We start from the raw sequence: 57,671 nt of genomic DNA, 5'->3' as shown, positions 1-57,671 counted from the left end.
TACTATTTGACCAATTTCTCCAGATTTATCCCCAAGGATATTTACAACATCGGCGGCTTCAGTGACTTTATCTCCGATTGATTGCATCTCATTGACCGCTTTTCTAACTACGCTATTACCTATAGCAGCCTTTTCTGATGTTTGCCGAGACCCTTCTGTAACCTTTTGGATATCCTGAGTTATCATTTGCATATGCACAGAAACTTGTTGAGCTGAATCTGCCGTAGCATCAACACCCGCCAGTTTTTGCTTTACCCCATCAGATACCTCCTGAATGGAGTATACTATTTGTTCAGTTGTTCTGCTGCCCTCATCCGCACTTGCTGTCAGCTCTTCCGCCGAGGCCGCTAATTGTTGAGAGCTATTAACAATTTCTTCAATGATTCCCTTGAAATTGCCCATCATTTTGTTGAGATTCTCGGTCATTTGTCCGAATTCATCATTCGAACGAACGACTATATTTTGGCTGAGATCCCCTTGAACAATAGCCGCTGCAAATTGATTAACCGTTTTTATATTTTTAACGATATATCGACTATATAAGAAAAGTACTGTGCCAGTTACGATAATTGCCAGCCCAATGAGAATCAACATCCGATTTAATAAAGCCTTTAGCGGAGCTAATAAGTCAGTCTCCGAAACATCAATTGCGAGAATCCAGCCAAACTCCGGAACTTCTTCATAATAAACCTGCCTAGCCCCGTTGTCATTGTATCCAAACGTCCCGGTTTTCTCAACCATCATGTTCTTGGCTGCTTCCTGCAAGCTAAGGTTCTCTTCTTCGGTAATTTTGACCTTCATGATCTTTTCTGGGTTGGGATTCGCCAGATACATTCCTTCTTTATTTAAAAGATAAATATCTGATTCGATATCTAAGTGAATATCCGTTATTAATTTTTGCAGAGTGATAAAATCGATCCCACCTGTAATAGTGCCCTTAAAGTTCCCATTATCATCATAAAATGGGACGTTATCAGTTAATATAGTAGCATTGGTACCCTCATCATAATATGGATCAGTCCAAATTGATTTTCCTGATATCCCTTTACTGATGGTATACCAAGGTTTAGTAGGAAAGTCATATTTAGGGTCAGCAAATTCATTCGTAAACACTACTTTACCATCTTTATCCTTATACACATAGGGACCAAAGTATTGAGTTTCCTTATTATAGGCATAAGGTTCATACCAAACACCCGCTCCAAACGTAACATTATTAGCTGTTATGATTTTCTTTAGTAAACTAGCGTACTCGTCAGCAGTTATTCCATTTCCAACGGATTCTACAGTGCGTGCTAAGCCTTGAAGCAACGTATCATGGGCTGTTAATTGTTTCTCAATATCATTGATCGTTCCATTTAACTGAGCAGTCATTTTATTTTGAATCTCATCTTTTAGCAGAGTCTCTGAATACTTGTAGCTAACCACGGACATGGCCACTAGAGTTAATAATACCAGGGGTAATATTGTCAGCATGGTCTTTCCACCAACAGTCGAACCATTAAATAATCTTTTAAACATATCCTTCATCTCCATTCATATGTATAATCAAATATTATGCTACACCGACCTACCGCATAAAGACAGACATTTATTTTTCAGATTTATCCCTCCAATCGCGCTAAGACAAAAATGCCTACCTGCCGAGCTTTCAGCAGATAGACATTTAGAAAGTATACTCTGCAACCTGGCTTATCGATTGTACAAAGAACTCCTCAGACCCGTTGCTTGCGTCCCTACCTTTCGATAGGTTTGAGAATTAAATTATGAATTTCCTGATTTTTTTAGTTCATTCGACAAAAAAGATTATTTTCCTTTTATTTCAGGTTAATCAATTCTTATACCCCCTATAACTAAATAAACTAACAAAAAAGGCAACATGACAAGTTGCCATATCGCCAAAAGAGATTCTTATTATTACTTGGTAAAACCAACCGTGGCAAGACTGAACCGGCCACACCAAGGTGTAATCCAAATCTGCCTAACCCTTTTCAACTGTTCTATTTCTAGCCCTTCTTTAAAAACTGCTGAATTCGCTGTACCGCTTCCTGCAGTACGCTTTCATCTTGAACCAAAGCTACCCTTACAAATCCTTCGCCATGTTCCCCAAAGGCCACCCCCGGGACGACAATCACCCCGGCTTCCCGAGCCAAATCCATGGCAAAGGATACTGAGTCTTGTTCTGTAGGAACAGGTGCCCAGACAAACATAGAACCTTGTGGCAACGGCATTTTCCACCCTGCTAAAGCACAACCTTCAATTAAAAGATCCCGTCGTCTCTGATATGCACTCTGATTCTCTTCAATCGATTCTTGTCCATTATTGAGCGCATAAGCGCCCGCAGTCAATACTGGAGCGAAGACACCATAATCAATATTTGACTTGAGTTGTGATAGGGTCCCGATGACATCCGCATTTCCCACGGCGAAACCCAACCTAGCTCCCGCAAGATTATATGTCTTTGAAACAGAATGGAACTCAATTCCGACCTCTTTTGCCCCTCGGGCTTGTAAAAAGCTTACAGGCTTAAAACCCTCAAACGCCAGTTCGGAATATGCTGCATCATGACAGATCAGCAGATCATACTCTTTTGCAAAATCTACAACCTTTTCAAAAAAGGATAGATTTGCCACAGCTGCCGTTGGGTTGTTGGGATAATTCAAAAACATAAGCTTCGCCTTGCGGGCCAGATCCGGATCAATCTGCTTTAAGTCAGGTAAGTATCCATTCTCCTCCAGAAGCGGGATAGCAACTTTCTTCCCTCCCGCCAACATTAAACCAGCCGTATAAATTGGATATCCCGGATCAGGAATAAAGGCTAGATCACCAGGATCGATATAAGCTAAAAAAATGTGAGCCAGACCATCCTGAGAACCCATTAGAGGCAAAACCTCCGTTTCGGGATTCAAAGTAACTCCAAACCGTTCTTGATACCACTCGGCACAGACCTTTCGAAATTCTTCTGTCCCGCGGGTTAAGGTATATCCATATTGGTTATCATCAAGAACTGCCTGACTCAAAACATTACGAATTTCCAGGGCCGGGGCACGGTCTGGACTTCCAATACTAAGATTAATCAGATTATTTCCCGCTTTTTCCAATTCTCTTTTCAAATTATCCATTTCTGTAAAGACAGAGGCGCCTAAACTTTCCAGACGTATTGATGGCATTTGCATTCTTACACTCCGTTCTGTATTCTTATCTTAATAACTATAGCTCTCAAATCACTTTCTTATAGCTAAACAGAAGCAAAAATAGTCTCTTACTAGTTTAGCATTAATTTAATCAATAAATGCCTACTTATTTTATCACGTTAACTGCACGCTCATAAAGCAAAATCAACAAATTTCCTTACGTCCTTTCACCGGAAGAACTGAATGACCCATAAAATTATGCTATAATATTAGAAATTATTTTATTTGAGAATACTTTGATTTAAAGCTATGTGTATTAAGAAGGGAGATCAAATCAAGTTATGGCACTAATGAATGAGAATTATCTAAGGTTGCCTGGAAGTTATTTGTTTTCAGAAATTGCTCGCAGGGTGACACAATTCAAAAACGAAAACCCGCATGCAGATATTATTAGATTAGGGATTGGGGATGTAACCCGTCCACTTCCTCCTGCAGTCATAGAGGCAATGAAAAAAGCTGTCGACGAAATGGGGAACGCTGAAACCTTCAGAGGGTACGGACCAGAGCAAGGGTATGACTTTTTGATCGAAAAAATCATAGAAAACGATTATAAAACCCGAGGAGTAGATTTCTCTCTTGATGAAGTCTATGTCAGCGATGGAGCAAAGAGTGATACCGCAAACTTTCAAGAGATTTTTGGTGTTGGCAATGTCATGGCGGTCACTGATCCGGTCTATCCTGTTTACGTTGACAGTAACGTGATGGCAGGACGTACAGGGAATTTCAATGCTGAGAAAGGACAGTATGAAAGTATTGTCTATCTGCCGTGTACCGAAGAAAATGGAATGAAACCCGCCTTTCCTACGACTCATGTAGATATGATTTACCTTTGCTTTCCAAACAATCCGACAGGGATGACCTTAAACAGAGCAGAGCTAAAACAATGGGTTGACTACGCACGAGAGAATAAATCGATAATTTTGTACGACTCTGCTTATGAAGCTTACATACGTGAAGAAGAAGTTCCACGCACCATCTATGAGATCGAGGGTGCTCGTGAAGTTGCAGTAGAGTTCCGAAGCTTCTCCAAGACAGCGGGCTTCACCGGAACACGTTGCGCATATACAGTTGTACCAAAGGAAGTTATGGTCTATGATTCCGAGGGTAACCAGCATAGCCTAAATAAGCTATGGCTAAGAAGGCAGACCACAAAGTTCAATGGAGTCTCTTATCCTGTGCAAGCCGCTGCAGCAGCGATTTACACTCCGGAAGGGAAAAAACAGGTCAAAGAAACTATTGACTACTATATGGAAAATGCTCGGATCATCCGAGAAGGTCTAACCAAGGCGGGCTATGAAGTATTTGGCGGGATTAATGCCCCCTACATCTGGATGAAAACCCCCAATAAAATGGGCTCCTGGGAGTTCTTCGACAAGCTCATGAAAGAAGCAAATGTAATTGGAACACCAGGAGCAGGCTTTGGCGCTAACGGCGAAGGATACTTTCGGCTAACGGCCTTTGGAACCCGAGAAAATACGGAAAAAGCTATCGAACGAATTAAGACGAAAATGAGTGGTTAATTAAAATACCCTGTCGCTGGGTCTATCCAAGCGACAGGGTATTTATTATCATGATTATTTTTTAATTACCTCAGGTTCTGCATATTCTACTCCTAAAGTGCTGGTGCTATTGTTTAGTTAACTTAGTTATAGGACTCTCTCACTGAAGCAAAGATGTATTCACCTACAATATAAATCTATTTCACAAGTATTTAGGGGACTTCCTCGATCTCCCTTCCCCTAATCTAAATTCTTCTTAAACTTCTTAGCTGCAATTCCCACCAAGATAATCGCAAACGCACATAAGATGAGTGTGTCCTGCCAAAGATACTCCATCCCTACCCCTTTTAGGAAGATTCCTCGCACGATTTCCAGAAAATAAGTTAACGGAAATAATCCACCCAAAATCTTTAAGAAAATCGGCATAGTTTCCCGTGGAAAGATGAAACCAGACAATAAAATAGAAGGCAAGATTAAGATGAACGTCATTTGCATCGCCTGAAGCTGAGTTCTGGCGATACTGGAAATCAATAGCCCAATGGCTAGAATGGTAAACAAAAAAATAGTGGATAAGAGTACTAAAAGTGGAATGCTTCCTGCTGGCATTACTCCGAACCAAAAAATTCCGGTAGCTAGGATTAAGGTTAGAGAGACAAACCCGATAAACACAAACGGAAGCAACTTGCCCAGCAGCAATTCAAGAGAACGAATAGGAGTCACCACCACTTGTTCCATGGTACCGCGTTCCTTTTCTCTCACAATCGAAAATGAGGTTAACATTGCAATTACATTTTGTAAGATCAAACCAATTAGGGCTGGAATGTTAAAGACCATTGATTTCATATCCGGATTATACCAGACTCTGGTCTCAATATTAAGCGGCATGTTCGTACCCGCAGTTGCACCCTTAGCGGCCAGACGTACTCCTTGAATCTCCAGAGATTTATTGAGACCAAGCATCTGAACCGCAGACATAGCAGCCCGAGCAATGGTAGGATCAGACCCGTCCACTAAAATCTGTACATCAGCCTGTCCGTTATCCTTTTGTAATTCTTTGCCAAAATCAGGCGGGATTATAACCGCCACTCGTGCCTTACCGCTATCCAGATAACCTTCGATCTGCTCATATCCTTGGACATAAGCATCAGGGTCTAAATATTGAGTGTTACGTATTGAGGTAATAAACTCTCTGCTGTCTGCAGTCTGAGATTGATCCCAAACCACGGTAGACAGATGGTCGACATCCGTATTGACGGCATAACCAAACAGGAGGAGCATTCCTATTGGCATGGCAATAGCCATTATTAAGCTGGCACGGTCTCGTCGAATATGAAGGAATTCCTTTCTTAGTACTGCTAAAAAACGCACCCAAGAAAATCTTCCCACTAGCCTCGCCCTCCTTTCTTAAGGGCGAGATTACGAGGATCATCAGAGGCCTCGTTTTCAACATAATAAATGAAGAGATCATCCAAATTATCTTTAGCCTCTTTCTCTTTCATTTCATCAGGGGAACCAAAGGCGATTAAGTGCCCATAAAAGACAAAACCCAAGTAATCACACGTTGCAGCTTCATCCATATAGTGAGTGCTGACTAGAATCGTCATTCCCTCTTTCGCTAACTGATGAATCAAATCCAAAAAAATTCGCCTTGAAACCGGATCTACCCCAGCCGTCGGTTCATCAAGAATGAGTAGTTGGGGACTATGCAATAAAGCACAAGCCAAGGCCACTCTTTGTTTCCAACCGCCCGAGAGAGAAGAGACTAATTGGCTGGTTCGCTCAACTAAACCAATCCGTTCAATGACCCGAGTTTTCTGTTCCTTAGCCATTTTTCCTTGCAAGCTGTAAACCCCTGCATAGAAATCAAGATTTTCTCTCACGGTCAGATCGTCGTAAAGACTAAACTTTTGGGACATATAGCCAATACGCTGTTTGATTTCCTCTGGTTGAGTCAAGACGTCATAGCCCAGCACCGTAGCTCGACCCTCTGTGGGCACTAAAACTCCGCATAGCATCCGAATAAGCGTTGTCTTTCCCGCGCCGTTGGGCCCGACGAAACCCATTATTGCTCCGGCAGGAAGTTGGAAGCTCACCCCTTGAACCGCTGTATACGTGCCAAACCGTTTGACTAAACCCTGGCAGTCAATTGCTAAATTCATTCTGTCTCACTCCTTTACTCCAGGGTTACATCTGCTGGCATGCCTGCTTTCAACTGTTCTTTACCTTCTGTAATGGTTATTTTGATAGCATAAACTGTCGTGGTCCGTTCTTCCTTTGTTTGCACATTTTTTGGAGTGAATTCTGCTTGATTACTGATATATTGGATTTGTCCTTTGAATGTCTTATCAGGGTAGGCATCCGCTAAAATAGAAACCGTCCCGCCCATTTGTATCTGACCGAGCTTGGCTCCCGGAATATATATTTTGATCCACAAATCATTGGGATCCAGAATCGTTACCAGAGTTGTGCCAGGATTGACTACTTGACCTATCTCAGCATTCTGATAGAGAACCTGACCACCGGCTAAACTCTTAATAGTAAGTTTGTTTAAACCCAATTCTGCCGTTTTAACTGACTGAGCCGCAATATCAACAGCCGCTCTCTGAGCCTGAATGGTCGGCTGTGTGTAACCAGCGAGAGCTTGATCGAGACTGGCCTGCGTGGCATCGACGCTTGCTTGGGCGCTCTGATACTGGGCCTTTAAAGTATCGAGTTTATTTTGCTGACCATCCACGACCTGTTTACTAATGGCGCCACTCTCATAGAGTTTTTGATTAGCCGCCAGATTATCTTCCTCAAATTTAAGACTTGGTTCCAAGGCAGCTAGATTAGCCTTCGCCTGGCTCACCAGGTGCTCGAGCCGACGGATTTCCTCCGCCCGCGCTCCTCCCAAGAGATCGTTGAGTTTGGCCTGCGCCTGAGCCTGTTGGCTCTTCGCGATTTCCAAGGAAATCTTAGCCTGACTGTCGTCAAGTTTAGCAATGATATCCCCCGAATTAATAATCTCGCCTTCACTCACTAATAACTCTGTTATCTTGCCACCCAGCTCTGGTTGCACCGGAAGTTCAGTTCCTTCAATCGTACCTGAATAAATGTTTGATTCTGTTGAGCGGTCTAAAAAGCGCTCTCCCAAGATCGACAGCGCAATAAGAACTAGAATAACGACTACGACAACCGCTTTTTTTCTCATATTTTCTCTCCTCCGCTCCTTGAACTTAAACCATTGGTGTTCCTCTTTCTTATCCTCAGTCCTTAAGTTTTAGCTTCCTTAACCATCAACCCATGTAAAAAAATCTCCAGCGTTTGATCTGTTGCCTCTTCTATTGTGTTTTCCGGGGATAAACCTGGAAAAACATGATTGAATACCCCGTAAAATAAAACCATTCCCATAAAAGTTCGCATCACAGAGGGAAATGGGACGGGTTTAAAAACCCCTTGTTTAACCCCTTTTTCAAACCATGGCTGAACAATATTTATACCCTGTCCTAGAATCCCATTTGAGAGGGCTTCTCTAACTTCGTCATGGTACTGTGCTTCAGCAAACATAAAGCGAACAAGACCGTCATTTTCTTTAATGAACTCCATGCGATTCTTCATGAAACACCGAAAAAATTCTACAGGATCTTTGTGTTTCTTATCTAGAGAGATAATCCCCTCAAGGATTTTCGGACTCAGAACAGCAATCAGCAATTCCTTCTTGGTGGCAAAATGACGAAAAATAGTTCCTTCAGCAACACCTGCTCCTCGGGCAATTTCCGCAGTTGTTGAGCCGTTATAGCCCTTTTCAGTGAAGATATTGAGAGCTGCTTCAAGGATATCTTGGCGCCGCTCTTCTGCCGTTTTCTTTCTGCGGATTTCCGGTTGTTTAGTTTCTTGCTTTGACTTCATAAGACCTCCGAAAATTAAGATTTGATTAAATATTAATGAGTGATTACTCACTTACATTTATTCTACCTATTTTTTAATTTTTGTCAATCATAATTATTTCCTTTGTTTAACTTACCCCATCACATCTTTTGTTATCTGGAAGTTATCAGCATAAATCTCCGCACACATAAAAAAACGCACATTAGATTAACGTGCGTCCAAAGAATCCTATAAGCTTATTTACAACATTTCAATTGATTTATCCACTTCAATTAATTCAATCTCAGACCTCTCAAACAACGTCCTCTTTACTAGACTCTAATTTACTCTTAATCCAACTCACAATCTCAGTCGAGGTTGCACCAGGTGTAAATAAGGCCTCAGCATGTCCCGCCTCTATCAGGGAAACAATGTCCTCCTCAGGAATCGTTCCTCCGCCCATTAGTAGAATGTCTTCAGCATTCTGCTCTTTCAGTAATTCCTTGATTCTTGGAAAGATCGTCATGTGTGCTCCGGATAAAACACTGACTCCAATTAAGTCGACATCTTCCTGAATCGCTGCTTCCACTATTTGTTCTGGGGTTTGATGCAATCCAGAGTAGATGACTTCCATTCCAGCATCACGCAACATGCGGGCGATAACTTTGGCACCCCGGTCATGGCCGTCCAATCCCGGCTTACCCACTAGGACACGTATTCGAGTCTTATTCATAACGTTCCCTCCCACACTGTACTAAAATACGGCTTGTTCCCGATACTCCCCAAAGATTTCCTTGAGGACTGCTATCATCTCTCCCTCAGTAGCATAGGCCCGAACTGCGTCCATAATCTTGGGAATCAGATTATCGCTTCCTTGAGCGGCAACCTTCAAATCGTCCAGTGTCGTCTGTACCCTGATGTTATCCCTGCTTTGTTTTAAAGCTTTAACCCTGTTTACTTGGGCTCGCTCGACTTCAGGGTCAATCTTTAACAAATCGATCTTATCCTTTTCCTCGTTGATAAAATCATTAATACCAACAATAATCCGGTCTTTGCTTTCAATCTCTTGTTGATAGCGGTAAGCTGCATCTGCAATTTCCTGCTGAAAGAAATTCTCTTGAATGGCGCCCAAAACCCCGCCTAGCTCATCGATTTTACGGAAATACTCTTCTGCGCCTTCTTCCATTTGATTGGTAAAGGTCTCCACGAAATAAGAACCTGCCAATGGATCAATAGTATTCACAACGCCTGTTTCATAGGCCAAAACCTGCTGAGTTCGAAGTGCTATCTGAACCGCCTTTTCCGAGGGCAATGCTAAGACTTCATCCATAGAATTAGTATGCAACGACTGAGTTCCTCCTAGGACGGCAGCCATTGCCTGATAGGCGGTTCGCACAATGTTGTTTTCTGGCTGTGGACCTGTCAGGGAACACCCGGCAGTTTGGGTATGGAACCGCATGAGCAGACTTTCTTCCTTTTTAGCCCCATATTTCTCTTTCATGTGGCGTGCCCAGATCCGACGCGCCGCTCGATATTTCGCAATCTCTTCGAAGAAATCCGTATGGGAATTAAAGAAGAAGGACAAACGCGGAGCAAAGTCATCCACATCCAAACCAGCTTTAATGCCTGCCTCAACATAAGCAAATCCATCCGCAAGGGTGAACGCCAGTTCTTGCAGTGCTGTTGCTCCGGCCTCCCGAATGTGATAGCCGCTGATACTAATGGTATTCCACTTTGGAACATTTTCCTTAGCAAACCCAAAAATATCAGTAATAAGACGCATAGAGGGATCTGGCGGGAAAATCCAAGACTTTTGGGCAATATATTCCTTTAAAATATCATTTTGAATTGTACCTGTTAACTTATGGGCGGGGATACCTTGTTTCTCCGCAGCCACAACATACATTGACCAAATGATGGAAGCCGGCGCATTGATAGTCATGGATGTACTTACTTTATCAAGTGAAATATCTTGAAACAGGATTTCCATATCCTGTAGGGAATCTATGGCAACTCCGACCCGACCGACCTCTCCGTAAGCACGTGGATGGTCCGAATCGTACCCCATGATCGTCGGCATATCAAAAGCTACACTTAAGCCAGTTTGCCCTTGGCTTAGCAGATACTTATATCGTTCATTCGATTCTACAGCTGTGGCAAATCCTGCAAACATTCGCATAGTCCACAGTCGCCCACGGTACATATTTGGCCGGACCCCGCGGGTATAAGGATACTCGCCCGGATTACCCAAGTCACGTTCGTAATCAATCTCCGCAGCATTTCCGGGTCCGTAAAGTGGATCAATTGGAACGCTAGAAACTGTAAAGAACGGACCCTTTCGCTCCCTCTGAGCGTCATATTTCGCTTTCCAACGCAAGAAGTTTTCACTCATCCCATTTATCCCCCTTTAAAACGCTCTTCCCATAACATCTGAGCTAATTGGTAAGGATCATCCTGATGCAATATTACCCTTTCTTCTCGGGCTTCTTCCCAAACTATTTCATACAATGCACGCATTTTGTCTTCCCAATGACGCCAAACTTCCTGACGCAGACGTTCCTTGCGTCGCTCATCTCTTTGCCCGGATTCCAGCATGTAACACTGATGTGCTTCAATCTTCTCGTACAAGCTCTCTACTCCAGTTTCTGTAATAACACTGGTGAGAACGACGGGTGGGCGCCAAGGCCTTGTATCTCCATTTAAGTTTAACATCATCTCTATGTCATTCTTCATTCGATCGGCCCCAGGTAAATCGGCTTTATTCACGACAAAGACATCCGCTACTTCCATAATTCCTGCTTTGATAGCCTGAATTCCATCCCCTGTTCCAGGATTAAGTACTACCACGACAGTATCTGCCATTTGCATAATTTCCAGTTCAGATTGACCGACACCAACTGTTTCTAAAAGAAGTCGCCCATACCCTCCACCTTCCAAAATACGTAATACATCGGAGGTTGAACGCGTAACCCCCCCTAAATGCCCCCGGGTCCCCATGCTGCGGATAAATACGTCACGATCGGTTCCATGTGCCTGCATTCGAATCCTGTCGCCCAAAATAGCCCCGCCAGTATAAGGGCTGCTAGGATCTACCGCTACGATCCCTACCCTTTCGTCCCTAGCGCGGTAAAGTTTTGTCAAAGCCTCAACCAACGAGCTTTTTCCTGCTCCTGGAGGACCGGTTATTCCTACTACCATTTTTTGTCCGGTTTTTTTTAATACAGAACGCATGATATGCGCTCGCTCTATGTCATCTTCGACCCAAGAAATGAGTTTAGCGGTTGCTCTTCTATCTTGTTCAAACGATCGTGCTATCCATTGATCCAGTACTTCTTTGCTCAAAATTCCATCCCTTCCTTTGCCTGGACCCCTCGTTGGTAAGCATGTCGAAGCTCAGTCATCTCAGTTACAGTGTCAGCAATTTCAATTATTTCTGGTGCTGCATAACGCCCAGTCATTACCAAATTAAGACGCGGCGGCTTTTGCTTGACTAAATCTATAACTTGAGCAACAGATACTAACTTAAAGGCAACAGCGACAAGTAGTTCGTCAAGAACAACAAGGTCAAATGTATCCTCTTCAAACCATTTACGTGCTAGCTCAAGACCCTCCTGCGCCATCTTAATATCAATTGGATCTGGAAACTCGTAGGAGACAAAGGATTCCTGTCCCGATTGAACCAATGTAAAATTACGTAACATAGTGGCAAACTTTACCTCACCGTAATCCTTACTTCCCTTCATAAATTGAAGAAAGCCCACGTTTTGGTTATGTCCAAGGGCTCTCATACTCAACCCTAAAGACGCGGTGGTCTTACCTTTGCCATTTCCGGTATAAACTAGTGTAAGTCCTGACATAACTGTTGTTAACCTCCTTTCCTTCCAATGGTTTTGCTTCCTCCTTCTTCTTCTGCCGCCCTAAACAAATTGTTTCCCACTCTATTCTGAATATATTGAATTATCATGCAATTAATGTGCCAGTAGACTCAATTAATAAAGCGAATGTTCTGTCTCTTTAACGCCAAGGGTTAAGGCCCTCTCGCCTAAAAGAATCCCAACGATACATATTTCATTAAATGTATACAATTATTTACATATACCACATAAGAACTCGTCGACTTGAGTAAGTATCCTTACTTTAGGAAATGTCAACCAATGAATACGTGTATTAATTGGTTGACATTATTGAGACTATCGGTTCCATCTCAATGGGAGTGGTTCACATGACATGGTTATGTTAAACTATTAATTAGCGAAAAAATATTTTAAGTTTCTGTTAAACTATAACAAAGGATTGTGATTTATTATGTTTCGGCCCAAGCTATTATTCGTTTTCTTGTTATGCACGCTTGTTCTAATTGGATGTGCACCTCAAAAAACAGCTAACCAAGCCTCACCTGAAAAACCCAAGACGATAAACGCGTCGTATGTCTCTCGACCTATTAACATCCCCTCAGTGGCAGCCCAGCAAAAAAAGATGTTTGAAGATGAATTTTCAAAAGATGGCATAGAATTCAAGTGGCATGATATATCAGTTCCAAGCAACCAACTTGAAGCCCTAGCCGGAAAATCCCTTGATTTTTCCAATAGTCTTAACTACGTTTCGGCTGTCTTAGCGAAAGCTAATGGAAATGATATTAAAATCATATCCTCCTATTCACGTTTTCCCAAAGGAATCAGTCTGGTTGTGAAACCTGACGGATCTATTAACACAGTTGCAGACCTCAAAGGAAAAAAAATCGCCTTGCAAAAAGGAACCATGTTGCATGAAATGTTAATCCGGGCCCTATCGGAAGTAAATCTGACGACTCAGGACCTGGAACTAGTAAATATGGATTCTACTGCTGCGTCCGCGGCTATTGCCGCAGGACATGTGGATGCTACGATACTCCCTGAACCTCTGCTTTCTAAAGCTGTTGCTACAGGCAAAGTTAAGAAATTACGTTCAGCAGAAGGTTTAATTTCTGGTTTAACCGTGATTGCCGTTCGCAGCGAATTTGCCCAGGCTCAGCCCGAATTAGTAAAACGCTACTTAAAAGTTCATAAGGCTTCAATCGACTGGAGTGAAGCAAACCACGAAGAAGCTTTATCAATGACTGCTAAGCAAAATCAAATGGATATAAAAGGAGTAAAGAGCCTTTACCCCGTATTCACCTTTGACATGAGCCTTGAAGAAGTTAAGGCAGACTTGCTAAAATCTGCCTCCTTTTTACAAGAAGAAGGTATGATCCGACCTGACGTTGACATTAATAAGCTCGTGGAAGATTTGGTGGATCCAAGTTACCTGCCCACAATGTAATTTATGGAGGATTATATGAAGGCTTCCGCAAATAATGAACAAGAAAAGCCAATAACTTTGACGGGAGCGTTTGATAAACCCACTTACAAACAGATTCTAACAAAACTGTTTCAGGGATTAGCTATTCCTTTATGCATCTTTGTTCTTTGGGAAATTCTCAGTAGCATGGGCTGGTTAAATCTCTATCTCGTTCCTCCGCCCTCGCAGATTTGGGATCGTCTTTTAACTGTGGCAGGTAATGGACTGCTGCTTAAGCATATAGGAGCCAGCCTGTACCGCGTTGTCTGCGGGTTCAGCCTTGCCCTTTGTCTGGCTCTTCCTTTAGGTTTCTTACTCGGCCTGTTGCCGGGCGTCCGTGGTTTTTTATCTCCCACCTTGAGTTTTTTTCAACAAATACCGGCTATTGCTTGGATTCCTATGTTCATCCTCTGGTTGGGTATTGACGAAGCATCTAAGATTGCTATCATTGTTTACTCTGCCTTCTTCCCCATATTTCTCAACACGTTACATGGCATCGCTAGTACGGATTCCAAGCTCAAAGAAGTGGCTTACACTTATGGTCTTTCTCGCTGGGGTCTGATGAGCCGAGTCTATTTTCCATCCGCTGCCCCCTCTGTCTTTATTGGTATGAGACTTGGTCTTAGCTATTGTTGGCGTTCCTTAGTAGCAGCAGAATTACTCGGAGCTTCGAAGGGTATTGGCTATCTGATTCAGGAGGGCCGTGAAATGGCTCAACCCGACTTAATGCTTGTCGGGGTGTTGGTTATCGGCCTTATCGGCCTTTCCTTAGATTTTGTTTTTCGCCGTTTAGAAAAAAAATTCTTACCTTGGCAAGCAAAGGTTGATACTAAAGAGGTACCGAAATGGCAAATTTCTTAGAAATTGAAACTATAACAAAATACTTCAACATAGCCAATGGACCAGTTAAAGCTCTTGAGAATATTAACTTTGAGGTTGCTTCAGGAGAGTTAATTTGCTTACTAGGCCCTAGCGAGTGCGGAAAGACAACCTTACTTAGAATTATTGCTGGTTTAGAAAAGCAAGAATCCGGCCAAATACTACTTAATGGGCAGGCAATAGATGCCTCTGGACCAGAAAGAGGGATGATTTTTCAAGAACCACGCCTTTTCCCATGGTTAACCGTTGAGGAGAATGTTGGGTTTGGAATTAAGGGACGGTATGGAAAAAAACTTCTCCAAACTATTGGCCAAGAATTACTGGAAATAGTCGGGTTATCTGAGTTCGCCAAAGCTTGGCCGAGCCAACTATCTGGCGGGATGGCTCAAAGAGCTGCTATTGCCCGCGCCTTAGCAGCCGACCCCTTGATTTTATTACTGGATGAACCTTTTGCTGCTCTTGACGCACAAACGCGAACTAAGCTACAGACTGATTTTCTAAGCTTATGGCAGTCTACGCATAAAACTTGTATCCATGTCACTCATGATATTGACGAGGCCTTAATCCTTGGTCAGAGAATTATTGTCATGCATCCCTCGCCAGGAAGAATTAAGAAAATCATCCCCAACCCTTTTCCTTATCCTCGTTGCCCGGACGACCCTGACTTTATTACTTTGAAGAAAGAACTACGAGATTCATTTTTACCTTAACAAGCAATCACGATCGGCCGCCACCAAGACGCTTTATCATTACAGGCTCTCCCCTTCAATAACGACTTAGTCCAAAGTGTTTCCCTGTTGTCCATTCAAACGATCCACTTCACAGGAATCAAAACCTTCACCTTACCATTTTCCGGTGAAATGGTAACTTTAGAGCCTTCTGATAACCTGATTACCTCTATGACTCTGGTCATCGGTAACGAAAAAACCGCCTTACTTTTTGAACAAAAAGCCCCTTCTCCCTGGCTATTGTTTTGTGAAAAAGCAACGGACTGGCTAGCGCGCCGACTTGGTCCTATCCTGATGATATAAATCAAAAAGATCGTTAGATTTGTAATAAATCACAAATCTAACGATCTTTTTTTGTTGATTTCTCCAAAACTAACTTTTGCAAGCTACAAACTGCTGACTATCCCCTCTACCCAAATCCACTTCGAAGCCCGCCGACTGAATTCTGCGCTCTATGCAATATCGGCAATCTTCCGGATGATCATCCCCACAAATCTTATTTTCGTAAAGAGCGTATTGTTTTCTAACTGAGGTTGGAGTAATAATCGGCATAACGACATTAGCGCCCGCTTTCAAGGCAAGCTCCCTGCCTTGTGGATCCAGAGTCCCAAGTGCCGTCGTGGCCGGAATAAGACTTTCCGGAACAAGTAGCCGCGCCAGGGCCACCATCACTAATGTATCTTGTAGTGTTCCGCCCTTCTCTTTAGCTAAAGGCGTCTCACTGTGAGGAATAAACGGTCCAATTCCGATCATATCTGGACGAAGTTCCATTAAATATCGCAAGTCCTCTGCCAAATCAGCAAACCTTTGTCCAGGAAGCCCCACCATAAACCCGGCTCCCACTTGGTAGCCAATCCCCTTCAATGCGTTCAAACAGGCCCGACGTTCCTCAAAGCGCATCGTCGGGTGTAATGTTTCATACAGTTCTTTCGAAGCAGTTTCATGGCGCATTAAAAAGCGATCGGCACCGCAGGTAAAGAGGTTTTGATAGGTTTCAACTCTTCGTTCACCGATCGATAACGTAATGGCTGCCTCTGGATAACGTTTTTTGATTTTCCGAATCAAATCAACGAGAATCTCATCCGTATACCAGAGGTCTTCACCACTTTGCAAGACAAATGTCTGATAGCCTAATTCATACGCTTGATCGCAGCAAGCTAGGATTTCTTCCGGGGTTAACCGATAGCGTTTCACCTTCACATTGGAAGCCCGAATTCCACAGTACAAGCAATCCTGCTTACAGATATTCGAAAACTCGATAAGTCCTCTTAAGTAAACTTTATTTCCATAATATTTCTGTTTCGTCTTATGGGCATAATTATAGAGGATCTCTCTATCCGCCTGAGTTAGATTTTCTAAGAGGTACGTGATTTCTTCTTTCGTGAGGTGGTTCGTTTGATAGACTTTCTCTAATAAATAATGCATATTACTCACAAAATCGCCCCTCACCCAGTTGATCATTGTTGTGTATCATAGTTCTCCTTCTAAGGTCATCTTTGCTAGTGGGAAAGGTTCAAGCGCTCTTGGAAGTAATCCCTGAACATAGGCGATGAGAATGCCGAAGTTCACTATGGGCACATTGAGACTTTTTGCCTGTTCAACTCTGCTGAGCATTCCAGTTCTATTCATCATACAAGCCCCGCAATGGACGATAAGGGCATATTTCTTGATATCTTCCGTAAATGTAGTTCCTGAAGAGTATTCAAACTCTATCTGCCTACCTGTTCTCTGACGTATCCATCGGGGTATCTTCACACTGCCGATATCGTCTGATTGCCTGTGATGTGTACACCCTTCTGCTATTAAAACCTTGTCTCCATCCTTAAGCGTTTCAATAGCCTTGGCACCTTTGATGAATTCTGTTAAATCTCCCTTTTGTCTGGCAAATAGGATTGAAAAGGATGTCATTAAAATATCCTTAGGGGTATCGGCAGCAACCTTTAAAAAAACTTGGGAATCAGTGATCACCAGCTTTGGTTTTTTTGCCAAATAATTCAAGGTTTCTCTTAATTCATATTCCTTAGTTACAATCGCCATAGCATCACTTTCCAGTATGTCTCTAATCGTCTGTTGTTGAGGAAGAATTAGCCTTCCTTTAGGAGCTGCTTTATCAATGGGAGTAACAAGCACCACAAAATCACCCGGGTTAATCAAATCCCCCACAATTTTAAACTTATCCTCATCCTCAGGAATAACTGAGATGATGGCATTTTTTAATTCTTTTATTCCAAGCTTCTTAAGAGCTGAGACGGCAACGACCGGAGTGCTTAGTTCATCTTGAAGAAGACTGGCGATTCTTTCTTGAGCTTCATTTTTATTTTCGTTTTCAATAGTATCCGATTTATTTAAAGCCACGATCAGCGGTTTCTTTTTTTTCTTAAAAGTATCTATAATAAACCGATCATTATCACTGATTCCCGCCTGGATATCTACAATAAGCAGTGCCACATCAGTAATATCGAGTACTTCTAGAGTCTTCTTTAGCCTGAGCTCTCCTAATTCTCCGACATCGTCTATTCCGGCTGTATCTATGATCACACACGGTCCTATGGGCAATATCTCCATCGTTTTAAACACTGGGTCAGTCGTTGTACCTTTTACATTCGATACGATGGCTGTTTCCTGCCCTGTAATGGCATTAATCACGCTGGATTTCCCTGCATTTCTCTTCCCAAATAACGCCAAATGTACTCTAATCCCTCTGGGCGTTTCATTTAAGCTCATGTAAAATCCCTCCACACCCTCACTTATCTGGCTGCTCTGGCGCCCTAGGAACCCTGAGTATTTCTGATACTTCGAGCATTCCAATGCTTCCTGGTATTCCTGGTTTGGTTACTTCAAACGGATTCAAGATCTCATTAATCCTACAATCCGAAAATACATCGTCTTCCTTCAAGACCTCTCTGATTGTCTTATCCTCACGTAGAGCTTTTCTGGCTATATGGGTGGCTTGATCATAGCCAATATGATGAACTAAAGCAGCAGCTAATACTGCCGACTTTTCAAGAGTTGCTTGACATTTATCTTTATTAGGGACAATTCCCTCAATACACTTTTCTCTAAAGATGATGATTCCATTATCTAGAAGCTCCAGTGATTCCAGCAAACTTTCCGCGATTAGGGGCATAAAGGCATTGAGTTCGAGCTGTCCTGACGAAGCAGCCATTGTAATAGCATAGTCATTGGCCATAACTCTCATAGCCAATTGGCCGATCATCTCAGGTATGACCGGATTGACCTTTCCTGGCATAAGAGTCGAACCAACCTGCATCTGCGGGAGTTCTATTTCACCGAACCCGCCCCTTGGGCCAGAAGATAATAATCTTAAATCGTTAGATATTTTCAAAAGGTTCGTGCTGCAAGCTTTTAAAAGCCCTGAAACTTCTACAAATACATCATTATTTTGAGTTATATCCATGGGATAGTCGGACCTGGCTAAACCTAATCCTGTTAACTCCTGAATGGTATCCGTAATCATAAAAATATACTTATTTGAGGCATTGACTCCCGTACCGATGGCAGTACCACCCAGATTAATCTGTCTCAATCGTTCTTCTACCTTGTAAACTCTCCAACGGTCTCTTTCTATTGCCTTAGCATATGCCCCAAATTCTTGGCCGAGCATCATGGGCAACGCATCCATTAGCTCTGTCCTGCCAAGTTTAATCACATCGCTAAACTCGTTTTCCTTCCCCTGCAGAGCTTCTTGAAGCTTCGCCAGGGAATTGCTTAGTTTTCTGAGCATGTGAATAGCTGTAATTCTCAGTGCTGTCGGATAAACATCATTGGTTGATTGTGACATGTTAACATCATTTATCGGATGTACAACATCGTAGTCGCCTTTTCTTCCTCCTAATATCTCAATTGCCCTGTTGGTAATAACCTCATTAAGATTCATATTTGTGGACGTCCCGGCTCCCCCTTGAAAAGCACTAACGATAAATTCCTGATCAAATCTCCCTTTAATAACTTCCTCACTTGCTTGAATTATTGCATTTGCTTTATCTTCAGACAATTGCTTCAACTCTTTATTGACCATGGCTGCCGCCTTTTTAATTAAGGCCATTTCATAAATAAGCTTAAGGTTGACGTTTTTCGACCCTAAAGCGAAGTTTTCTTGGGCTCTTTTTGTGTTAATTCCATAATAGTTATTTTTCGGGATCTCCCTTTCTCCCATATTGTCCTTTTCTATTCTACAGTCCACTTTATACCTCCAGAAATTTCCTCCACACATTTATTCTTATAATCTTTTCCAATGTAATATCTAATTGTTCCCTGCGATTGGATAATTACAAAGTAGGTTGCTAGAAACGGAAATCTCGCTTTCCTTCCTTAATTTCCTTCAAATGCTCTATGGCAATTGCCCGAACCTTTTCATTTGGTATGAAGGGAATCTCGTTTTTAATTACCACCTCACCCTTTTTCTTAGTATCCGGTGAAGCATAATCCTCTAGATATTCTTTAAGTGTCATCAAAGCATTCGGTTGACAGCAGTTTGCAATCTGCCCGGCCTTTACAAGTTTCATAAAACGATCACCTGTACGCCCCTCGCGATAACAGGCGGTGCAGAAGCTTGGAATAAAGCCGAGTCCCAAGAGCCAGTTTATAATCTCATCCAAGGTGCGGGTATCGTTTACTTCAAATTGAGCTGAGTTATCATCCTGTGCTTCCGGCTCAACATATCCGCCAACACTGGTGCTTGAGCCTCCGCTTATCTGAGATATGCCCAATTCCAGCACATGCTCGCGGGTTGTTTTCGATTCACGTGTGGAAATAATCATCCCCGTATAAGGGGCGGCAATACGAATAACAGCCACAATTTTTGCAAAAATATCATCCGAGATTGCATCCGAAAAACTATTGGGGTCAATATCATCGGCGGGTCGGATGCGTGGAACGCTGATGGTATGTGGCCCCACGCCCATTGCTCCCTCTAAATGCTCAGCATGCATGAGCAAACCGACGAAGTCATAACGGTACATATTTAAGCCGAACAAAACCCCGATTCCCACATCATCAATACCGCCCTCCATGGCACGATCCATCGCTTCAGTATGATAGGCGTAGTCGTGCTTTGGTCCTGTAGGATGGAGCTCCTCATAGCTTTTTTTGTGATAAGTTTCCTGGAAGAGTATGTAAGTTCCAATTTCCGCTTCCTTGAGCTTGCGATAATTTTCCACGGTTGTTGCAGCAATATTAACATTAACACGGCGGATAGCTCCGTTTATATGCTGGATGCTATAAATAGTCTTCATACTTTCCAGGACATATTCAATCGGATTGTTCACTGGGTCTTCTCCTGTTTCTAATGCCAAGCGCTTGTGTCCCATATCCTGTAAGGCGATAACCTCTCGCACAATATCCTCCTGGGAAAGCTTCTTACGAGATATGGTTTTATTTTTATAGTGATAGGGACAGTACACGCAGCCGTTTACGCAGTAGTTTGAAAGATACAGTGGCGCAAACATGACAATACGGTTGCCATAAAGCTTTTGCTTAATCTCCTTTGCCAGTTTGAACATTTTTTCATTTTCATCTTCCAGATCACATTCCAGCAGAACAGCAGCCTCTCGATGGGTTAAGCCCTTACAGTCTTTTGCACGTTCTATCAGGCTGTCTATCAGTTCACGATTTCTTTTGTTTTCTTGGGCATAGGCAAGAGTGGCCAGAATTTCACCATCATCAATAAACTCCGTTGCATTTTTCGACTTACAATTGTACATAGAATTTATGCCTCCAATTTCTTCGTTAAAGCAGATTTAACATTAACCCCTTGAATTTTTCCTAATTTCCCCGTCATTGCGCTAATTTCGTCCGAAGTTCCCTCTACGATCAAGGAGATAATAGATATGCCCTTTTCTGGTCGAGGGATTCCCATTCTTCCGATAATAATGCTCGCTAAATCGTGCAAAGTATCATTAACTTTATTGGCACTTTCAAATTCTTCAATAACTATGCCGATAACCCCTATTCTCTTATCCATCTTTCATTCCTCCAAATAAAAAAACTCAACTCGTTAAGCCGCTGGCGCGGCGACAGGCTTATTGCATTTATACGCTGGCAACGACTCGAACAAAGACCTTCGAGCTTAGTTTTACCTTCCGAATAGCATAAAAAAAAGCCTCCTACAAAAAAGTAAGAAGGCTAATTAGCGTTTTAACCCTTCTCCTTTTGCTCAGAATAGTCCTTGCAATCAGATAATAGTCCAATAGATCCACTCTGCCGGAAACCTCCAACACAACGGATAAGTCAATTCTATATTAAGTTATCACTGGCAGCAAGTATTATAACTCTGAATAGTTCACCTTAATACACTGGAATTTGATAGGTATCCATCTGGTCTCTAAATCTTCTTACGTGCCACATAGCTGGTATGCAGCAATTTATGTGCTCTTTCTCCATATGGTTCACCCAAATAATCCTTATACAGACCTATGATGGCCGGATTTTCGTGGGATTTGCGCAGGGGCTTAGCGCGGTCTTCACGGTATAAACCTTGAGCTCTTTCCGAAAGAATTTCTAGATTTCCATGATGATAAGGTTGTCCGCCTCCCCCGATACATCCTCCAGGGCAAGCCATGATTTCAATCACGTCATAATTGCTTTCCCCTGCACGTATTTTCTCGAGGACAGTACGAGCATTCCCTAAACCGTGAATAACCGCGGCTCGATAATCCCTTCCAGAGATGGGGATAACCGCTTCCTTAAGTCCTTCCATTCCTCGGAGAACCTCAAACTCGACTTTTTCCAGAGTTTCTCCAGTAAGTACCTCATAAGCTGTTCTCAAGGCAGCTTCAAGTACTCCGCCTGTTGCTCCGAAAATCACGGAAGCACCGGTTGATTCCCCTAAAGGATGATCAAACTCTTGCTCTTTAAGGTGATCAAAATGAATGCTGGCTTCCCGAATCATGCGTATAAGTTCACGTGTTGTGATGACGATGTCCACATCCGCAGTTTCTGCCCCCTGCGCGAGTTCGGGACGGGCCGCTTCGTATTTCTTAGCGACACAAGGCATGACGGATACAACGGTAATGGATTTAGGGTCAATCCCCAAGGTTCTGGCATAGTAGCTTTTAATCAAGACCCCTAACATTTCATGGGGAGATTTGCAAGTTGAAGGAATGTCCAAGAGATCTGGGAATTGATGTTCAAAGAATTTGACCCAGGCAGGACAACAACTTGTGAGCAGGGGCAGACGTCCACCATGTTGTATACGGTGAACAAGCTCTGTTGCCTCCTCCATAATCGTCAGGTCAGCAGCAAAATCCGTATCAAAGACGCGGTCAAAGCCAAGCCTGCGAAGAGCAGCAACCATTTTGCCTGTCACAATCGTCCCAGGTTCTAAACCGAATCCTTCTCCAAGTGCGACACGTACGGCGGGAGCTGTTTGTACTACAACAAATTGATCGGGATCGTTTAGCGCTTTCCATACTTTGTCGACCTGATCTAACTCTGTTAGTGCTCCAGTTGGACATACCGCGATACATTGTCCGCAGAACGTACAGGCGGTTTGGCTAAGAGGTAAATCAAAGGCTGTTTTAACAACCGTTTCAAAACCGCGTCCCACCGCAGAGTAAACGCCCACCGTCTGCACCTCGTTGCACATTGTTTCGCAACGGCGGCAACGAATACATTTGTTAGGATCTCGAACAATGGAAGAACTCGACTTATCAATTTCGAACTCAGATTCTTCCCCTTCATAGGAGATATGGCGTACTCCTAATTCCGAGGCTAAGGATTGGAGATCACAGTCTTGGTTCTTTGCACAGGTTAGGCATGATTTAGGGTGGTCAGAAAGGAGAAGTTCTACCATGGCACGTCTAGCCTGGATAGCACGCAGCGAATCAGTTCTAACAACCATGCCGCTTGATACTGGGGTTGAACAGGAGGAAGCCAAATTACGTCGACCTTCGATTTCAACCACACACACTCGACAGGAAGCAATATTGTTATTGTAATGCATTTCGTTTAGTTTCAAGTAACATAAGGTTGGAATATCTATGTTTATGGTTCGTGCAGCATCTAAGATAGACATTCCTTCCGGTACTTTTAGCGATATGTCGTTAATGGTTAGCTGTATATCCATATGGAGTCCTCCTTCAGGGATAACTTAATGGCGAATAATGGCGCCGACTACGCGGCATTGGTCCATGCATGCCCCACATTTTAGGCAACGTTCTTGGTCGATGACATGGCGCTTCTTGACTGTCCCAGTGATACAATGCATTGGACATTTTTTAACGCAAAGCGTACAACCCACGCATTTATCTGTAATCTCGTATTTTAGTAAGTGTGTACAAACGCCCGCTGGACAGGTTTTGTCGACAACATGAGCAATATATTCTTCACGGAAATACTTTAAGGTCGAAAGAATAGGATTAGGTGCACTTTGCCCTAATCCGCAAAGGGCAGTGTCCTTAATGATATGACACAGTTTCTCTAAATTATCTAAATCCTCTAACGTGGCTTTACCTTCCGTGATCTTGGTCAAGATTTCATAAAGACGTTTGGTCCCGACTCTGCAAGCCGTGCAACGGCCACAGGATTCATCCATCGTAAATTCCTGGAAGAACTTAGCGATATTGACCATGCAATCGTCTTCATCTAAGACGATGAGCCCTCCGGAGCCCATCATAGAGCCGATAGCGGTTAAAGATTCATAATCAATGGGCGAATCCAAATACTTGGTCGGAATACATCCGCCGGAAGGGCCTCCGGTTTGGGCAGCTTTAAACGTTTTACGTTGCTTAATCCCTCCGCCGATGTCAAAAATAATTTGACGGAGTGTAGTCCCCATGGGGACTTCCACAAGTCCTACATTATTCACTTTGCCCGCTAACGCAAATACTTTCGTCCCTTTGCTTTTTTCTGTGCCTATTGCTGAAAACCACTCGGCTCCCTTTAAAATAATTGGGGGAATATTGGCCAAGGTTTCCACATTGTTAACACAGGTTGGTTTACCCCACAAACCCTTCTGGGCCGGGAAGGGAGGTTTGACAGAAGGTTCCCCTCGGGCCCCTTCGATGGAATGGATCAATGCCGTTTCCTCACCACAAACAAAGGCTCCAGCTCCGAGTTTTAGTTCAATGTCAAAGCAAAAATCGCTGCCCAAAATTCCCTTCCCAAGTAAGCCGTATTCTCGCGCTTGGGCAATGGCAATTTTTAAACGATGAATCGCAGCAGGGTATTCTGCCCGAACATATATGAATCCTTCGGAAGCTCCAATTGCGGAGCCCGCGATAAGCATAGCCTCCAAAACGCTATGAGGATCCCCTTCCAAGACAGAGCGGTCCATAAAAGCACCCGGATCCCCTTCGTCGGCATTGCAAATGATATATCGTTGATCAGCTTCGCTCTTACGCGTGAATTCCCATTTAGTACCCGTTGGAAAACCTGCGCCGCCACGTCCCCGCAGTCCGCTTTGTTTAAGTACATCAATTACTTCAAAAGGCTTCATTGTGAAAAGAACTTTTGCTAAGGCTTGATAGCCGTCTGCGGCAATATACTCAAGAATGTTTTCTGGTGCGATATAACCGACATTACGCAGGGCAATGCGAAGTTGTCCATCGTAAAAAGGAATGTTCGTAGCAAAACGTTCTTTGGTATTCGGATCCATAAAAACAAGGTGTTCCACCAGATTACCTTGTACGAAGTGTTCTTCGACGATGGTTGTAACATCTTCTTCCGAAACTTCACAATAAGTTACGTTATCGGGGAAGATTTCAATCATGGGACCCTTTTCACAAAAACCAAAACAACCTGGTTGGAAGACTTTTATTTGTTCAGACAATCCCCGTTTGTTTAGTTCCTCTTCAAGACGTTCGGCGATTCGTGGACTGCCCGAGGAGTGACAACCAGGTCCTCCACAGACCATAACATGCCTTACTAATCCTTGGGTGTTATTAGTGCCGACAGAGTCGATAGCTCGCCGCGATTCAAGGAGTTTGAGACTTTGGGCTTGTAATTCATTCAAGGCATCGGTATTTTTGAGTTTCATATGGCATTTCCCTTCCTTCGGTGACGCTTCTTTGGTAGAGACTCCATGTCGTAATTCAAAATTCTGGATATTGTATACACTTGTGTGAGCAAAACGTTCCTTCTGACACATTTTCAAATACTTTGGTCTTCCCAACTATAATAAATCGAAGGTGCGCTTAACTCTCCGGGCGGTACTTTGCTAAAACCTCATTAATGTCTTGTGCTTCGTGCATGCGTCCATGCACTTCGCCATCGACAATCATGACGGGGGCGAGGCCGCAGGCTCCGACGCAACGCAGTGTTTCTAAGGTAAAGAGATTATCCGGAGTAGTTTCACCTGCTTTAATTTTGAGCTGATTTTCAAGTTCTTCTTTTAATTTTTCAGCCCCTCGCACGAAACAGGCGGTACCGGTACAAACATTAACAACGTGTTCTCCCCTGGGTATCATAGTGAAAAATGAGTAAAAGCTTACTACACCGTATACTGTTGCGGAAGGTATATCCAGTCTCTGAGCGATATGCCACTGTACATTATCGGGGAGATATCCATATATTTCTTGAGCATAATGCAAGACCCCAATTAGGTTTTCCTTCTTGTGGGTCAGACTGTCAATATAGCTATCAAGCTTTTGAGCAAACTGATTGGGCGAAGCAGAATCACACATGAAAATCCTCCTTTATTAAAACATTTGTTGCTTCCGTTTTTCACCTCTCTTTAATTCTTTATTCTGCATATTCAGCCAATGATTTGATGGTTGGCAATGGTTTATCCGATAGCTAACTGCCACTGATACCCCCGCTAGAATGAGCGGTGAAATAAATGGCACTAAGCTCCAGGATAACATTTCCCTCCCGCCATGGATGGTTCAGTCACCGCTTTAACACGGCTGGAAGGATCTGGTGTATTCCTGGTAAGGAAAACCCCATGCCTGATCAAGATTATGTTTATATGATTAGTTTAGCTATATTCTCTCTGTCTGTCGTGTTTATGGACATTAAATAAAGGTTTTGTCTATAAAGAAAATTTAGTTAATTAGGAAAACAGTGAAGGTTCTTCTAAATCTGAACACCGGGACTTCTCAGACTTAGGCCTTCCGGCCCTTAAGACTACTCTTCCGCCAAAGGGCTAATTTCGTCAAAAGCCATTTTATCCCGAAAGGAAACTTCGCTGCGAAGAAACCACACCAAAAGTATGTAACGTAAAGTTATACTTTCTGACTAGTACAAAAAAACTCTACCTTATAAAAAGTAGAGTTTTAGAAAAAAGCAAAAGAGTATTGCGATAAAAAACGGCCCCCATTAGGAGACGTTTATTTACAGCGGTATAAATAGCTTGACGGGACGACCAACTGTGCCATATTTCTGTTCAGATTTTAATGCACCGCTATGTTCTAAAAATTCAAGGTAGCGGCGTACAGTGACCCTAGTTAATTTGACCCCTTCTGCGACTTCTTCCGCAGAGAGAGGTCGGCGATTTACCTGCAAAAATTGAACTATTTGACCAAGAGTAGCTTGATGTAAACCCTTAGGCAACTCCGCTTCTCCAATATTTCCTACGAGATTTAAGCTTGGCATTGGCATATACCCAGGTGTAAACGTCTGTTTGACTTCAGTTCCATTCACTGGATTGTTGCTGGTCACTCGATTAATTTCCTCTGTAAGCGATTGGATCTGCTCTACCATTTGGTTAAAAGCATCCTCGAGCTCTCCGATTTCCTTTGCTCCAGAAATTTTTACCTTTTCAGTAAGGTGTCCGGTTGCTACGTCCCTTGTTCCTAACATGATATTGTGCAAAGGAGAAATGATAACTTTCTTAAGGAAAAACCATGTAAGAAGAACTATCAAGACCGTTAGGGCTAATCCCAGTTCGACCATTGTGATCAAAGACCGAGTAATTATTTCCTGTTCATAGGCATGGGAAATTCCGGCATAAAAAATCCCAATAATCTTACCGTTTTCAGCACGTAATGGAACATAACCCGTTTGATGCCACTGTCCAACTACATTGGCTTCTCCTACATAAGTCTGACCATCTTTCAGTACTGTCTGAATTACATTATTGGAAACCTTGGTACCGATTGCCCTTTCGCCATTGGAACCGCGTATCGTGGTAGCAACACGGGTATCTCCCAGAAATAGGGTTACAGTATCCCCCGTTAGACTGGACAAATGGTCAACTAAGTCATTATTAAGACTGATTTTAGCATTCCCCTTATATAGGTTTCCTTCTTGCTCTGACCACGCGCCAGGATATGTCTTATTAATAATTTCCTCACATGTTGCCAAATCTGCTTTAACTTTAATAATAGCTGCGGTTACGGCCCGATCTTTCATGTATAACCCAAGGACCACGAGGAAGCTAGTGGCCATTAAAACTAGCGAACCCAACAACAATATGAGAATTTGCTGTTTAAGCGAACGCATGCAAATTCACCTCTTTCGACTCCACCCTTGCATGGCAAGTTTTGATTATATTGAAAAGTAATTCGCGTCTAATTTCAAAAAACCTTTATTTTTAAGTACAATTAATTGAAAAAAACGAAAAGTTAGTATCTTAAGTGAAATGTAGTCTGTAAATTATTGAAGTCTTTTCTATTAAAAAATTTTTTAATAGAAAATTATAATCTTTGGTCAGAGTGTTGCAATCATATTATATTTTACGATTCAGAGTTTAACTTATATTCGGAACATAACCAATTTACATTCAAATATATTTGTTATACATGTTAATGAGCTTCCACAAATTTCCTATGTATTCTTTGAAAAACTTAGCATTTTCTGCTTAACTTTTAAGCAAACTAAGGTCATAATGTTTAAGCAAACTTTCTGTCATCCTGATCAATATGGTCAAAACAATAACATCAGTATTTGGATTTCAAGATTAAAGGAGGAACGACTCAATGAACTGGAAAAAACCTTTCATCGCCTCGATTATTTCCCTTACATTTATGACGGTACTGGCCATGGGATGCAACAAGGCAGATGAAACCCCTGCTCCTCAGACGACTGGCCCTCAGTTAACTGAAACACCGAAGGTATCTTATGTAGGAGATACTTCATGTAAAGCCTGCCACACTGAGACATATGATAGTACAATTCATACAAAACACTACGATGCCTTTAAACCTCTGGCTGATTTTCCTCTGGAAAAACCTCTAGGTGAAATTACAATTTTTGATACGGCTAATAAAGATACGCCAACATCGACTAAACTTGATTTATCGAAAGCAAAAATTTACGGGGTTATGATGAACGATTATATTATTGCTGAGATCCCCAAAGAAGCAGGATTTAAGAATACACTTTATCGTGTCGGAGCCCTTAAAAAAACAAATGACAAATGGACAGTTGAATCTCCAAAGCAAGCTGATATTGACAAAGATGGAAAGCCTGATTGGACAGCTGAAAGCTTTACCTGCGGAAAATGCCACGCTCCAGGTATCGAGACTGCATCTCCAAGTTATGGTGTATCCTGTGAATCTTGTCATGGACCTGGTGGAAATCATGTCAGCGCCACCGACAAAAAGGCAACTATGAGCCCTGAAACTGCTAAAACTTCATGCGCGAATTGCCATGAAAGTAATCCAGCTAAAGATGAACAAGGTAATTATACAACAAACAATCACTATGGTACACGTAATTACTTTGCCAGCAAACATGCTCAGAGCTCTCAATTAAATCAGTGTCTAACTTGCCATACCACCCATAAAGCCAATGCCAACGGCTCTCTCCTCCCGGCGGACAAGCCGACAGATGTCTGCGCCAAATGTCATGCTGGAACCAACTTTGACCTAGATAAACTAATGTGGAAGAACCCAACTGATCCTTACAATCATATTACAAGAGACCATAGTTTTGGTGCTATGAAATATGAAGATCTTCAAGACGACCCAGCAACTAAACCGATCGAAATAAAGAACCCTACATTTATCGAATTGATTAAGAAACAGTTACCTGAAGCAACAAAGTAACTATTGAAATTCAGTATATTAACCACACGTTACGTTTCTAAAGGGTAGGTAATCATAGAATCTATGCATTACCTACCCTCTTTAACATAACAAGCCTTTCCTGTCAATTCAAGAACCTCAATATTAAATTCCTTCTATAAATATAATCTATCATTTCTAAATAATATAAATAATTAGAATATTTACCCTCTGGGTATTGTGCTTTATTTTACATTATGAATATTTTTCTTCCTGCAGCAGGATTTTTAGACAAGGAAGAAGAACGATTATAATTATAGGAAGGTAATTAGGCTTCTGAGCAATTCTAATATCGAATCTTTTTGACAAACGGGTGTAATTGGGAGAATGTTTATCGATTTCTGGTAGAAATTACGGAGTGACGTGGTTATTACCTGACACTCGGTTCTAGTCGTACATATTTTTCGCCCGTTAGCAAACACTTTATTAACAGAGCGTTCTCAATTAGAAAACTAATCAAACTACATACAATCGTGAAACCACAGCACTTATATTATGTGACATTGATTTCTTTAAAGCGTATAATGATACTTACGGTCATTTACAAGGGGATGAATGCCTTAAGCCGCGGATACCACCCTCTATCAAGCATAACAGGATGGTCGTAACCGTATTAAATTAGCTAACATTTCAACTGATAGCACAAATGAAATTAAGGAGGTCGCAGTATGAGTTTTGAAGTTAATAAGAGTGTAAAATGGGTGGGTAAAATCGATTGGGAATTAAAAAAGTTTCACGGTGATGAACTCTCTACAAATCGTGGTTCCAGCTATAATTCTTACCTTATCCAGGACGAAAAAACAGCCTTGATTGATTGTATTTGGACACCCTTCGCCAAAGAATTTGTCACTAATCTAAAAAAAGAAATCGATTTAAATAAGATTGATTATATCATTGCTAATCATGGTGAACCTGATCACAGCGGGGCCTTGCCAGAATTAATGCGAGAAATCCCTAATACCCCCATTTATTGCACCGCTAATGCCATGAAATCCTTAAAAGGTCAGTACCATCAAGATTGGAATTTTGTACCCGTCAAAACAGGGGATAAACTCAGCCTTGGTTCAAAAGAGTTTATTTTCATTGAAGCAAGAATGCTCCATTGGCCTGATACTATGTTCACTTACTTAACAGGAGATAATATTCTTTTCAGTAATGACGGTTTTGGTCAGCATTTAGCGTCTGAACACATGTTTAACGACTTAGTCGATCAAGCAGAATTATATCATGAAGCCTTAAAATATTATGCCAACATTTTAACTCCCTTCAGTAAATTCGTTGAAAATAAAATTACAGAGATCTTAAGTTTTAACCTGCCTGTTGATATGATCTGCCCGAGCCATGGTCTCATTTGGCGTGATAATCCCTTGCAAATTGTCGATAAATATATGGCATGGGCTAAGGATTACCAAGAAAATCAAATATCAATCATCTACGATACTATGTGGAACAGTACCAGGAAGATGGCCGAACAAATAGCCGCTGGAATCAAACTCAGTGATAAAGATGTTACGGTTAAACTGTTTAATTGTAATTCCACTCATGCCGATAAAAATGATATTATTACAGAAGTCTTTAAATCCAAGGCGATCCTTGTCGGTTCACCTACCATTAACAAAGGCGTATCATTTGCCGTCGCTGGAATTCTTGAAATGATTAAAGGATTGGCGTTTAAAAACAAAAAAGGTGCTGCTTTTGGCAGTTATGGTTGGAGCGGGGAAAATACTAAGCTTATTTCAACAGAATTAGAACACGCCAAGTTTGAGTTGCTAAACGAAGGACTGAGAGTAACCTGGAGCCCAGATGATGAGGCTCTCATTAAGTGTCAGGAATTTGGTCAGACCATCGGGGAAGCACTCAAGTGAACTCCTTCTGCTAAAGCTGAACATCGAGATTTCGGTGACGTAAGTCTCAGACTTATGCCGAAGGGGCATATCCACATACGAATACATTCGCACCGTAGGATGGAGTCTACCTCCTTCGCGCCAAGTGTTCCTATTGGGAAAAGGCGCTCGGCGATACTCTATCCTACGCCGGTAGGCATTCCTATTGGGACCACGGTTTTGGCGATACTTTCCACCGGAGACTATCGTCACCGAAGCAGAATAAGGAACACCCACTTGAAGAAGTAGGTGTCTCGGAATTGATAAGCAAAGTTACGAAATTAATGAGGGAAGGGGACGTTAACGTCCCCTTCCCTCATTAATTTCGTTATAGTTCAAGTATAGCTAAAAATGTCTCTTCAAACTATATATACACAACTTAATTTTACAATTCTGTGCAACGCACATCCAATATTGCTCTCTGATTAAGATATCTCCCAGGCTTAAAACTAAACGACGTTAATCTTAACCTCTACATCATCCTTATGTAACTCTAGGCATCTGTCTCTCCATTTTTTCCACAGTCTTTCGGAAGCTTCGACCGCAACAGGATCGAATTGTATGCCTTTGTTTAAGCGCACCTCCTCCCAGCATTCTTCCCAAGACAAGGCCTTCCGATAAGGCCGTATCGAGGTGATGGCATCCATGGCATCTGCCACTCCTATTATTCTTGAGCCCAAAGGGATTCTGTTCTCACGTAAACCACCAGGATAGCCTTTCCCATCCCATCGTTCATGGTGGTGCAGAACAATTTCAGCAATTTGCTTAAGCCCTTTCGATTTGGCTAAAATTTTATAACCTATCTCTGGATGTGTTTGTATTTGAGCCCATTCATGAGGAAGAAGTCTGCCTCTTTTGTTTAAAATGTTCTCTGAAATACCCATCTTACCTATATCATGAAGGTGTGCAGCAATATGAATATTTTCTAATTCTGAGCCTTTCAGACCCATAGCTCGCCCCAAATCATAAGACATATCCCCTACCCTGGAAGAATGACCGCTAGTGTACAAATCTTTCGCCTCCAAGGCAGCTGCCAGACACTCAATAATATCGTGGAAGTGTTGAGGTCGTAAGAGTCTTTGAATGTATTGAAACATTGACGTTTCCTCCGCCTGAGATCGTCTATAGCAACTTATGCCCCCCTAGTTCTTAAACGATCTTTTCTTCAAGTTCATCCAACAGTCTGTCCAACGAAGCACCGCTACTACTATGACTTCTGAATACGGGGATTTTCTTTCTTTTCGCCTCTTTTACTGCAGTGTGAATCATTTTATGAGAGACTGTCGATGTGAATAAAACAATTCCATCAGGCGATCCGATCACCTTATCAAACTTTGTAGGCATCTGGGTATAGACTTTTACATCATGTCCACGCTTGGAGCATATGCCCATATATTCACTATGCATTCTGTCATGACCACCAACTAGCACAATACTCATTATCGTACCGCCTCCTACAAATTATATTTTGTCACTCTCGCCGGCATACAAATCCTCAATCCCCCCTACCGACATTGATAACCATTCTCAGCATATCTTCTAAAAAAACGCTCCTTTCACCTCGGAGCAACCTTCATTCTACAATAATGTTTTGCGCTTCAGCCTTCCTGGGCGTCAGACCTTCCAGAAACTTTTTCGTGATTTCTTTAGCTCTACATGCTTCAACTACAGCCTCTTTACCCGGTGATAGAATTGTTAAGGGCATTTTCTCACTCCTTACCGTAAATATCTGCAATTGATAATCAATATCAATAGCTTGTGTAATTTATATTATCATTAATCTCCCCTTCCGTCAACGCTAAATTCGAGTATTTAGTGAGCAGTTTTCATATATAAAAGCTCTCGAAGAATAATTTTTCTCCCAGAGCTTCCATTATCTCACTTGACTCACCAGCATTCTGTTGAGTATTTATATACATGTATTATTCCTTCGTAATTTTTTTTGTGTACTCGCTGATCATTCTACAGATGTTTATCATCAGCCTAATCTCATCAGAATCTTTATCCTTAGTTATGGATACTAGCTCATTTATTAAACTGTTGGGTTCAACGTTAACTTCTTCCTGAAGAAGGTAATCGACCGTGACTCCTAAAGACTTTGCTAAACTTACTACTGTCTCTAAGCTAGGGTTTTTCTCTCCCCGCTCTACTTGACCTATATATGACTCATTAACTTCCGCGATCTCTGCAAGTTGTTCCTGCGTAAGTCTATACTTCGTTCTCTCTTCTCTGATTCGATGACCCAAATATTTAAATGCCATTTTTCATAGCCCCTTTCGATTCCACTATAGGGTATATAGAACGGGGCTTGAAGCGCCTATCGGTATTATTAATATTGACCATTAGTACTGTGAAGTGTTAGAATTAATTCTACATTAAAGTACTGTATGTCATGTCAGCATCGTAAATAAGCATGTACAAACATAAATCGACTTTTGTAAGTTTTAATAACTAACGAATTGCACCACAATTGTATAGATTAACAAGTCTCGCAAATTGGTATCATATATTTCGGGGGGGTGAAACAGCATTTGAAAAAGGCACTAGTTGTTGAAGGCAATGAAGGAATCCGTCGTCTATTAATAGAGGTTCTAGCTGAAGAAGGATATTCAGTCGACGCAGTTACCAACGGTTTGGAAGCTCTTGAAAGAATCCAAAAATGTATACCATCAGTTGTTTTATTGGATTCAGAATTGCCTGATATGGGGGGAATAGAGGTTCTAACAAAAATTTCTAATTCATACCCGAACCTACCAGTTGTCTTGTTAGCATATATAGACGAAACAGACGTAAAAATATCACAAAAGAGCGGCTTAGTCAAGTATTGTATAATAAAACCTTTCTCCTTAACTGATCTCATAGAACTTCTCAACTCGTTTGACATTTAACGCTCTTATGCTTGATTTTCCTGATTTCATCTTTCGTTAATTAAAGATCTAAGTTGAAACATAACGCTACAACTCCAATATAGCAAGGAGAGAATATTAGTTCTGCCCTATTTATGGGTTAAATGTAATGGTAATATCGACAATCTCAGGATTATTACCTATTCGAATCGGCGGACCCCATGTTCCGTAACCTGATGATACAATGAGTTGAAAATCCCCTTTGCGCAGTAATCCCCAGTCCTGTTCAAAAATTCGCTGTGTAATAAACTGAATGGGAAACATTTGTCCATTGTGTGTATGCCCAGATACTTGTAGATCCACTCCTTGTTCAACGGGCTCCTCCAAATGTGATGGTTGGTGATCCATTAATAATATGGGAAACGAAGGGTTTACTCCTTGCATTATTGTTGCTAAGTCTTGCCTTTTAGTGCCATTAAACCGCGCCCCTGATAAATCATCTCGCCCAATAAGATAGAAACTTCCTGCGATCTCCTGGGAAGTATCCCGTAATACCTTAACCCCTGCTTCACCTAGATATTTGATAGCTTCGTCGGCATTTCCGCCAATATATTCATGGTTACCAAGCACCGCAAAAGCACCGTAGGATGCTCTTAGCATACGAAAGGTGTCTGATATTTGCTGTTTATTCTTTGATTCTATATCTTCATCAAACACATCCCCTGCAAACAGAATCAGGTCAGGTTTTAGCCCATTTACCTGATTGACTAGTTTTGTCAGCTGATCGTTATGGACAATCGTTCCCAGATGGATATCTGAAACCATGACAACGTGCAACTGTTCTAAGGACCCAGCCTGTTTAGCAATTGACAAATCATAATGATTGATCCTGGGATGGCTGGCATTCCAGACTCCGTAGCTTACAATACCAACGACTAATACAAAAACAGTCAATCCCAAAGCAGGGTTTGAGCTCTGTTTTATTTCCAGCGGTACTAGATGCAGCCAACGGTCAAACAATCTCAAAAGGTCAATTAATGTGATAATTAATAAAAAATAGAACATAAAAGCTATCCAATAAGCTCCTACAATGGTCATTCCTTCATACAGCATTGTCGGAAGGAATTTCTCGCTAAACCGACTGAGCAAGTAGGAGAAGGCTAGAAGTAAAAAGACAGGCCAATATACTTTAGAACTTAAGAATGGCACATAACTAAACAAGGCCTGCCATCCTCGCAGGCCGATATAGAAATTAAGTCCACCGTAAACTAAAAAAATAACTATACCCACCAGAATGAATAAAGGATTTGTCATATATAGTACTACCTCCAAATATCAACATCTAAGCAAAGAATAATTTTACATTATCTACAGTGGGTATTATACAACTATTTCCTGCCTGCGTCACATATATAACAATAACTCTTTATCAGCGTAATCGCTTTACCTTAATTGAAAAACTTATTTCTACCTCTAGACATTTCATGTATGGAAATTAATCTTACAAATTACGTGTAATTTTTAAACCAAAGCGTTTATTTTTTCCTAAACTTTTCTATTAGTGATCAAGCTAAAAGTCTAGGAGTTTTTTTATCTCCTAGACTTTTAGCTTACAACTTTCATTTATATAGTTTTTACCCTGTATAAATCATTTCTTCGTCCTTTACCACGATTTTTTCCTGAAGGTGATGAGCAAAACCGATCGACAAATTCTTGGGGCAGTTTCTTGATCAGCAACACTGGTATATCGGATTTGTTTAACACACTATGCGCCAAACTGCCATATACTAAACCTTTCAAACTACTTGGCCCTCGCGTACCCATAATGATTAATTCAAATTCCTTTTTAGTCGCAAAATTGATAATCGCTTCTACAGTATCGGGAATATTTGAATTAGAAAAAATAACCTGTTGATTGACGTTTTGTCCTGCCTCAAAAAATATCTCGTGAGTTTTGGCGATTATTTTAGAATACTGACTTCTGTGCTTAAATTCTACTTTGTCCAATAATCTTTTTTCCCATTCTAAGATAAGATCAGTCGACCAAATTTCCCTCAGATTGGAGTTCTCTAGTTTAGAGCCTTGGATATTCTCCTGAGCATGTACGATGGTTAAATGCATGTTAGGTATTCTATTAAATAGGTTGGCAGTATAAACAGCTGCAGATAAAGAATGCTCAGAACCATCAAAATAAAGAAGCACCTTTAATGGATTACCATTCATACTATAATTATCACCTCACCATAGTTTATGGGTAATCATATCCTCAGGCAGAATCACGTTTCGGATGTACCATCGGCTGAGCATATTGTGAATCGCCCTTTTGGACCTGTTTGAAACGAATGATATAACGAATGATCATTAATACTCCAGCTATTGCACCACCGAACAATGTAACTGAAGCTAACAAATCAAGAATGCTGGCAACTCCTTGAGAAAGGTTAGCCATTTGAAGGTCCACTAAATATTTTGGAATGGCAAAGGCTCTACTTAATGCTGACATACCAATAACAACGGCCATTACTAGTTTAATTTGCATTTCAGAAACCATCTTGGTTGCGTTAGCCCCAATATGGAGACCCAACAGTGAACCAATGTATAGCAGCAAAACCAAACGAATATCCACAAAACCATTCATGGCATACTGAAAGGAACCAGAGGCACCGGAGAAAATTGCTAAGAATAATTCTGTACCGGCAGCTACCATCGTAGGTATACCCAGGATATATATCATGGCGGGAACTCCAATGAATCCTCCCACGCCAACAGTTCCTGCCAGCCACCCAGTTGCCACGCCGATAAGAGCAACAAACCACAAGGATACACGAACATTTGCAACTTTAAAATAAATCATGGGTGGGAGGTTAATTTTCGAAAGTTTAGCAGCAAAACCCGAAGGTTCACCCAATCCACTCTTAGCACCCGGTTTAGAAATATCCTTTAAAATAAAGATCGAAAGTCCGGATAAAAGCACCACAAATACCACACTAATATACAGGTTTGAACCTTCCTTACCCATACTGGCAAATATTAACTCATTCAAAATTACTGCTAACCGAACACCCAGTAAAAGGAAGGCTACCATAAAGATCCCTAACTTAACATCTACATTTCCCATCTTAGAGTGCTTCCTTGCTCCAACCATTGCCTTACCGAATTTGTGAGCAAGGTTTGAGCTCACTGCTGCGATGCCAGGAACTCCGAGGGCCATCATGCCCGGAGTCATAACAAAAGCCCCCCCGCTACCCAGAAAGCCACTTAATGCACCCCCTAAAAATCCAAGTCCTACCATAGACAAACCCACTTTTGGGGTGATATCTATAAATCTCATAACTTCTCCAACTAAACTTACTGCTTCGCCTGCCATCGATAAAAGCCCCCTTTCTAATGATTGCTATCTAAGCCGAGGATACTTAAGACATGAGATACCGCTGTCCCATACAAAAAAGCGATACAAATTACTGTGCCTAAAAGACTAAGAGCAGGAATAATTCCTTTACTCAGGTAAAATTGGTTTAGTTGATCGATATTAAAGAAAATTACAAAATAAGCGCAAAAGGATAAACCCAAGAAAATAATAGTTTCTAAAAAGCTCGATTTGGATGCTTTACTCATATCCAATCTCTCCTTTAATTTGTTAGCTGAAATAGGTATTTAAAAGATATCTCCCCTCCTTAATTTGTGATATAATTCTCTATATAGCAAATACTGTGCCAATACGAATAAGCCGTTATTTCAAGCATTTATAATGACCATTAAAAAAAGTAGTGTAGCAAATGCTGTAATTTACTGTTTTAAAACCAATCAAGATATCTCTATTCAGTTAATTTATTATCTTATTTCTTAGGTTCTTAGCTATTTTCTCAGGAATACTGTGGCATGTATCTTTTGCTACAGACATATGTATTATATAATTCAATTCTTAGATCCCCCTGATAGTTGGAGGTAGAGTGAATTTGAGGATCCATAAAAATTTACTATCGTCTTCCAAAGGAAAAAGTCTAAAGAATCAATTAGTTATTATTTTCGCAGTTATTATGCTTGTACCATTATTAGCGTTAATATACGATATTTTTTTCGCTTCACAGACGGATCAAGTTATCTTTTTCGATAAAGAACAAAGACTGGCTGCCCTTGTTAAGAGTACCAATCAAGAACTCTCTAAGAATCTAGAATTTTTGGAGATTGAACCAGATATCTCATCACTCCTTCTGCACAGCGAATTTACCCGCGTTGTCGAGCCTTATATACCATCAAATTCGGGGATTCGTTTCGGTTTATATGTTCCCCAAACAGAGAAAATTACTGTATTAGGGTTTCTGCATAACTATCGTAATCTCTCGCAGGAAGAAGAAACCCAGCGGGAGAGAGAGATATTCGATAATACTAAGTCCGGTCTGGTAGCTGCCGAAATGGCTAATGAACCCCTCTTTCGAATATCTGGTTCTTTCGATGACCAAGTAGTTGAGTACATTGCACCAGTTGTACTAAAAGGGAAAGTAGTTGCCGTAATGTGGGCCGGAGAACGACTTAACCCGTTCTTTTATCAAAGCAGTTTCTATCGAAAATTGCTTCGTTATTTCACCCTGGGCGTACTCGCATTGGTTATGTTTGCCACTCTTAGGACAATTCGAAATATCACCACCGACGTGGACCGCTTGAAGCAAGGCTTACATCGTATGGAATATGATATTCACCACCTATTGCCAGAAATGACGGGTGAACTGGGCCAAGTGGCCCAAGCAGTTAACCGGATGGCCAAAAGTCTAACTGAAAAGGAACGCTTAGAAGATCAACTGAGGCAATCTGAACATCTTATTGCACTAGGTCGTTTGGCTACAGGGGTAGCACACGAACTGCGTAACCCAATTGGGATTATTAAAACCTTAGTCGAACTTATGAAGCAGGAATACTCTCAAATGAGTGGTATCGAGGAATATACGCGGGCCATAGATGAGCAGGTGGACAGACAAGATATGGTGATTCAAGAACTGCTTGACTTTGGCCGTCCTACCAAAGTGTCCATTAAAGAGTGTTCAATCAATGATCTAATTACGGGAGTCCTATCATTTTCAGCTGCGATGTTGCGAAAACAAAAGGTAAAAGTTCAACTGCACCTAGATAGTTCACTTCCTAGGATTCTAGCCGATACTGAAAAACTTAAGCAGGTATTTGTAAATATTATTGTAAACGCCGCTGAAGCGATGCCAGCCGGCGGTAATTTAAATATCGTCACAAAGCAAAGTGATGAAATGGCTATCATCACTTTATCTGATACCGGAGAAGGTATCTCTGAAGATGAAATGATAAGAATATTTGACCCCTTCTACACAACCAAAGAAGCTGGTACCGGTCTTGGACTATCAATTTCTTATCAAAGTATTAAATTACATGGTGGAATAATCGAAGTGAACAGTGTCCCTAATAAAGGAACTACCTTTATAATTGAACTTCCTGTAGCACCACAATCTTCTTAGGAGATGATACTCTTGATACCACGAATACTGGTAATTGACGATGAAGAGAGAATGTGTTGGGCCTTAGAAAGGGCTTTAAGTCACGAAGGATATCAAGTAGCCACTGCAACGAGAGGTCTGCAAGGTATTGAAATGGCTCTCGAAACTGAACCCTCGACGGTGATATTAGATTTAAAGATGCCTGATATCGATGGCATTGAAGTGTTGAAAAAGCTAAAAAGTATCAACCCCAAGATTCCTGTCATTATGATCACCGCTCACGGCACTATTGAAACTGCGATCGAAGCCATGAAAATTGGAGCAACCGATTATATTACTAAGCCCTTTAAACTTGATGAATTAAAAGTTCAAGTGAAACAAGCTCTTCATTTATCCAATTTAGAAAATGAAGTAAATTTTTTGCGTCAGGAGTTAGGCAAGAAATACGGGAAAATGATTGGTCAAAGCGATGCCATTAAAGAGGTTATCCTTCTAATTCAGCAGGTTGCCAAAACAAATGCGACAGTTTTAATAACAGGGGAAAGTGGAACAGGTAAAGAAGTCGCCGCTGTTGAAATACATAAGGCCAGTAACCGTGCTAATATGCCCTTTGTAGCTGTGAACTGTGCTGCTCTACCCGAACAACTGTTGGAAAGCGAACTATTTGGTCACGAAAAGGGGGCCTTTACTGGTGCAACCAATCGAAAAAAGGGTCGCTTCGAAATGGCTGATAAAGGCACTATTTTATTAGATGAAATCGGTGATATGCCAATAAGTATGCAGGTAAAGCTACTGCGTGTTTTACAGGAAAGATGTTTTGAAAGAGTCGGGGGAACTGAAACCATCCAGATTGACGTACGGGTCATTGCCACCACTAATTCTGAACTTTCCGCATCTATTTCTAAGGGAACCTTTAGAGAAGATCTATATTATCGCTTAAATGTTATGCAAATCAAAATGCCTCCCCTTAGATTACGGAAAGAAGATATTCCTCTGCTGGTTAACCATTTCCTTGGGAAATTTGATCCTTCCCATACTAAAAAAATCTCCTCCGACGCTATGAAGATTTTGACCCGTTACGACTGGCCAGGCAACATAAGAGAGTTGCAAAACGCCATTGAAAGACCGCTGATTGTTTGCCAAAACAATGAAATTCTACCCGTTCACCTGCCCAGCGAATTATTAGATAACCTAAAAGAAACTTCTGAGCCGATTATAAATCTTCCTGAGGCTGGTTTCTCTTTAGAAGAGTTAGAGAAACGTCTTTTCATTAAAGCATTAGAAAAGAATCATTATAACCAGACAAAGACTGCTAAATATCTAGGTATTTCTCGTCCAACACTTCTCTATCGTATGAATAAACATGGCCTAAAATTTTAGTATGAAAACAGAGGAACAGGCAGGTTGTTTCAAAACAACTTGCCTGTTCCTCTGTTCATAACCATTCGACGCCATCCATACACCAACACATGATAGGCTCGATTTAGTTCTTCGAATGGATCCATATGCATTATGTTTTCAACAATCCGGATGAAATCTTATCCTATACCCTCACACAATCTGAGAGTCAAGACAACATTTCCATTTTGAAAGCGTGTAATCATACTGGTATGTGAACTACACACCACCTAAGAGGTGGGTGCTTCCTGCTCAACCTAGCTAATGCTAGGAGTATCAACAGGCTAACCCCGTAATCCCTACGGTTCTTCGAGTGCTAACTTATGCTATCAATGCAAGTAGTCTCAACCCTTCGTCTCTGATATTTTTAGAAGCATTATAGTCTCGATCAATGGTGCATCCACAGGCGGAACATGTCCACTCTTTATCTGATAGTTCCAACTCCTTATTTATCTCACCACAGTAATGACAAGTTTTGGAGGAAGGAAACCATTTATCAACTTTGACTAACAATTTCCCTTCATTTTCTAGCTTGTATTTTAGGAATGTCGTGAACATTCCCCACGCATTGTCACTGACTGATTTTCCCAAATTCAGACATTGGCTCATGGTTTTCATATTCAAGTCTTCGATCACTATTGCATCATAGCTATCCACTAATTCTCTTGACCTCTTATGGAGGAAATCTCTTCTGCAATTAGCAACCTTCTCGTGCACCTTGGCAACCTTGATTCTTTGCTTACCTCTATTGTTGCTTCCCTTGGGTACACTTGGCTAACTTACGTTGCTCTCTTGCAAGTTTCTCTAATGCTTTACGGTAGAATCTTGGATACTCTGCCCTCTCACATTGGCTATCTGTATAGAGGGTTTTCATCTCAAAGTCTAACCCTAAAACATTTTCCCTTGCTGGAGAGATTGGTGGTACATCTTGAAAGAATTCAACCAAGATGCTCACATAATAGTTGCCAGAGGATGATTTAGATATGGTACAAGACTTGATAATTTGATTGCCAGGTAAATACCTGTGTTGTTTCAACTTAACAAACCCTAACTTTGGGAGTTTGATTTTCGTTTCTTCAAGCCTAATATTGTTATTGACGTTATTAGTTGTGTAAGAATTCTTATCTCTATGTTTAGCTTTGAACTTTGGAAATCCAATACGTTTATCTCTAAAGAAGTTGTTGTAGGCAGTTTGCAAATTCATCTGAGCATTTGCCAATGCCAGGGAATCCACTTCTTTTAGCCAGGCAAATTCCGCCTTATATTTAGCCGGAGTCGGTGACTTATACTTCTTCAGCTTAGCCTCATCGTCTTTGAATCGCTCGTATAACTCAATTCGTTCCCCTAACATTTTGTTATAAACGAACCTTACACAACCAAATGTTTTGGCAAATAATCGTTCCTGTTCCTTAGTTGGATATAACCTAAAATTATAAGCCTTGTTCACACTTTTCCCCCCCCATTTCTTTCCCATTCTGCTTTCCCCTTATTCCCCCAAGAACAGAGCGATGCAATCATCCAATATTCTCCATCCTGTTAATCTGATCTTGAATTGCTTTGCGCAGTTTTAACATCTTACTTTTATAAAGATGCCTCAATACAGTATAATAAAGGTAATCTGTTTTGAGGGAGGACGCACATGACAAGGGAGAAAAGAAGTCTGGCTGAAAATGTTGCCGACAATATCCTTGCAATGATTACCATAGATAAAAAGTACGCCCTGGGAGATAAGCTCCCTAACGAAAACGAACTTTCTGAGGAATTACAAGTCAGCCGTACTACATTACGCGAAGCAATTCGTATTTTAGTCGCTTATAATGTTTTAGAAATTCAACGTGGAAAAGGAACTTATATCAAGAATAACTGTGAGTTAAACGAAGTGCTTGGCTTGAAAGAGCTTTCAACCTTTCAACTTAATATGAAGGATTTATATGAAATGCGTTTAATCTTTGAGCCTCAATCAGCCTATTATGCTGCAAAACGGGCAACGGATAGGGAGCTAGAGCGTATTCTGTACTATGGTAAACTTGAGGAAGAACTAATACTAAAAAAAGAAGATAGAACTGAGGTTGAACAAGCTTTTCACAAATCTATCGCCAAGGCTACACATAATGAATTTATGAATCGCTTGATGCCCATATTGTATCAAGCCATTGACAAGGGAGTCCTTTTATCTGACACAAATGAAGAAATGGTCCAGAATACTTTGAATGATCATCAAATGATTATGGAGTTTCTATCAAAACGAGATGCTGAAGGGGCCAAAACTGCTATGAAGCTGCATATCATTCACGCCATGAGAGGCTTTGGAATTATGAATGAATAATTAAACCTCACCTTTGCTCTGCAAAAGTTGAGGCATTCAATAAAAGGAACATACCCACGGCCTCTAGTAATCATCTCCTGCTTATTAGAAGAACGATTGTATGCGGTTATAATGGTAGGGGAATGAGTGAACTATATGTATTATCAAGGGCCAAAAAAATGAAGCGAGTGAGCTAAAGTCACTTGCTTCATTTTTCTTAACGCAAAGACATGCAATACGCCTGTCAATCGAAGGGAAAGCATAGTCCGTTGATTTCATTCTCGGTAATAAAAAACCTGGTCACCGCAGGCTTCGGCAAACTCAGCTGCTCCACCGGAATTGTCAGATCAGAAAGGCCCTAAACATAGAGTATTCACTTTGAATAGCGGTGAGGGGTTGTATTGTATGAGCTCGGCGAAACTTGTCGTTTCGCGAAGGGTCATGGAACCTACGCGGAACGACAATAAATGCCGGCTCAAAATACGTTCCGACGTTTTCAATCTTTCCGGAATGGAACGCAAACAGGATACGGAAGCTGTCAAGGTATTTGTCCAGCTCGACGGCAGACAATATTTTGTATGACTTCCACAGTTGGACGGTCCGGCTGTATTGCTCTATGTGCGTTCCCCCCTTTTCACCATTACTTTCCTATTTTACTTACCATACCCCTCGAGATTTTAAGCAAACCTGGAGATTCCTTTCTGCTAGGAAGAATCCTCATTGGCTTAAGAAATTTTGACTTTTTTCTCAATTGCATAGCTCATCTCAACCTTCCTCCCATGAATCCTATGTATTTTATTTCTGTTTGTGGGTCATTAAAGGTGGTTGAATTAGGGAAATGAACTTTAAAAGCGCTGCCTTCTCCAAGTTTGCTGAATACTTGAATTTGTCCCCTATGTTCACTAGCAATCCAGGCAGCAATCGCTAAACCTAGACCTGTTCCACCTTGTTTTCGCGAACGGGCTTTATCAATCCTGTAAAATCTCCTAAAAATCTTTTCTTTCTCAGAATTATCAATCCCTATTCCGCTATCTGTCACTGAAATTTCAATTACATTTTGTATGCAGCCCATTTTCAAGCTAACGGTTCCGCCTGCCAGTGTATATTTAGATGCATTATCAAGGAAGATGCTGACCATCTGTCTTATCAAGACTTCATCGCTATGCATTAACACCTCAGGCGCTATAGCCGCTGTGAATATTAGGTTCTTACTCCGAAACAGAGGCTCAAAACGAGAGACAAGTTGAGTCAAAAGATCCGACAAATTAAATTCGCTATGTTTAAACTTAATTTCGCGCGCATCAATTCGGGCGATAAACAACAAGTTATTGATCAGCTTACCCATATTCTCGGTTTCACTGTAAGCATTTTGCAGCCAATCTATATTATCTTTAATACTGCTGTCCTGGTCTGCTAACGCGACATCTAGGTTACTTTGTACCACTGTAAGCGGGGTTCTCAGTTCATGTGAAACATCGGCAATAAATTCTCTCTGCCGCTGCCAGGCATGCCTGACCGGCATCATAGCCCGACCGGCCAGCCACCAGCCAAGTAAAGCCGCTACCACAATAGATGCCACACCGGTTGCTATCAAAAGGTTAGTGAACTTGCTGATAAACTTATTGATCATTGTGAGATTACAATAAGTCTGTACAACTCCATTTTCCTCGTTGTCATGAAAAGGCGTCGAAAAGATTCGATAATCAGTTCCTTGCAAACTGATGATATCCCAGCGCTCTTCTTGGTCCAGCCAGCTCTGTCGTGCAAATTCCTGACTTTCCTGAAAAAGAGCCTGATTTTGGATAGTAGATTGAGTTATATCCATAGTTTCATTCCGCAAGATATATTTAAACAAGGGGTCAATATATTCTTCATCCAGTGGAATATTGCCATTGTTCGGCGGTTTGTCATCAAATTCCGGTAAAATGTTAAGATCTCTTACCAAGGCTGCCTTTACTTTCAAATCCCGATCAGTCGTCATCTTGTTGGTATAATGCACATTAAAATAAGCAATGCCCACGAACAAAGAAATAAACAACACTAACATCAAGGTATAATAAATATTTAATCTCATTCGCATTTTGCGCAGTTCTCTAATCATAATTACCTCGCTTCCAGGGTGTAGCCAATTCCCCTCACCGTGGCAATAACATGACTGGCATTACCTATTTTTTTCCTAAGATAATGAACATATATTTCTATGTTATTGTCGTTTACCGTATTATCGTAGCCCCATATTTTATCGATTATTTGTTCACGGGTGAAGACCATGCCTGGCCTTCGCATGAGCATCTCCATAAACTGGACCTCTCTATAGGTGAGCTTAATTTCCTCCTTATCAAGGTTAAGTGTAAGGCTGTCTGCATCCAGGCTCATATTACCCAGGCATAACACTTTACTGATATAGACAGACTGGATTCTGCGTGATAAGGCCCTTATTCTGGCCATAAGCTCTGCCATCGAAAAGGGTTTTCCGAGATAATCGTCAGCACCCAGATCCAGACCGGAAACGCGGTCGGTAATCGAATCCAGAGCAGTTAAAAGCAATACCGGAGTTGTTATTCCGCGGTTGCGCAATTCTTTCAATAGTTCCAAACCACTTTTGCCCGGAATCATAATATCTAATATGATAATATCGTAGATTCCTTTTTCCGCCAGCATTAAACCATCGTTTCCGTCTTCGACACAATCCACTTCATAATTCTTCTGCTTAAGAGTATGAGCTATTGCCGCGCTTATCCGCTCTTCATCTTCGATTATCAATACTCGCATGACCGCCACCTCAATTATTGATAGAACTTTCGCCTTGACACAATGCGCTTTTTCTGTCAAAGGTGAAAGCTCCCTATCAAATTCCTGCTGTATCCTCTTTAGCTGTTTATCGAATTATTGCCCAGAACAAGCTCATCCTTATTTCCGGAGAACTTGCACATTACTTTAGTTCTCCAATCATCAAAAATACTATATACGACCGGCACCAAGACTAGTGTCAGGACAGTAGACACCAAAAGACCTCCGACAACAACTGTTGCCATAGGTGCCATAGTTGAGGCCTCCTCCCCTAATCCAGCTGCCAAGGGAAGCATAGCCAATACAGTGCTTAGTGAAGTCATCAATATAGGCCTTAGTCTTACCCGGCCCGCTTCGATAATCGCTTCGTTCTTCCCCATCCCTCTGTCACGAAGCTGTTTCAGGTAATCAATTAACACGATGGCATTAGCAACTACAATCCCCATCAGCATAATAATCCCCAGGAATGAGCTTACACTCAAAGATTTGCCTGTTATCGCCAGCGATAAAATGGCTCCGATGATAGCTGTAGGCATGGTAAACATGATTATAAAGGGATCAAAGAAAGATTCATACTGTACAACCATGACCACATACACCATAATAATCGCTAACACCAGGGCCATAAGCAGGCCCGAAAAGCTTTCCTGCATTTGCCGATTAGCACCACCGAAGCTAATGCTATACCCTTCAGGCAGGTCTATCTCGGCTGTCCGGGTTCTAATTTCCTGGTTAACGCTATTATTATCCCGTCCATAGATATCCCCAGTGACCGTGGCCTGGCGAACCTGATCAACACGATTGATCTCGGCCGGTGCCCGACCCAGCTCAAAAGAGGCCAGATCGGACAACTTAATATTATCACCTTTTGCATTAGTTAAGGTCAATTTCTTTAGATCTTCCAGATCCTCAACAGCCTCTTTATACCCAAGTGCAACCGTAATATCCTCACCATTATCACTATAGGTGAAGGCCTCTAGGCCATTCATCACATTTTCTACTTCCGAGGCAATAGCAACCGGCGTCAGACCGTACATAGAAGCTTTGTCCTCGTCAATGAATACCTTCACTTCCGGTTCTCCATCTGTCAATGAATTGCTTACATTGCGGGCTCCGGAAACCCCTCTTACTATATCGGCCACCTTAATTGAAATCTCTTTCAGAGTATCCAGATCATCTCCTTCGATCTCGACGCTGATGTCGTCGCCAGCCATACCGCCCATGGTCGTATTTTTAGTTATTTCGATTTTGGCTCCTGGGACTGAGGCTACTGATTTTCTTAATTCCTCCATGATTTGGTCAGTGCTTCTGCCCTTTTCTGTTTCGTCTGCAAGGGTGGCAGTGATACTGGCCTTATTATTGCTGCTGCTCCTAGACATCCTCGACCCACTGCTGCCTACCGTTGTGTAGACATCCTTCATTTCCGGAACTTGAAATAAAATATCTTCAATCTGACCTATGATGGCATCAGTATCATCGAGGGAAGACCCTCTATCAGTTTCAATACTGATCGATATTTCATTAGATTCCGAGGAAGGGAAAAACTCCATCCCGATAGAGGTTACCGTCAGCAGTGAGGCTGCCATAAGTACTCCTACGGTAATAAGCACTCTGCGGCGGTGCTCTAACGACCAAGCTAGAACAACTTTGTATTTTTCACCTAAATTATCTATCGCATCGCCAAAAACATTGACCATTCGGGCAAATATATTTTTGCGCTTAGTCGGATCAACTGCCTTGATGACCTTATTGCTCAGAAAGCGTGATGAAAGCATAGGGACTACAGCTATCGCTACAACAAAGGAACAAGCGATGGCTATACATATAGTCGCTGCCAAGGGTTTAAACATCATTCCGGCCATTCCTTCGACTGTCATCATCGGGATAAAAACTGCAAACAGCGTAAGGGTAGATGCCAGAACCGCTCCACCGACTTCCTTCGCTCCCAAAATAGCTGCTTCCTTCATGGAAAGACCCAAGGCTCGATGGCGGTGAATATTTTCATAAACCACAATTGAATCATCGATGATTCTACCAATCCCCATAGCTAAACCGCCTAGGGTTATGGTATTGACCGTATAACCGAGAAAATACATTCCGGTAAAGGTTGCAATTAGAGACAAGGGGATGGATATAAAGACAATCATGGTACTGCGCCACCTGCGCAGGAACATCACCAATACTACTGCTGCCAGTACAGCTCCTTCGTACAACATGCGTTTAGTGGAATCAATAGACTCCTGAATACTTTCAGATTGATCTGAAATTATCTCGTAATGCAGCTCGCCACCCAATTCTTGGCTAATTTCCTCAATTTCATTCTTAATAGCTGTACAGGCATCAACCGTATTAGAGCCCGATTCCTTTTGACAGGATATCCCTACTGAGGTTTCGCCATTTAACCTCGTATACATAGTCCTATCCGCCGTAGTATCTTCAATAGTGGCAATATCTCTCAGATAAATGGTGCTCTCTCCTACAGTTATGGGAATATTGCCCATATCGGCAACCCGATTATACTCCTGTATAGTACGAACATAATACTTGCGGTTCCCATATCTAAGAGATCCCGTTGACATATCGAAGTTTCCTGCTTGCATGAACCCGTTAATGTCCTCTAATGTTAATCCGTAGCTTTCCATTTTATTAGCATCTAACTCTACTTGGATTTCCCGTTCCTGCCCACCTGTTATGGAAACTGAAGAGACTTGAGATATACGTGATAAACGAGGTTCAATTGTATCTTCTGCCAAGCCTTGTAACTTTGCCAGCGACATGTTTTCACCGGATAAGCTGATCTGAATAATTGGCATCGAGGAAGAATCAAATTTCATGATAGTTGGGGAAGCTGCTCCGTCAGGAAGCTTGCTTTCAATCGTCCCCACTTTATCCCGGATATCGAGAGCGGCTTGATCCATATCTATACCATAATTAAAGGTTATCATAATCGTAGATGAACCAGAACTGGATGTGGACTCGATGTCCTCAACGTCGCTCAAGCTAACTAGGGCAGACTCTAAAGGTTTAGTTACTTCTTCCTCAACAGATTCTGGACTGGCACCTGTATATGTAGTCATAACAGTTATCATAGGCATTTCCATCTCCGGCATCTCATCAATGGAGAGCTTAGATAGATTAATAAAGCCCAGCAAAACTATGGCGAGTGCTAAAATCGTAATACTTGCTGGTCTGTTTACCGCAAATTTAGCGATTTTGTCCATCATGACTGCTCACCCTCTTTACTCTGAATGGTCAGTAATGATCCGTCGCTAATCAGTGTATTGCCCAGAGTGACAACTTTATCACCTGCTTTTAATCCAGATAATATTTGCACATAATCCCCATCATTTATGCCTGTTTTAACTTCCACGCGAGCGGCACGCATTTCCCCATTCATTTCAGTTACACTGTATACTACATTAACCCCATTATCTGGTATTATGGATGACAGTGGAATACAAAGAGCACTTTGGACACCGCTGGCAGCGATTGAAACTTCAGCATACATACCTGATTTGGCTTCCCCATCTACATTATCTAGGGTAATAGTAACCGGATACATGCTTGAGTTAGCGGCAAGCACTGAGGCAATACTGCTGATTGTACCGCTTAATGAATCTGGATTTACAGACTTCACATACACGTCTACTTTGGCATTTAGCTTCATTATCGAAATATCTGACTCCCCAACCATAATCTCGATCTTCAATTCTTGGGGGTCACTGATGACAGCAACCGTATTAGACGTATTAACATAATCCCCAACGGAAGCATCAATTCTGCCGATAGATCCGCTCACCGGTGCAGTAACCGAGGTATAACCTATCTGCTCTTGAACCGCTAGCAATGCAGCCTCGGCCTCGGCCACGGCTGCTTCTACAGACCCTGAGTTTAATAAATCATAGGCATCCTTAGCATTTTCCAACTCCACCTGGGTTGTTGCTTCTGCGTCATACAATGATTTAGTGCGTTCATAGCTCTTGCCTGCAGCTTCCAGTTTGATCTGATTGTTGACCTGATTTGCCTTTGCAGAAGCTACCTGAGCTTCCGCCCTTTTTAAAGAAGCTTGCAGGCTGCTGCTATCTAAAGTCATCAACGTCTGTCCAGTTCCGACTTCCTGACCTTCACTTACATTTATCGAAATTATCCGCGCACTAGTCTGGGGAAGTACCTGAACTTCTCTGCTTGCCTTCAAACGACCGTTATAACTGATACTGCCATAAATATCTCTTGACTCTGCAGTCTCAACATTTACTGTTATCGCTGATTCTGCTACCGAAGTAGGCATTTGAGGGCTGCATCCTGATATCAACAATAATGAGCCCACCAATATTACTGTTACCCACTGAAGAATATTGACTCTTTTTTTATTAGTCACCCGATGATTCCTCCCCTTTGTTTATCAATCATGAAAATTATAATTTACAAACCTTTATATTTTCTTAAATAGAAAACCTTATCTCAAGATTCATGCATTTCAATCCACCCTTACCCTACTCATTTTTCTATGTGTTGATTGATTCAACTGGATCAGCTTTTTGTTTCTTTACTGTACAAACAAAGAAATCCCTTCGTTAGAAGGGGAGTGAAGGAGGTGAATATGAAAAGAAGGTACTGTATATTAACCCGAATTAACGGTTAACTTTCTGTGTCCAAATCGGCAGATAGCAACATTCTTAATAATGAAGGAATCATACCCACTAATAATAGAGTGATAATTAAATTCATTCTAAATTCAACTCGTTCTTAATTTATTTTCAACACCAATTTCTGAAGACATTGTTATTATCCAATATTAGGCTGAAATAGGCCTGAAGATTAACTGAAAGTTTACTGAAAAAATTACCAGAAGTCTGCATTTGCTAAAGAAGCCTTGAGGCGTACAAAATTGAAGTGCCTCAAGACTTTCGTTATGTATCTCCACCTAATTCGAGGATTTGATTGGTGGAGACGACCTTACACTATATAAAACCCTGCATTATAAAACTGAATTCAATTATAAATTATGCCTGTAAAATAAAAAAGGTCAAAAGGTCTATAGTCTACACTTACTGTCAATAAGTCAATTGCAAGGCGAACAAATTTTTTATAGTTTAAAACCCTTTTTTCAAACTCTTTAGCGAAGATTGTTTATACACTAAGAATTAGCTAGGTTATTTTAAGTTTACATGAGGGCTCGATTTACAAACGACTACAAACGCACTATACTTAATGCTAACCCCCTACCCGCGGGGGTATCTGAGTTAAACAATAAAAAGAGGAGAATTTTTATGAAACAGATTTGGATGAAATATTCGTACTTATTTACTATCTCATTTTTTATCCTAGGCATTTTTAATATTATTTTCGCTTGGATCGGTTTTCTCTGTCTTATTATGCCATTTGTTTTTGTAATAAAAGATAATAGAAGAACATGGTGCCAAAGCTTCTGTCCCCGGTCGAATTTATTGACAAGACTCTCTGCAAGAATTGGGGCGCACCGTAAAGCTCCAAAATGGTTGATAAACGGCACAGGAAAACGAGTAATGCTAATTTACTTTTCGATCAATATGTTGATGATATGTTTTTCAACTTTAATGGTATATCTCGATAATAGAGATCCTTTAGAGAAAATAATTTTTAATGGCTTTCCAACTTCCTTGGAATATGCCTAACCTTCTAAATATTGGTTTCATGCCGGATTGGGCAGTACATTTAGGATTTAGAGTTTATTCAATGATGTTTACTACAACAATTATTGGGCTCATTATTAGTAATATATTTAAATCTAAAACCTGGTGTGCGATATGTCCCATGGGTACTTTATCCAGCATGGCTTTGAGAAAGAAGAAGGATCCAATACAGTTGGTTCGCTAAACTCCTAGCAAACGAAGCTTGGGGTACCGAAACTTCTACCGCTCATTTCAGGTATGCTTAATTAAATGCATGATCCCTTATGTAAAACTTTATGTTCTTCGCCAAACTTTCGCTACGATTCTCCTGAAAGAAGGCGAGGATTAAGAGTCATTCAAGAGCTAATCGGTCACACTGACATACGAACAATTAGAATCTATACTCGGGTTCGAAGAAAACTAAAAAAAGCGGCCTCGAAAATAGATAACCACTTGAGGCCAAAGAAAAAGAAAAACTGATTTTACGTTTTTCAAAGTGGATTTTCTCAAAAAACCTCTCTTTTCTCTGAATTTTAACAGAAAGAGAAGTCTGAAAAAGCTTAAAAACCTCCGAATTTGATACATTTTTATAATCAGTACAAATACCAGTGAAATCAATGGTCTGACTGTGGTAGAGGCTAAAGTGCTGATTACCAGCATCATAACGATCGGCTAACTCATCCGTTCCTTCGCTCTGCGATAATTGCGTTATTCTATAAACGGACATACTCACAGCCTCCAGTTTGAAAATTCGCCGGTTTTGAGATAGACTAATCTAGATTAGCCAGACCTCAAAACCGGCAATTTTTAATCATCTCCTCAGACAACAGCTTCCACACCATCCTTCCAGGGCCGAACCCCTTCCGCTACCTGTGCTACTAATTAAATCTGGACGTATTCATCAATTACAATATTTCGACATACCCTTCTGTTCCATGCACGCGAATTCGTTGCCCATCTTTTATCAGTTTAGTAGCATTTTCCACTCCGATAACTGCTGGTAAGCCATATTCACGGGCAATAACTGCTCCATGGGTCATCAATCCACCCACTTCTGTGACTAGGCCTTTTATGGATACAAACAATGTTGTCCAGCTAGGGTCAGTAAATAAGGTGACTAATATATCTCCATCTTCTAGGTCAGCATCTTCCATGGTTAAGATGACACGTGCTCGTCCCTCTATAACTCCGGAAGAAACAGGCAGACCTACAATAGCTTCGGCTGGTAGATTTTCTCGTTTGTACTTACCGGAGAGTGTTTCACCATCAGACGTGATAACACGTGGGGGAGTTAGTTTTTCATATAATTTGTACTCGACTTTTCGAAGGCAAATGATCTCGTAATCCAGTTTATTTGTGCGTACAGCTTCGCGAAGTTCTTCAAGAGTGAGGTAGTAAATATCTTCTTTTTCATGAATAACGCCCTCTTGTACAAGTTGTTCGGCTTCTTTCAGTAAAGCCTGTTTATAAACGAAGTATCGATTAACCATGCCGTATTTAGGATATTCACGATACCCGATGAAATTCCGGACCAGGTCAATCATTCGTTTTGTCTCTTTGGCTTTTTGTTCACCATCCGGTAATTGCTTCAGTCGCTCTAATAACTCTTGTTCTTTTTTCAAAGCTTCCAGTCGCCCTTGCTCAAATTTCCGATTGCTAGCATTAGGCTCATGGTTTTTGATGTTACTGAGAATCATGGGGACAAGTGTAATTGGTTTTTCGCTCCAACGAGTTTTAGTAATATCGATTTCTCCGGCACAGCGCATTCCGTATATGTTGAGATAGGCATGGATAGCGTCTCGGGTAACACGCCCACCATCAAACTTAACTATTTTCTCCAAAAAGTTATCATCTTTTACATGCTGTAAATAATCAATTACTTCTGGATAAGGACGAATCACATCTGCGACATCCAATAAGTCCAGACCCATTTCCGAAGTAATATTGTTTGGTACAGATTGAGAAAGCGTGTCTGCTACGTTTTTTTCACCTAACCACTTGTTCATGTTTTCATTGATCCAGACGCTAGCATCTATAGCAGCCATAAACACACTAAAACTTTGTCGGTCAAATAAAATCTTCTTTAATATCTGGATATCTTCCAGAATAAAATCAGATAAATCCGATCCTGATGACCTTTGGATGTTATGTTTTAACTCTTCTATCGAAGTTTGACTACTCTTAATCAAATCAGAAACGATTGTCGGGTCGTTTTCGATTTGTGTTTGAGAATCCGCAGACGACACACTTTTATTGCTTTTACCGGAACTCTGTTCTTGCTTATCATTTGGTAAAGATTTTATGAAATCTCCTCGCTCTATTATGGTCATGAGTGCGTCTTTCATGAGCGGATCGTGTTCTCCCATGGTATTTAATAACGTTTTTCTGCTGTCAGGGGAAGCCAGCGTATGTGTAACATCAACAAAGATGCAAACCTTAAAGACGCTAACCTGATGCCAAAGCACATCCTTTTATAAGCAAATGAAAACAGTTATTTAGCGACCTGAAATAGTTCGAACAATGTAAGGGAGGGTAGGAAACCCTTCCTTTTGTTATATCATTGTCTTTCCCATAAATCGTCGCCCTGTATTTTTCTTTCATCTCCGGATCCGTTCTGTTTAATACGGTTATGATTGTGACAAACCTAGTTTTAACGACCTTGTTTTAGGTATTGATAGCTCGTAGGCGCGGGTAGTAAGAACCCCTACGCTAGGAATTTTAAGACATACTGAGCTAGTCTCCCCAAATTCCAGCCCTTGCCCCTAGCTACTTGTACTCCGGATTGAACAGCTTCATCCCAGGTTAAAAGTACTTTGCTGTAGACTGAACCGCCGCATCTGACACTTGTATATAAAGCGATAAGCACGTTGAACTGGCTATCAACGTGCTTATCGCTTTATATAATTATGTAAACTATGTAATAGGCACAATGAGTGAGCTTGATTTGAAATCGTTACTTTAGGGAAGTAGACTATTTTCATGTAGTCGATATACATAATCCGGTACTTCCACCAGGTCTGAGGTAACATAGGTAAATTGTCGTTTACTTTGTGAACTTGATCGAAACTTCAACGATTTCGGGGCTTGTTCCAATTCTTAACGGTGGCCCCCAAGTCCCATAACCGGAGGAGACAATTAAATGATAGCTGCCTTTGGTAAGCAAACCCCAGTCTATAGCATAGAGATGGCTGGTTATTAAATGACTGGGGAATATTTGCCCCTTGTGGGTGTGCCCAGATAGCTGAAGATCGACTCGGTTTTCTTCAGCTGCTTCTATGTCAATGGGCTGATGATCTAACAAAATCACTGGCAGTTCAGCGTCTATCCCCTGCATTAATTCCTCTAAATCTTTACGCCCTTGGTCACGACGATACCCTGGATCATCCCTGCCAATGATATAAAAACTATCTCCTACTTTTAATTGCCTATCTCTTAGAACCTCTACCCCCGCTTCCTGAAATTCATGCACTAAATCAGCATCACTACGTATCCAACGGTCATGATTACCTGGAACGACGAATATCCCGTACTTAGCGTGCATTTGTTTTAAGACCCCAACTAGCTTTTGAGCATCTTCATGATCAACTGTTCCATCAACAATATCCCCCGACATTACAATCACATCCGGCTGAAGTTTATTAATTGCTTCAAGCATTCTAGTCAAACGAGGTGCATCGATGATTGCACCGTAGTGAATATCTGAGACCATCGCAATCCGGAGTTGATCCAGCGAACCTGCCTCTTTATCTACCACCAGCTCGTAGCGGGTTATAACAGGGTGGCGTGCATTCCAAGAACCATAGATAAGGATTATTGTAACCAGCATCAGGATTAAGGAAGCAACAACTTTCGGAGTCTGATCGTGATCCCTGATGACCTTTGGGACGATCCGAATGCGGCTATCAAGCAATCTAAGAGAATCAATGATAATCAGCAAAAGGCATAAGTATACCACAGCTATCATCGTGTACCAGCCAGCTATGGTTAACCACAGTTCTGGTGTTTGCGACAGCCAATCCTGGGCCATTTCTGCTATAGGAAACGTAAGGATAAGCAACCCTAGAAATATCCAATAAATTATTTGGCTAATTTTCATGGACTTACCAACGATCTTCCAGCCTCTACGTCCTAGGTAGAAGCTCATGAGACAATAGACTCCTAAAAAAGCGGTTGATATGAACCCCCACATACGTCCTCCATTTATTTGTTAACTTTCTGCTAAAGACCTTATTCTACGTTTTTCTACTAAACCCTGCCACTAACCGTTTCAATGTTCATAGTTGAGATAGGTCTTTTTTCTCTACACTTAGAATTCCCTCTCGGTATCTTGCTCGCAGGTTTTCAGAATTTCCTCTATCAAGGGCACTTGTTGGAAGAAGCAACACTGTTCAGGTGCTTTAAACCCTCTGCACTTAGCTAGTGTGTTAACTGAATTAATACATAGGCACAAAAATGTGCGTACTTGTTTATTTCCTCCTGGACATTATAATGAAAATGTCATGGAACAAATCAAAACTAAGTAACTTATAGGAGACGATAAGCTAATGGTAAAAGTACTTTCTGTTAATGGCAGTCCGCGAAAGAATTGGAATACTGATACATTATTGCAAAAGGCCCTTGAAGGAGCTAACTCTGTAGGAGCGCAAACGGAAGCTATTGATTTATATGACTTGAATTTTAAAGGTTGTACCAGTTGTTTTGCTTGTAAAAGAAAGAATTCGAAGTTCGTCGGACACTGTGCTATGAAAGATGACCTGTCTGCAGTGCTTGAACAAGTTCAGCAATCTGATGTTCTCTTGTTGGGGTCACCTATCTATTTTGGCAATGTTACCAGTTTAATGCGTTCTTTTTTAGAACGTTTGTTATTCTCCAACCTTTCCTATAATGAAGGTCATCGCTCTGTTTTCTCAGGGAAATTATCCTCTGGTTTCATTTATACCATGAATGTTCCCAAGGAGTTTATTCAACAAGTCAACTATGAAGCTTTATTTCAACAGACCAAAACTATGCTGCAATTACTTAATGGAGCCTCTGAATTTATGATTTCCGCTGATACCTATCAGTTTGAAGATTACTCTAAGTATGAAGCATCCATGTTCGACGTAAAACACAAATCCCAGGTGAAAGCTGAGCAGTTCCCAATTGATTGTCAAAACGCCTTTGACATGGGGGTTCGACTCTCAAACATTTAAAATCGATCATTTCTACTTTGGAATCTTATACCCTAGTCGCAAGTGTGCCGGACTATTACCGCAACATAGTCAATTAATACCGTATTAAAAACACAGAAAAACTACCTCGTAAGAGATAGTTTTTCGCTTGTTACCTGGCGATACGAAAGGCACGATAGTGTCCTGTGACGAAAGCCTCCAGTGGAGGGTTTCGCCGAAGCCGCGATCCCCAAAGAATACTAATCGGCGTAGGATGAGTATCGCCGAGCCACCCGCCCCAAAGAAACACTTCGTAGCGAAGGGGAGCCTTTCGCCACATTGCGACTTGCGACGCAAACTCCAGCAATGTGGATCCGAACGGGTGGAACCCCGACTCTCCAAATTCGTCGGCGCCGACGAATTTAAGACGCCCCAGATAAAGTGGCAAGGATGACAATCGAGTAGGAGGGGGTGACTAACCCCCGTCCTCTCACACCGCCGTGCATACCGTTCGGTACACGGCGGTTCAGTTGATAATGAGATGTGCTTGTGCCTTGTATTGCCTATCTATCTCCACTAAGCGTTCTTACTGTTTGTTTTCGATTTCCAATCTATCTTCAAGTAAGTAACCTCTTTCGAGCAACTGCTATTCTCGTGTTTCAAGTAAACAACCTCTGTCTCATTTCAACCGTCGAGCCCTTTTCTCCGTCTACTTTTATAGATTTCTTCGATACTACGGCTCGAACTGACTTCTGCACGTTCA

Annotated in this window: 48 protein-coding genes and 3 pseudogenes (1 of these 51 running past the window's edge); 15 read left to right on the top strand and 36 right to left on the bottom strand. The window is 41.4% G+C overall.

Annotation, left to right across the window (positions count from 1 at the left end):
• Both BUB11_RS10930 and BUB11_RS10925 read right to left on the bottom strand, forming a co-directional pair.
• A protein-coding gene (locus BUB11_RS10930) for a methyl-accepting chemotaxis protein (RefSeq protein ID WP_073029797.1) crosses the window boundary here: on the bottom strand, positions 1-1,521 show its 5' portion. The gene continues 543 nt to the left of window position 1, outside the view; the window shows 1,521 of its 2,064 coding nt (coding positions 1-1,521); the start codon lies at positions 1,519-1,521; its stop codon lies beyond the left edge, outside the window.
• 485 nt (positions 1,522-2,006) lie between these two features.
• Positions 2,007-3,176 (bottom strand): aminotransferase class I/II-fold pyridoxal phosphate-dependent enzyme, encoded by a 1,170-nt coding sequence (locus tag BUB11_RS10925; protein WP_200797904.1) that lies wholly within the window; start codon positions 3,174-3,176, stop codon positions 2,007-2,009.
• A gap of 299 nt (positions 3,177-3,475) precedes the next feature.
• Between BUB11_RS10925 and BUB11_RS10920 the strand changes: the two genes are divergently transcribed.
• Positions 3,476-4,714, top strand: a complete 1,239-nt coding sequence (locus BUB11_RS10920) for an LL-diaminopimelate aminotransferase (RefSeq protein WP_073029796.1) — start codon at positions 3,476-3,478, stop codon at positions 4,712-4,714.
• Positions 4,715-4,933: 219 nt separating this feature from the next.
• Here the strand turns inward: BUB11_RS10920 and BUB11_RS10915 are convergent, their stop codons facing one another.
• The 8 genes from BUB11_RS10915 to BUB11_RS10880 form a co-directional block, all read right to left on the bottom strand.
• On the bottom strand, positions 4,934-6,079 hold the full coding sequence (locus BUB11_RS10915) for an ABC transporter permease (RefSeq protein ID WP_073029795.1): 1,146 nt from the start codon (positions 6,077-6,079) through the stop codon (positions 4,934-4,936).
• Positions 6,079-6,852: an ABC transporter ATP-binding protein gene (locus BUB11_RS10910; protein ID WP_073029794.1), complete on the bottom strand. Its 774-nt coding sequence runs from the start codon at positions 6,850-6,852 to the stop codon at positions 6,079-6,081. Before BUB11_RS10910 ends, BUB11_RS10915 begins: the two co-directional genes overlap by 1 nt.
• A 14-nt stretch (positions 6,853-6,866) precedes the next feature.
• Positions 6,867-7,883: an HlyD family secretion protein gene (locus tag BUB11_RS10905; protein ID WP_073029793.1), complete on the bottom strand. Its 1,017-nt coding sequence runs from the start codon at positions 7,881-7,883 to the stop codon at positions 6,867-6,869.
• A 62-nt stretch (positions 7,884-7,945) separates the two neighbouring features.
• Positions 7,946-8,581 (bottom strand): TetR/AcrR family transcriptional regulator, encoded by a 636-nt coding sequence (locus BUB11_RS10900; protein ID WP_073029792.1) that lies wholly within the window; start codon positions 8,579-8,581, stop codon positions 7,946-7,948.
• A gap of 271 nt (positions 8,582-8,852) precedes the next feature.
• Entirely contained in the window at positions 8,853-9,272 is a 420-nt protein-coding gene (locus BUB11_RS10895; protein WP_073029791.1) for a cobalamin B12-binding domain-containing protein, read from the bottom strand.
• Positions 9,273-9,293: 21 nt separating this feature from the next.
• Complete coding sequence (locus BUB11_RS10890; RefSeq protein WP_073029790.1) at positions 9,294-10,931, bottom strand: acyl-CoA mutase large subunit family protein; 1,638 nt, start codon at positions 10,929-10,931, stop codon at positions 9,294-9,296.
• A 5-nt stretch (positions 10,932-10,936) separates the two neighbouring features.
• Positions 10,937-11,881 carry a methylmalonyl Co-A mutase-associated GTPase MeaB gene (meaB, locus tag BUB11_RS10885; RefSeq protein WP_073029789.1) on the bottom strand — a complete coding sequence of 315 codons (945 nt, stop codon included), beginning with the start codon at positions 11,879-11,881 and terminating at the stop codon, positions 10,937-10,939.
• Positions 11,878-12,396 (bottom strand): cob(I)yrinic acid a,c-diamide adenosyltransferase, encoded by a 519-nt coding sequence (locus BUB11_RS10880; protein ID WP_084110250.1) that lies wholly within the window; start codon positions 12,394-12,396, stop codon positions 11,878-11,880. Before BUB11_RS10880 ends, meaB begins: the two co-directional genes overlap by 4 nt.
• A 448-nt stretch (positions 12,397-12,844) precedes the next feature.
• Between BUB11_RS10880 and BUB11_RS10875 the strand changes: the two genes are divergently transcribed.
• The 4 genes from BUB11_RS10875 (at position 12,845) to BUB11_RS10860 (ending at position 15,765) form a co-directional block, all read left to right on the top strand.
• Entirely contained in the window at positions 12,845-13,837 is a 993-nt protein-coding gene (locus tag BUB11_RS10875) for an ABC transporter substrate-binding protein (protein WP_073029788.1), read from the top strand.
• 15 nt (positions 13,838-13,852) lie between these two features.
• The gene (locus BUB11_RS10870) at positions 13,853-14,716 is read left to right on the top strand and encodes an ABC transporter permease (protein WP_084110249.1); all 864 of its coding nucleotides are present in this window, start codon (positions 13,853-13,855) and stop codon (positions 14,714-14,716) included.
• The gene (locus BUB11_RS10865) at positions 14,701-15,444 is read left to right on the top strand and encodes an ABC transporter ATP-binding protein (protein WP_073029787.1); all 744 of its coding nucleotides are present in this window, start codon (positions 14,701-14,703) and stop codon (positions 15,442-15,444) included. The genes BUB11_RS10870 and BUB11_RS10865 overlap by 16 nt, the downstream gene beginning before the upstream one ends.
• An 87-nt stretch (positions 15,445-15,531) precedes the next feature.
• Positions 15,532-15,765: a hypothetical protein gene (locus BUB11_RS10860; RefSeq protein WP_073029786.1), complete on the top strand. Its 234-nt coding sequence runs from the start codon at positions 15,532-15,534 to the stop codon at positions 15,763-15,765.
• Positions 15,766-15,834: 69 nt separating this feature from the next.
• On the opposite strand, the gene hydE is transcribed toward BUB11_RS10860, so the two are convergent.
• The 9 genes from hydE to BUB11_RS10815 all read right to left on the bottom strand — a co-directional run bounded on the left by hydE (position 15,835) and on the right by BUB11_RS10815 (position 27,864).
• Positions 15,835-16,887, bottom strand: coding sequence for a [FeFe] hydrogenase H-cluster radical SAM maturase HydE (gene hydE, locus BUB11_RS10855; RefSeq protein WP_073030011.1), 1,053 nt, complete (start codon positions 16,885-16,887; stop codon positions 15,835-15,837).
• A 45-nt stretch (positions 16,888-16,932) separates the two neighbouring features.
• Positions 16,933-18,186 (bottom strand): [FeFe] hydrogenase H-cluster maturation GTPase HydF, encoded by a 1,254-nt coding sequence (hydF, locus tag BUB11_RS10850; RefSeq protein WP_073029785.1) that lies wholly within the window; start codon positions 18,184-18,186, stop codon positions 16,933-16,935.
• Positions 18,187-18,205: 19 nt separating this feature from the next.
• Positions 18,206-19,666, bottom strand: coding sequence for an aspartate ammonia-lyase (locus tag BUB11_RS10845; protein ID WP_073029784.1), 1,461 nt, complete (start codon positions 19,664-19,666; stop codon positions 18,206-18,208).
• Between the two features lie 100 nt (positions 19,667-19,766).
• A complete protein-coding gene (gene hydG / locus BUB11_RS10840; protein ID WP_073029783.1) occupies positions 19,767-21,185 on the bottom strand; it encodes a [FeFe] hydrogenase H-cluster radical SAM maturase HydG in 1,419 nt (472 codons plus the stop codon).
• Between the two features lie 5 nt (positions 21,186-21,190).
• On the bottom strand, positions 21,191-21,445 hold the full coding sequence (locus tag BUB11_RS10835; RefSeq protein ID WP_073029782.1) for a TM1266 family iron-only hydrogenase system putative regulator: 255 nt from the start codon (positions 21,443-21,445) through the stop codon (positions 21,191-21,193).
• A 360-nt stretch (positions 21,446-21,805) separates the two neighbouring features.
• A complete protein-coding gene (locus BUB11_RS10830) occupies positions 21,806-23,548 on the bottom strand; it encodes an NADH-dependent [FeFe] hydrogenase, group A6 (RefSeq protein WP_073029781.1) in 1,743 nt (580 codons plus the stop codon).
• Between the two features lie 24 nt (positions 23,549-23,572).
• Positions 23,573-25,459 carry an NADH-quinone oxidoreductase subunit NuoF gene (locus BUB11_RS10825; protein WP_073029780.1) on the bottom strand — a complete coding sequence of 629 codons (1,887 nt, stop codon included), beginning with the start codon at positions 25,457-25,459 and terminating at the stop codon, positions 23,573-23,575.
• 157 nt (positions 25,460-25,616) lie between these two features.
• Complete coding sequence (locus BUB11_RS10820; protein WP_073029779.1) at positions 25,617-26,105, bottom strand: NADH-quinone oxidoreductase subunit NuoE family protein; 489 nt, start codon at positions 26,103-26,105, stop codon at positions 25,617-25,619.
• Between the two features lie 649 nt (positions 26,106-26,754).
• Positions 26,755-27,864, bottom strand: coding sequence for a cache domain-containing protein (locus tag BUB11_RS10815; protein WP_073029778.1), 1,110 nt, complete (start codon positions 27,862-27,864; stop codon positions 26,755-26,757).
• Positions 27,865-28,340: 476 nt separating this feature from the next.
• Between BUB11_RS10815 and BUB11_RS10810 the strand changes: the two genes are divergently transcribed.
• The 3 genes and pseudogenes from BUB11_RS10810 (at position 28,341) to BUB11_RS10800 (ending at position 31,294) form a co-directional block, all read left to right on the top strand.
• Entirely contained in the window at positions 28,341-29,411 is a 1,071-nt protein-coding gene (locus BUB11_RS10810; protein WP_073029777.1) for a cytochrome c3 family protein, read from the top strand.
• 502 nt (positions 29,412-29,913) lie between these two features.
• A pseudogene (locus tag BUB11_RS29080) lies at positions 29,914-29,994 on the top strand (diguanylate cyclase domain-containing protein); the annotation flags it as partial.
• Between the two features lie 103 nt (positions 29,995-30,097).
• Complete coding sequence (locus tag BUB11_RS10800; RefSeq protein WP_073029776.1) at positions 30,098-31,294, top strand: anaerobic nitric oxide reductase flavorubredoxin; 1,197 nt, start codon at positions 30,098-30,100, stop codon at positions 31,292-31,294.
• 467 nt (positions 31,295-31,761) lie between these two features.
• Here the strand turns inward: BUB11_RS10800 and BUB11_RS10795 are convergent, their stop codons facing one another.
• From BUB11_RS10795 to BUB11_RS10780, 4 genes are all read right to left on the bottom strand, one after another.
• On the bottom strand, positions 31,762-32,409 hold the full coding sequence (locus BUB11_RS10795) for an HD-GYP domain-containing protein (protein ID WP_073029775.1): 648 nt from the start codon (positions 32,407-32,409) through the stop codon (positions 31,762-31,764).
• Between the two features lie 52 nt (positions 32,410-32,461).
• On the bottom strand, positions 32,462-32,752 hold the full coding sequence (locus tag BUB11_RS10790; protein WP_073029774.1) for a DUF2325 domain-containing protein: 291 nt from the start codon (positions 32,750-32,752) through the stop codon (positions 32,462-32,464).
• A 133-nt stretch (positions 32,753-32,885) separates the two neighbouring features.
• A complete protein-coding gene (locus BUB11_RS28785; protein WP_282433998.1) occupies positions 32,886-33,017 on the bottom strand; it encodes a hypothetical protein in 132 nt (43 codons plus the stop codon).
• A 217-nt stretch (positions 33,018-33,234) separates the two neighbouring features.
• Positions 33,235-33,573: a helix-turn-helix domain-containing protein gene (locus BUB11_RS10780; RefSeq protein WP_073029773.1), complete on the bottom strand. Its 339-nt coding sequence runs from the start codon at positions 33,571-33,573 to the stop codon at positions 33,235-33,237.
• Positions 33,574-33,843: 270 nt separating this feature from the next.
• On the opposite strand from BUB11_RS10780, the gene BUB11_RS10775 reads away from it, so the two are divergent.
• Positions 33,844-34,200 carry a response regulator gene (locus BUB11_RS10775; RefSeq protein WP_073029772.1) on the top strand — a complete coding sequence of 119 codons (357 nt, stop codon included), beginning with the start codon at positions 33,844-33,846 and terminating at the stop codon, positions 34,198-34,200.
• Positions 34,201-34,311: 111 nt separating this feature from the next.
• Here BUB11_RS10775 and BUB11_RS10770 read toward each other — a convergent pair whose 3' ends face one another.
• From BUB11_RS10770 to BUB11_RS10755, 4 genes are all read right to left on the bottom strand, one after another.
• Positions 34,312-35,472, bottom strand: a complete 1,161-nt coding sequence (locus BUB11_RS10770; protein ID WP_073029771.1) for a metallophosphoesterase — start codon at positions 35,470-35,472, stop codon at positions 34,312-34,314.
• Positions 35,473-35,781: 309 nt separating this feature from the next.
• Positions 35,782-36,381, bottom strand: coding sequence for a universal stress protein (locus BUB11_RS10765; protein ID WP_073029770.1), 600 nt, complete (start codon positions 36,379-36,381; stop codon positions 35,782-35,784).
• 43 nt (positions 36,382-36,424) lie between these two features.
• Positions 36,425-37,525 carry a sulfite exporter TauE/SafE family protein gene (locus BUB11_RS10760; protein ID WP_073029769.1) on the bottom strand — a complete coding sequence of 367 codons (1,101 nt, stop codon included), beginning with the start codon at positions 37,523-37,525 and terminating at the stop codon, positions 36,425-36,427.
• Positions 37,526-37,542: 17 nt separating this feature from the next.
• Complete coding sequence (locus BUB11_RS10755; protein ID WP_073029768.1) at positions 37,543-37,773, bottom strand: hypothetical protein; 231 nt, start codon at positions 37,771-37,773, stop codon at positions 37,543-37,545.
• 341 nt (positions 37,774-38,114) lie between these two features.
• Here BUB11_RS10755 and BUB11_RS10750 point away from each other — a divergent pair, with 341 nt between their 5' ends.
• Positions 38,115-39,635 (top strand): ATP-binding protein, encoded by a 1,521-nt coding sequence (locus BUB11_RS10750; protein ID WP_084110247.1) that lies wholly within the window; start codon positions 38,115-38,117, stop codon positions 39,633-39,635.
• Between the two features lie 12 nt (positions 39,636-39,647).
• On the top strand, positions 39,648-40,994 hold the full coding sequence (locus BUB11_RS10745; RefSeq protein WP_073029766.1) for a sigma-54-dependent transcriptional regulator: 1,347 nt from the start codon (positions 39,648-39,650) through the stop codon (positions 40,992-40,994).
• A gap of 339 nt (positions 40,995-41,333) precedes the next feature.
• On the opposite strand, the pseudogene BUB11_RS10740 reads toward BUB11_RS10745, so the two are convergent.
• A pseudogene (locus tag BUB11_RS10740) lies at positions 41,334-42,459 on the bottom strand (RNA-guided endonuclease TnpB family protein).
• Between the two features lie 192 nt (positions 42,460-42,651).
• Here BUB11_RS10740 and BUB11_RS10735 point away from each other — a divergent pair.
• Positions 42,652-43,338, top strand: coding sequence for a FadR/GntR family transcriptional regulator (locus tag BUB11_RS10735; protein WP_073029765.1), 687 nt, complete (start codon positions 42,652-42,654; stop codon positions 43,336-43,338).
• Between the two features lie 384 nt (positions 43,339-43,722).
• The gene (locus tag BUB11_RS27545) at positions 43,723-43,899 is read left to right on the top strand and encodes a hypothetical protein (protein ID WP_159436931.1); all 177 of its coding nucleotides are present in this window, start codon (positions 43,723-43,725) and stop codon (positions 43,897-43,899) included.
• A 178-nt stretch (positions 43,900-44,077) separates the two neighbouring features.
• Here BUB11_RS27545 and BUB11_RS10725 read toward each other — a convergent pair whose 3' ends face one another.
• From BUB11_RS10725 to BUB11_RS10710, 4 genes are read right to left on the bottom strand one after another with little or no spacing between them, the layout of a single operon-like run.
• A complete protein-coding gene (locus tag BUB11_RS10725) occupies positions 44,078-45,418 on the bottom strand; it encodes a sensor histidine kinase (protein WP_073029763.1) in 1,341 nt (446 codons plus the stop codon).
• 2 nt (positions 45,419-45,420) lie between these two features.
• Complete coding sequence (locus tag BUB11_RS10720; protein ID WP_345788577.1) at positions 45,421-46,149, bottom strand: response regulator transcription factor; 729 nt, start codon at positions 46,147-46,149, stop codon at positions 45,421-45,423.
• Between the two features lie 38 nt (positions 46,150-46,187).
• Entirely contained in the window at positions 46,188-49,331 is a 3,144-nt protein-coding gene (locus tag BUB11_RS10715; protein WP_073029762.1) for an efflux RND transporter permease subunit, read from the bottom strand.
• On the bottom strand, positions 49,328-50,485 hold the full coding sequence (locus tag BUB11_RS10710; RefSeq protein ID WP_073029761.1) for an efflux RND transporter periplasmic adaptor subunit: 1,158 nt from the start codon (positions 50,483-50,485) through the stop codon (positions 49,328-49,330). The genes BUB11_RS10715 and BUB11_RS10710 overlap by 4 nt, the downstream gene beginning before the upstream one ends.
• 892 nt (positions 50,486-51,377) lie before the next feature.
• On the opposite strand from BUB11_RS10710, the gene BUB11_RS10705 reads away from it, so the two are divergent.
• Positions 51,378-51,761 (top strand): hypothetical protein, encoded by a 384-nt coding sequence (locus BUB11_RS10705; RefSeq protein ID WP_073029760.1) that lies wholly within the window; start codon positions 51,378-51,380, stop codon positions 51,759-51,761.
• A gap of 388 nt (positions 51,762-52,149) precedes the next feature.
• On the opposite strand, the gene BUB11_RS27020 is transcribed toward BUB11_RS10705, so the two are convergent.
• From BUB11_RS27020 to BUB11_RS10690, 4 genes and pseudogenes are all read right to left on the bottom strand, one after another.
• Entirely contained in the window at positions 52,150-52,485 is a 336-nt protein-coding gene (locus tag BUB11_RS27020) for a hypothetical protein (RefSeq protein WP_143187605.1), read from the bottom strand.
• A 178-nt stretch (positions 52,486-52,663) separates the two neighbouring features.
• Positions 52,664-54,187: pseudogene (locus tag BUB11_RS10695) on the bottom strand (phosphoenolpyruvate synthase); the annotation flags it as partial.
• A 275-nt stretch (positions 54,188-54,462) separates the two neighbouring features.
• On the bottom strand, positions 54,463-54,624 hold the full coding sequence (locus BUB11_RS27540) for a hypothetical protein (RefSeq protein ID WP_159436930.1): 162 nt from the start codon (positions 54,622-54,624) through the stop codon (positions 54,463-54,465).
• 177 nt (positions 54,625-54,801) lie between these two features.
• Positions 54,802-55,902: a metallophosphoesterase gene (locus BUB11_RS10690; protein ID WP_242947519.1), complete on the bottom strand. Its 1,101-nt coding sequence runs from the start codon at positions 55,900-55,902 to the stop codon at positions 54,802-54,804.
• 400 nt (positions 55,903-56,302) lie between these two features.
• Here BUB11_RS10690 and BUB11_RS10685 point away from each other — a divergent pair, with 400 nt between their 5' ends.
• A complete protein-coding gene (locus BUB11_RS10685) occupies positions 56,303-56,950 on the top strand; it encodes a flavodoxin family protein (RefSeq protein WP_073029758.1) in 648 nt (215 codons plus the stop codon).
• Positions 56,951-57,671 lie beyond the last annotated feature (721 nt).

Origin of the sequence: Desulfosporosinus lacus DSM 15449 (assembly GCF_900129935.1) — a bacterium.
Classification (GTDB): Bacteria; Bacillota; Desulfitobacteriia; order Desulfitobacteriales; family Desulfitobacteriaceae; genus Desulfosporosinus; species Desulfosporosinus lacus.
The sequence above is the reverse complement of the archived record's forward strand: the minus strand, read 5'-3'. Positions and strand labels throughout refer to the sequence as shown.

What these genes read in the sequence shown, in the direction of transcription:
- BUB11_RS10910 (WP_073029794.1), bottom strand. Translation starts at nt 6,852, where the DNA reads ATGAATTTAGCAATTGACTGCCAGGGTTTAGTCAAACGGTTTGGCACG.
- BUB11_RS10905 (WP_073029793.1), bottom strand. Translation starts at nt 7,883, where the DNA reads ATGAGAAAAAAAGCGGTTGTCGTAGTCGTTATTCTAGTTCTTATTGCG.
- BUB11_RS10715 (WP_073029762.1), bottom strand. Translation starts at nt 49,331, where the DNA reads ATGATGGACAAAATCGCTAAATTTGCGGTAAACAGACCAGCAAGTATT.
- BUB11_RS10735 (WP_073029765.1), top strand. Translation starts at nt 42,652, where the DNA reads ATGACAAGGGAGAAAAGAAGTCTGGCTGAAAATGTTGCCGACAATATC.
- BUB11_RS10830 (WP_073029781.1), bottom strand. Translation starts at nt 23,548, where the DNA reads ATGGATATACAGCTAACCATTAACGACATATCGCTAAAAGTACCGGAA.
- BUB11_RS10725 (WP_073029763.1), bottom strand. Translation starts at nt 45,418, where the DNA reads ATGATTAGAGAACTGCGCAAAATGCGAATGAGATTAAATATTTATTAT.
- BUB11_RS10825 (WP_073029780.1), bottom strand. Translation starts at nt 25,459, where the DNA reads ATGAAACTCAAAAATACCGATGCCTTGAATGAATTACAAGCCCAAAGT.
- BUB11_RS10685 (WP_073029758.1), top strand. Translation starts at nt 56,303, where the DNA reads ATGGTAAAAGTACTTTCTGTTAATGGCAGTCCGCGAAAGAATTGGAAT.
- BUB11_RS10815 (WP_073029778.1), bottom strand. Translation starts at nt 27,864, where the DNA reads ATGCGTTCGCTTAAACAGCAAATTCTCATATTGTTGTTGGGTTCGCTA.
- BUB11_RS10880 (WP_084110250.1), bottom strand. Translation starts at nt 12,396, where the DNA reads ATGTCAGGACTTACACTAGTTTATACCGGAAATGGCAAAGGTAAGACC.
- BUB11_RS10690 (WP_242947519.1), bottom strand. Translation starts at nt 55,902, where the DNA reads ATGAGCTTCTACCTAGGACGTAGAGGCTGGAAGATCGTTGGTAAGTCC.
- BUB11_RS10765 (WP_073029770.1), bottom strand. Translation starts at nt 36,381, where the DNA reads ATGAATGGTAATCCATTAAAGGTGCTTCTTTATTTTGATGGTTCTGAG.
- BUB11_RS10835 (WP_073029782.1), bottom strand. Translation starts at nt 21,445, where the DNA reads ATGGATAAGAGAATAGGGGTTATCGGCATAGTTATTGAAGAATTTGAA.
- BUB11_RS10925 (WP_200797904.1), bottom strand. Translation starts at nt 3,176, where the DNA reads ATGCAAATGCCATCAATACGTCTGGAAAGTTTAGGCGCCTCTGTCTTT.
- BUB11_RS10705 (WP_073029760.1), top strand. Translation starts at nt 51,378, where the DNA reads ATGAAACAGATTTGGATGAAATATTCGTACTTATTTACTATCTCATTT.
- BUB11_RS10760 (WP_073029769.1), bottom strand. Translation starts at nt 37,525, where the DNA reads ATGGCAGGCGAAGCAGTAAGTTTAGTTGGAGAAGTTATGAGATTTATA.
- BUB11_RS10895 (WP_073029791.1), bottom strand. Translation starts at nt 9,272, where the DNA reads ATGAATAAGACTCGAATACGTGTCCTAGTGGGTAAGCCGGGATTGGAC.
- BUB11_RS10800 (WP_073029776.1), top strand. Translation starts at nt 30,098, where the DNA reads ATGAGTTTTGAAGTTAATAAGAGTGTAAAATGGGTGGGTAAAATCGAT.
- BUB11_RS10780 (WP_073029773.1), bottom strand. Translation starts at nt 33,573, where the DNA reads ATGGCATTTAAATATTTGGGTCATCGAATCAGAGAAGAGAGAACGAAG.
- hydG (WP_073029783.1), bottom strand. Translation starts at nt 21,185, where the DNA reads ATGTACAATTGTAAGTCGAAAAATGCAACGGAGTTTATTGATGATGGT.
- BUB11_RS10820 (WP_073029779.1), bottom strand. Translation starts at nt 26,105, where the DNA reads ATGTGTGATTCTGCTTCGCCCAATCAGTTTGCTCAAAAGCTTGATAGC.
- hydE (WP_073030011.1), bottom strand. Translation starts at nt 16,887, where the DNA reads ATGCATTATTTATTAGAGAAAGTCTATCAAACGAACCACCTCACGAAA.
- BUB11_RS10900 (WP_073029792.1), bottom strand. Translation starts at nt 8,581, where the DNA reads ATGAAGTCAAAGCAAGAAACTAAACAACCGGAAATCCGCAGAAAGAAA.
- BUB11_RS10755 (WP_073029768.1), bottom strand. Translation starts at nt 37,773, where the DNA reads ATGAGTAAAGCATCCAAATCGAGCTTTTTAGAAACTATTATTTTCTTG.
- BUB11_RS28785 (WP_282433998.1), bottom strand. Translation starts at nt 33,017, where the DNA reads ATGCCCTTAACAATTCTATCACCGGGTAAAGAGGCTGTAGTTGAAGCA.
- BUB11_RS10795 (WP_073029775.1), bottom strand. Translation starts at nt 32,409, where the DNA reads ATGTTTCAATACATTCAAAGACTCTTACGACCTCAACACTTCCACGAT.
- hydF (WP_073029785.1), bottom strand. Translation starts at nt 18,186, where the DNA reads ATGAGCTTAAATGAAACGCCCAGAGGGATTAGAGTACATTTGGCGTTA.
- BUB11_RS10770 (WP_073029771.1), bottom strand. Translation starts at nt 35,472, where the DNA reads ATGACAAATCCTTTATTCATTCTGGTGGGTATAGTTATTTTTTTAGTT.
- BUB11_RS10875 (WP_073029788.1), top strand. Translation starts at nt 12,845, where the DNA reads ATGTTTCGGCCCAAGCTATTATTCGTTTTCTTGTTATGCACGCTTGTT.
- BUB11_RS10810 (WP_073029777.1), top strand. Translation starts at nt 28,341, where the DNA reads ATGAACTGGAAAAAACCTTTCATCGCCTCGATTATTTCCCTTACATTT.
- BUB11_RS10870 (WP_084110249.1), top strand. Translation starts at nt 13,853, where the DNA reads ATGAAGGCTTCCGCAAATAATGAACAAGAAAAGCCAATAACTTTGACG.
- BUB11_RS10790 (WP_073029774.1), bottom strand. Translation starts at nt 32,752, where the DNA reads ATGAGTATTGTGCTAGTTGGTGGTCATGACAGAATGCATAGTGAATAT.
- BUB11_RS10890 (WP_073029790.1), bottom strand. Translation starts at nt 10,931, where the DNA reads ATGAGTGAAAACTTCTTGCGTTGGAAAGCGAAATATGACGCTCAGAGG.
- BUB11_RS10865 (WP_073029787.1), top strand. Translation starts at nt 14,701, where the DNA reads ATGGCAAATTTCTTAGAAATTGAAACTATAACAAAATACTTCAACATA.
- BUB11_RS27545 (WP_159436931.1), top strand. Translation starts at nt 43,723, where the DNA reads ATGAGCTCGGCGAAACTTGTCGTTTCGCGAAGGGTCATGGAACCTACG.
- BUB11_RS10920 (WP_073029796.1), top strand. Translation starts at nt 3,476, where the DNA reads ATGGCACTAATGAATGAGAATTATCTAAGGTTGCCTGGAAGTTATTTG.
- BUB11_RS27020 (WP_143187605.1), bottom strand. Translation starts at nt 52,485, where the DNA reads ATGTCCGTTTATAGAATAACGCAATTATCGCAGAGCGAAGGAACGGAT.